This is a genomic window from Pseudomonas sp. YY-1, from assembly GCF_002843095.1.
In the GTDB taxonomy this organism is placed as follows: Bacteria; Pseudomonadota; Gammaproteobacteria; order Pseudomonadales; family Pseudomonadaceae; genus Aquipseudomonas; species Aquipseudomonas sediminis_A.
The window spans coordinates 1-55,987 of record NZ_PJLX01000016.1 but is presented as its reverse complement, the minus strand read 5'-3'; the positions used below and the strand labels follow the sequence as shown (position 1 = coordinate 55,987).

Here is a 55,987-nt window from a genome sequence, read left to right as displayed (position 1 = left end):
CCGCGGCTGCGGGTCGCATCCACCGCCGGGTCGCCGCTGGGCGGGTGGTTGAACGCGGCGTTATGGGTCGCCACGTAGCCTTCCGGGGTGGTGGAGATGGCGAAGACCAGCCCTTCATGGCGCTTGAGCAAGGGCTCCTGCAACGCCGGCAGCACCTGGTCGGCGTACTGATCGAAGCGGGTGCGGTACTTCTGTGGCTGGGTGCCGGCGATTGGTTGGTAGCGACGGTCGAACAGATCATCGAGGCTGATGCGACCGACCTGCAGGTCCTGCTCGAACTGCGCCGCGATCGCTGCTGCGCCTTCGCGGGCGAGGTCAAAGGCGCGCTGGTGGTAATCATCCAGGCCCACTTCGGCGAGCTGCTCGCTGACCGTCTCGGCCTGGCCAACCAACTGTTCGGCAGCATCGGCCAGTTGCCGCGTCTGCCCTTCGCTGCCCTGCACGTCGTCCTGCAATTGCAGCGCAGCAGCCGACAGGCTGGCCAGACGCTGGTGGTTGTCCGCCGTGCCGGCGCTGATCTGCGCCACCTGCTGCTCGACTTCCTCGGCCTGGTCGGCAATACCGTGCAGGCGGCTGCCGGCCGTCTCTATCTGCTGCGCCGCCTGCTCCAGCTCGACGCTCTGACGCTGGATATGCGCGACCACCGCCGTACTCTGCTGGCGAATGTCGGCGATCATCTGGCTGACTTCCTCGGTGGCACTGGCGGTGCGCGCAGCGAGGTTGCGCACCTCGTCGGCGACCACGGCAAAGCCCCGGCCCATCTCACCGGCGCGCGCGGCCTCGATGGCCGCATTGAGTGCCAGCAGGTTGGTCTGGCTGGCGATGGACTGGATCACCTGGGTGACCTGTTCGATCTGTTCGGTACGGCTGCCGAGACCGTCGATCAGCTCACGGCTGGCCAGGGTCTGCGCGCTGAGTTGCTGCATGCGCTCGATGGCCTGATTGAGTTCGGCCTGACCGTTAGCGCTGGCCTCACGCACATATCGGGCCGCGCTCAAGGTGTGCTCGGCGCGGGCGGCGCTGTCCTGCTCGGTGTGGGTGATGGCCTCGGCGGCCTGGCTGACCTGCTGCACCGCCGTCAGTTGCGATTGCAGGCGACCGGCCAGGTGCTTGACCGCATGGGCCACCTTGGCTGCGGATAGCGCGTTGTGACAGGTATGGCGCGACAGCCCGCGGCTGAGCTCGACGAAGTCAGCGCTGGTGACCTGCTCCGTGGCAGGCGAACCGTCGTCGCGGCGCTGCCATGGTCCCAGCCAGGGCCACAGCGCCAGCAGCAGGAAAGACAACACGCTGACATAGGGCGGTAGCTGCACCTGCTGGTAGACCAGCATCAACGCAGCCAACCCCAGGGCGTGGAGAAGACAGGCAACAGGCGAACGGACAAAGGCAGCTTGCATGACCGACCTCAGAGTTCTTGTTCTGGTGCGCGGCGAGGCGCTGTAGGCGGACGGGGTCACGGCGGGTTCTCTCCTTGAATATCCCACGCAACCTGGGCAGCAGGCTACGCGTAAGACAGGCCCGACGAAAAATAAGCGTGTGCAGGTCGGGCACCATGACCGGGATTCGAGCAGCTTGGAAGCACCAGCACTATAAAACTTTGGTAGCACACTGCCATGGATTTAGACGGTCAGGCCCCTGGCAGGCTGATCGAACACGCCGCCAGCGCAACCTTTGCCAGGTGTCCATCCACTGTATCGACGCCTAACCGTGCGACATTAGCGAACGGCCGCAAGAGCACTGCGTCTCGGCCTCGATGGCCGGCTACCCCACCATGCGATGGCGTTTCACGAAACGCCGGTCCAGCCAGTCCTTGCAATGACCGTACAGCTGCCCGCCGGCACTCCAGTCGTGCCACCCTAGCAGCGCCCCGCCGTCGCCAGTGGCGAGCAGAGCCAGGCTCTGCCACTGCGCGCGATACGGGCGCAGCGGGCGCCCCTGCAGCGCGGCCTGCAGATTGAAGCTCAGTACCGGTGCCTGGCGCACCGCGAAACGGCCGCTGCGGCGCATGCCATCGAGACTGGCGCTGTCACCGACGGCGAAGATCTGCGCGTGGGACTCGCACTGCAGGGTCGGGCGAATGGCGATGAATCCGGCTGCATCGCTGGCCAGTTGGCTCGCCGTCAGCCACGGCCAGGGACGCGCACCGCTGGCCAGCAGCAGGCGCCTTCCGCGCCACACCGGCTCGTCACCACTGAGCAGCCAGTCATCCTCTATTCGGCCGATCGGGCAGTGCTCGCGCACCTGCACTCCACGCTGACGCAGATGCCCCAGCGCGCGCAGGCGCAGCCCGGGGGCCAGCCCGTCGAGCAACGATCCGCCACAGAACAGTGCCAGCGCCGGCACCTTGTCGGCCAGCGCCAGGGCCAGTTCCACCCCACCAGCGCCACCACCGAGAATCGCCATGCGGCGTGGCTCGGCCTGCCACTGCTGCCAGCCTTCGAGCAGCCGCTCGATGGGTCTGGCAGCCAGCACCTGCATGCCATCGCCCTGCTGCGGAGGAATGGCCATACCGGCACCGACGCTGAGCGACAACCACTCGCTCTGCAGGCTACGACCATCGCCGAGTTGCAGGATGCGCGCATCGGCATCGAGCGCAGCGATCTCGCCCTCGATCAGCTCGACCTTGGCCGCGCGGCACAGTGGCTGCAGCTCCACGCGGCAATCTGCCGGGCTGAAACGGCCACTGATCAGCCCCGGCAGCATGCCGGCGTACCAGGCTTCCGGGCCCGGGCTGAGCAAGGCGATACGGCCTGGCGGGCGCTCCACCAACGCCCAGCGGCGCAACACACCAAGGTGGGCATGGCCGGCCCCGGCCAGAATCAGGTCGTACTGGGTCATGCGTTAATTGCATCCGTCGCGGTACTGGCTCGGCACTTGGCCGGCACAGCGTTTGAAAGCTCGATAGTCCAATTCATGCTCGTGCAGCAGGGCAGACCATTCTGCGGGCTCTGACGCCTGCCACGACACAGCAAAGTCACACTCGGGCAAAGAGAGTGTCGTTACACCTGCGTAACCGCAACCGTTGACCGCAAGAAACTTGTGACGTGCTGTAAGTCGTCATTCGTCGCGCGATCCAGACGGATGAGACTCGCAGCGCAATCATCACGCCAGTAGTCGGCTAGAATCCACATGCGCCCGACCGCTCCTCAGACAGAACAGTGTCCATCGGACTTCGGCGCCCTCGTAGTAGCCATGAGGCGCCCTGGATGCTCCGCCCGTTTCGCTCACTGCTATTGCTGCTCTGCCTGGCCTGCGTCATACCGGCCTGGGCGGATAGCGCGCTGCCGTTGCTCAAGCTCAGTGCCGCCGATCTGGTATCGCCAGTGAGCATCGAGCGCAGTGTGCTGCTGGAAGACCCCAGCGGCCATTTGACCGCCAGCGAAGTGCTGCAGCGCATCGGCGCGGAAGGCCAAGAGGTGCACGGCACTGCGCGCATCGGCTACACCCGCAGCGCCTGGTGGCTTGCCGTGCAGTTGCAAACACCGCCGGCAGAACGCTTGCAACTGATCATTGGCCAGACCTTCCTCGATGACCTGGAGATATGGCTGTTCGACGGCGACACGCCGCTCGGCCCGCTGTACAGCGGCGCAAAACGTCCGTTCGCCCAGCGTGGCGAGCCCTACCCCCAGTTCCTGCTCAACCTGCCACGTCTGGGCGAAGGCCCTCACAGCCTGCTGCTGCGCGTAGAGAGTCATTCGGCGATCAACCTGCCGCTGCAGGTCGTCGGTGCCGCGCAGGGCCAACAACTGATCGCCTACAGCTGGCTGCAGAGCGGCCTGCTGATCGGTGCACTGCTCGCCCTGGCGCTGTTCTATCTGGTCAAGTACAGCACCTTGCGCGAAGCGCAACTGGCCTACTTCAGCCTCACCTCGTTGTGCGTGGCGCTGTACAACGCCAGCCTGTACAACCTGGCCGGCCTGCTCTGGCCGCAGTGGTCGCTGCTGCCCAAGTTGCTGGTCAACCTGCCCACTGCCGGGATGATGATCTTCAGCTCGCTGTTCATCGCCAGTGCCCTGGGCCTGCACCTGGGCCGTATGCGCTGGCTGCGCGACGCCTTGTTCGCGGCCACCTTGCTGGTCAGCCTCGGCGGCGTCTTCGTCGACCACCCCCACGCCTATCAGACCCTCAACCTGCTGACCCTGGCCACCGGGCTTTACCAACTGCTGCTGATGGTGCTTGGCGTCCATCAGCGCCGTCCCTACGCGCCCGGCTATCTGGTGTGCTGGAGCGCGGCGCTGGTGCTGATGCTGCTGGTGCCGCTGAGCCGCGCCGGGCTGATTCCGCTGCCTGCCGGCTTCTATGCGCTGTATGCCTACCTGCCGGCGCTGAGCATGCTGCTGTTCGGCGCCCTGCTCGACAAGCAGCTGGAACGCGTACGCCGCGTGCTGCTGAGCAGCCAGGAGCAGGCCATCGACAATCTGGAGCAGTACCAGGCGCTGTTCCGCCACAGCGGCGAAGGCATCTTCCGCTGCCAGCGCGACGGCCAGTTGCTGGAAGCCAACCCGAGCCTGGCGCGCCTGCTTGGCAGCGAGACCCTGCCGGACGATCTCAGCCAGCTGTCCCTGCAGAGCCTGGTGGGGGAAACCCAGTGGCGCTGGCTGCTGCTGCAACTTGACGTGCAGGCCGGCGCGGTCAGTTGCGAGTGCCAGCTGTACGACCTCGAGCAGCGCCCCCGCTGGGTCTACCTGTCGCTGCACCTGCGCCCGCATCAGGAGTCCATCGAAGGCATCGTGGTCGACCTCAGCGAGCGCCGAGCACTGGAAGAACGCCTGCAACAGCTGGCCGCCCACGATGCCCTGACCGGCCTGCTGAATCGTCGCGAGCTAGAAAGACTGCTTTCGGAAACCCTCAGCGGCGCAGCCAAACGGCGCTTCAGCCACCTGCTGCTGCTGGGGCTGGATCGCTTCAAGCAGGTCAACGACCTGTTCGGCCATTCGGCCGGCGACCAGTTGCTGAAACAGCTGGCCGGCCAGTTGCTGCATCAGCTACCGCGCCATGCCGAGCTGGCCCGCGTTGGCGGCGACGAGTTCGCTATTCTCCTGCGTGAAGTCGATGACGACGCCGCGCTGAGCCAGGCCGAGCAGTTGCGCCGAGCCGTCGAGCAGTTCGTTTTCACCTGGCAAGGACGGCCCTTCCGCCTGCACGCCAGTATCGGCATGCTCGCGCTCAGCTCCGGCGTACGCGACTGGGAAACCGCGCTGAACTGGGCCAGCAGCGCCAGCCAGTTGGCCAAGCATCAGGGCCGCAACCGTGTGCAGCAGTTCAACCCGGCCGACGGCGCCCTGCTCGAACATCAACGCCAACTGCAGTGGATCACCCGCCTGCGCGAGGCCACCGAGCGCGGTCATTTCGAGCTGTTCTTCCAACCGGTGCAGGCGCTGCAGAACGCGGCCAGCGGCCTGCACTATGAAGTGCTGCTGCGTTACCGCGACCCACAGAGCGGCGAGTGGATCAGCCCAGCGCAGTTTCTCGACGCGGCGGCGCGCTACGATTTTCTCGGCGCCATCGACCGCTGGGTCGTCCAGCACTTGTGTGCCTGGCTGGCAGCCAACCCACGGCACCTGGCGCAACTGGCCCAGGTCAACGTCAACCTCAGCGCCAGCTCGTTGCTCGACTGCACCTTCCATCGCCTGCTGCAGGACGAACTGCAGTACCACGGCTTGCCGCCCGGCAAACTGTGTATCGAGGTGACGGAAATGGTCGCCCTGGGTGAGCTGGGCGTCTCCGCCCAGTGGATCGAGGAGCTACGCAGCAAGGGGCTGAAAGTCGCCCTGGATGACTTTGGCAGCGGCTTCGCCTCCTACGCTTATCTGCGTCACCTGCCGCTGGATATTCTCAAGATCGACGGCAGCTTCATCAGTGGCATCGAGAACGACCCGATCAACCAGGCCATGGTCGGCTCCATGCGCCAGATCGCCGGACAGCTAGGACTACTCACCGTCGCCGAGTTCGTCGAGACCCAGGCCAGCCTGGACTGCCTGCGCCGCCTGGGCATCGACTACGCTCAAGGCTACTTCGTTGGTCGCCCGCAGCCCTTGCGGCAACTGGCCGACGATGCGCGTCGCCACGGCACTCAGGAAGCCTGATAGAGCGCCGCCGGCAGGCGCTCGAGCAGCGCCGGGTCCAATCGCAACATGCGCACGCAACGCGCCTCGACCAGGCTTTTAGGTGCTTCGTTGGCCGGTAGCGCCAGCAGCAAGCCGCTGAGGTTGAGCACCAGTGCCTCACGCGAGAACACGCCACTGCCCAGGCCGTAGAACGCCGCGATCAACTCGCGCAGACCGAAGGGCAGACGCCAGCGGATACGCAAGGCCGAGCCGAAGCTCGCCGAGCGGCGCGGCATCGCATCGGCGATCTGCTCATCGCTCAATTCACCGCCAGCTTCCTGCCAGTCCTGCAGGCTGCGCAGCAGCGCCAGCTCCCCCAGGTTGTGCAGCAGGCCAGCGGTGTAACACAACTCCGCATCCAGCTTCAGCTCCAACGCCAGCCAGCGCGCCAGCTCGGCACTGCGCCGCGCTTGTTGCCAGGTGTGGCTGGCCAGCTCGGCCAGGCGCGGGTCGCGCAACTGGGCGTTGCGCTGCACCGCCAGGCCGAGCACCAGGTTCAGCGTGCGCGCCACGCCCAAACGATGCAGTGCCTGGACCAGGGTATGACAAGGCACGCCCTGATGCTGCGCGGCGGTGCTGGCAGCGGCGATCAGCAACGCGGTGATCTGCGGGTCACTGCCGAACACGGCCTCCAGCTCGCCGAGGTCCTGCTCGCCGCTCTGCAACCCCTGGCTCACGGCATTGCGCACGTCGCTGAGCAACGGCGCACCCTGCCCCTCTTCGCGCACCGTATCGAGAAAGTCGCGCAGGTCACTGACCAGCAGCGGCTGACGAACCACTACCGCTGCCACTGGTGAGGGCAGTAGTGCCAGCAGACGCTGACGCAGGCTTTCAGCATTGAAGGGTTTGCCCAGGTAAGCACTGGGCGCCAGTGGCCTTGCGGCCCGCACGCTGCTGGCATCCAGACGGCCACTGATCAGTACGAACGGCAGCGCCGGTGTACGTGGATGCCGACGCAGTTGTCGCAGCAACTCCAGACCATCGAGCCCCGGCAGCTCGCCATCGGCGATCACCAGATCAGGTAGGCGACGTTTGCAGCGCGCCAGTGCTGCCTGGCCATCGCTGAACTGCAGCACGTGGGCATCACTGCGCACGTCGAGCACCAACTGCTGCAACAGGTTGGACGTCCAGGGGTCAGCCTCGGCGATCAGAACTTCCACACTGTGAGCTGAAGCGGTCATGCGAGCCTCTGGACGATAGCGAAGGGGGAGCGCTTGCGCCGGCATTCCGTGCAAACCTGAGAAAGAGGTCAGCTCCATGGTAGCGGCGCAGTCTAAACCGCGGCTTTACGCGAAGTCAGCCGGCATTGGCAGACTGCCCTGAAAATTGCCCAACGACAAAAACCTCAGGCATAAAAAAGCCCGCCGAAAGGCGGGCTTCTTCGTCAGGCAGCCGATCAATTACTTGATCTTGGCTTCCTTGTACATCACGTGCTTGCGTACGACCGGATCGAATTTCTTGATTTCGATCTTGTCAGGGGTGGTGCGCTTGTTCTTGTCGGTGGTGTAGAAGTGGCCGGTACCGGCGCTGGACACCAAACGGATCAGTTCACGCATGACTCTCTCCTTAAACCTTTTCGCCGCGAGCGCGCAGCTCGGACAGCACTACATCGATGCCACGCTTGTCGATAACACGCATGCCTTTGGCAGATACGCGCAGACGCACGAAGCGCTTCTCGGACTCGACCCAGAAGCGATGGTGCTGCAGGTTCGGCAGGAAACGACGACGGGTTTTGTTGTTTGCGTGGGAAATGTTGTTCCCGGTTACCGGACCCTTACCGGTAACTTGACAGACTCTCGACATGCCTCAGCCCTCTAAAACCACATGCCCAACCCGGCATGGGTTGGCCGCTTAAACTCAATGTCATTGGCGCTCGGCGCCGCGTTTCTCGAGGGTCTTACCGGGCGCACTGGATAGCGCAAGAACCGGGCCCCTAGAAAAGAGCGCTGCTTTATACCAGAAAGCCCTGGGAGCAACAAGGAAAACTGCAGGATAAAACACAACCCCGGGTCAGCAGACCCGCCGGGGGCCGGCCCGTTGGGGCCTGATCAAGATTTGACCGCTCGTCGCCTCGATCAGGTATTCAGCGCCCGGCAAATCGACTAGGGTTGCAAGCTTGCCGTCAACGCCAGGAATGAGGACCTCACCATGCGCCTGTTGCTCGCTGCTCTACTGTGCACCCCGATCCTGACCCAGGCTGCCACCCTCAGCATATGCACCGAAGCCAGCCCTGAGGGTTTCGACGTGGTGCAGTACAACTCGCTGACCACTACCAATGCCTCGGCAGACATGCTGATGAACCGCCTGGTCGAATTCGACGCCGAGCAAGGCAAGCTACTGCCGAGCCTGGCGCGCAGCTGGTCGATCTCCGCCGACGGCCTGGTCTACGACTTCACGCTGCGCGACGACGTGCAATTTCACCACAGCGCCGACTTCACGCCCAGCCGCCACCTCGATTCTCAGGACGTGCTGTTCAGCTTCCAGCGCATGCTCGACGAGCAGCACCCCTGGCATGCGGTGGCCGCCAGCGGTTACCCACACGCCCAGTCGATGCAGTGGCCCAGCCTGATCGCCAAGGTCGAGGCGCCGGACGCCCATAGCGTGCGCATTACCCTGAATCGCCGCGACGCCACCTTCCTCGCCACCCTGAGCATGGGCTTCGCCTCGATCTATTCCGCCGAATACGCCGACAAGCTGATGGCCGCCGGCACCCCGCAGAAGTTCAATAGCGCGCCGGTGGGCAGCGGTCCGTTCGTCTTCGAGCGTTTCCAGAAGGATGCCGTGGTGCGCTACCGCGCCAACCCGGACTACTTCGCTGGCAAGCCGGGCGTGGACCGAGTGATCTTCGCCATCACCCCGGATAGCAACGTGCGCCTGCAGAAGCTGCGCCGCGGCGAATGCCAGATCGCCCTGTCACCGAAACCGCAGGACGTGCAGGCCATCGCTGGCGACACCAAGCTGAAAAGCGCACAGACCGCCGCCTTCATGACCGCCTTCGTCGGCATAAACAGCCAGCATGCGCCGCTGGACAAGCCGCAGGTGCGCCAGGCGATCAACCTGGCGTTCGACAAGGCCAGCTACGTCAAGGCCGTGTTCGAAGGCAGCGCCGAGCCCGCCAACGGCCCCTACCCACCAAACACCTGGAGTTACGCCAGCGAACTGCCCGGCTACGCGCACGAACCGGCAAAAGCACGCACCTTGCTGGCCGAGGCAGGCCTGGCTGACGGCTTCAAGACCACCATCTGGACGCGCCCCAGCGGTAGCCTGCTCAACCCCAACCCGAGCCTCGGCGCGCAACTGCTGCAGGCAGACCTGGCCAAGGTCGGCATCGACGCTGAAATCCGCGTGATCGAGTGGGGCGAACTGATCCGCCGCGCCAAGGCTGGCGAGCACGACCTGCTATTCATGGGCTGGGCTGGCGACAACGGCGACCCGGACAACTTCCTCACTCCGCAGTTTTCCTGCGCTTCGGTCGAGTCAGGCCTGAACTTCGCCCGTTTTTGCGATGAGGAGCTGGACAAGCTGATCGCTGATGGTAAAACCAGCAGCGACCAGAACGAACGCAGCCGCCTCTATCACCAGGCGCAGCAGATCATTCAGGAGCAGGCGCTGTGGCTACCGCTGGCCCACCCCACCGCCTTCGCCCTGCTCAGCGAGAAGGTGCAGGGTTACAAGGTCAGCCCGTTCGGCCGACAGGATTTCGCCTCGGTGCAGATCGCACCATAAGGCGCCATCGTGGTGGGCTGAAGCCCACCCTACACCCGAACCAGCTACATCCAGCCCAGCTCGGCCATCGACAGCGGTTCACCATCGCCAACGATGAAGTGGTCGAGCACGCGCACCTCGACCAGCGCCAGAGCATCCTTGAGCCGCTGGGTCAGTACGCGGTCGGCCTGACTGGGCTCGGAAACCCCCGATGGGTGGTTATGGGTGAGGATAACGGCGGCGGCATTGTTGGCCAGCGCCCGCTTGACCACCTGCCTGGGATATACGCTGGCGCTGTCGATGCTGCCGCGAAACAGCACCTCGAACGCCAACACCCGATGCTTGGCATCGAGAAACAGGCAGCCGAATACTTCGTGCGGTTCGTGACGCAGCTGCGCCTTGAGGTAATCGCGCACGGCCTGCGGGCTTTCCAGCGCTGAATCACGACGCAGGCGCTCGGCCAGATGGCGCCGCGACATCTCCAGCACTGCCTGTAGCTGTGCGTACTTGGCCGGGCCCAGACCAAGGTGTTGGCTGAAGCCAGCCAGATCGGCTTCGAGTAGCGCTCTCAGGCTGCCGAACTCGCTCAGCAGATAGCGCGCCAGGTCCACCGCACTCTTGCCGGTCACTCCGGTACGCAGAAAGATCGCCAACAGTTCGGCGTCGGTCAGCGACGCCGCGCCCTGCTCCAGCAATTTCTCCCGCGGGCGCTCTGCCGCGGGCCAGTCACGAATGCTCATGTACACCTCCCTATTGAGCCAGGCGCCCGCTGTTCCGCTGCGGGCGCTGTGCTATCGTAGCCCATCTTTTTACACGGGGCCGGCCTGGGGAGGCGTTGGTCACGTGGCGCACATCCACCGGTTTATAAAAGGCAAGCCTATGCAGCGGCTGTATCGCAAACGCATCATCGTCGGCGTCGGGGGCGGTATTGCTGCCTACAAGAGCGCCGAACTGGTTCGCCGACTCAAGGATCAAGGCGCCGAAGTCCGCGTGGTGATGACCCAGGGCGGGCGCGAGTTCATCACCCCGCTGACCCTGCAGGCCCTGTCCGGCCACCCTGTGCACCTCGACCTGCTCGACCCCGCCGCCGAAGCCGCGATGGGCCATATCGAGCTGGCGCGCTGGGCCGATCTGATCCTCATCGCGCCAGCCACCGCCGACCTCATCGCGCGCCTGGCCCAAGGTGTGGCCAACGACCTGCTGACCACGCTGGTGCTGGCCACCGATGCGCCAATTGCCCTGGCTCCGGCGATGAACCAGGCCATGTGGCGCGACGCAGCCACCCAGGCCAACCTCGAACTGCTGCAAAGTCGCGGCATGCGCCTGTTCGGCCCAGCCTCCGGCAGCCAGGCCTGCGGCGATGTCGGTCTCGGCCGCATGCTCGAACCCAACGACCTGGCCCTACTGGCCGCCGATTGTTTCCAGCGCCAGGCGCTCGATGGCCTGCATATCCTCATCACCGCCGGCCCGACCCAGGAAAACATCGACCCGGTGCGCTACATCACCAACCACAGCTCCGGCAAGATGGGCTTCGCCCTGGCCGAGGCTGCCGCCGAAGCCGGTGCCCGCGTGACCCTGGTCAGCGGCCCGGTGCACCTGCCAACGCCGGATCGCGTCAGCCGCATCGACGTGGTCAGCGCCCGCGACATGCTCGCGGCCTGCGAAGCCGCCATGCCCTGCGACGTGCTGATCGCCGCCGCCGCGGTGGCCGACTACCGCCCAGAAGTGGTCGCCCAGCACAAATTGAAAAAAGACCCCACCAGCGGCGAAGGGATGCTCCTGCAAATGGTGCGCAACCCGGATATCCTCGCCACCATCGCCAGCCGCGAAGATCGCCCGTTTAGCGTGGGCTTCGCCGCCGAGACCGAGAACCTGCTGGAATACGCCTCGCGCAAACTGCGCGACAAGAATCTCGATCTGATCGTCGCCAATGATGTGGCCAACCCCAGCATCGGCTTCAATAGTGAAGAGAACGCCATCACCGTGATCGACCGTGGGCTGCAGCCAACCAGCTTCGCCCAGACCAGCAAGGGCAAGATCGCCCGCCAGTTGATCACCCTTATCGCCGAACGACTGAACAAGAACTGACCATGCACGCTCTGCAAGCCAAGATCCTCGACCCTCGCCTCGGCCAGGAATTCCCGCTGCCGCAATACGCCACACCGGGCTCCGCCGGCCTCGACCTGCGCGCCATGCTCAAGGAAGAGATCGTCCTCGAGCCAGGCCAGACCGTGCTGATTCCCACCGGCCTGTCGATCTACATCGGCGACCCAGGCCTGGCGGCGATGATCCTGCCGCGTTCGGGCCTCGGCCACAAACACGGCATCGTGCTCGGCAACCTGGTCGGCCTGATCGACTCGGACTACCAGGGCGAGCTGATGGTGTCGTGCTGGAACCGCGGCCAGACGCCTTTCACCATCGCCATCGGCGAGCGCATCGCGCAGTTGGTGCTGGTACCGGTGGTGCAGGCGCATTTCGAGCTGGTCGAGCAGTTCGACGAGACCCAACGTGGTGCTGGCGGCTTCGGCCACTCCGGTAGCCACTGATTCACACCCCACAGGACGACCCGCCGAGGAGCACCCACGTGAAACTCTTCAAGCGTACTGCCAAGGAAGCCGACACGGCTGCCAGCCTGGTGCCGAGCAAGCCCAAGGGCAAAACGGCGAACCCCTCGCTGGGCGCACTGCTACCCGGCCTGCTGGCTGCCCTGATCGGCGGGGCCGCAGGCGCCGCGTTGTTGTGGTTTGCCGACAACAGCAGCAGCCAGGCACGCCAGGCAGAGCTGGTGCAGGCCATCGGCACCAGCCAGGCCGCTGCCGTGCAGCAGGCGCTCAAGCAATTGCAGGCCGACAGCCTCGCCGCGGCTCGCAACCCTGAGCTGTTGCAAGCACTGCAGAGCGGCGACAACCTGCGGGTCAGCGAAGCCGAACGGCGCCTGGGCTACTGGGACGGCGTGATCGATGCCCACCTCAATCGCCGCGGCGAAGCGGTACAGAACACCTCCCGTGCCGCGCCGATGAACTTCGCCGGTCTGGATATGCTGCGCCGCACTGAAAGCGGTCAGCAAGCCGCCACCGAAGCCTATCGTGTGGGTGAGCGCTGGCTGGCCTATAGCGCCGTGGCGCTGCGCCTGAGTGAGAGCCAGCCGGCCCAGGGTACGCTGCTGCTGGCCTTTGACCTGCAGCGCGTACTCGCAGCTTTGCCGGCGCTACCCGCCGAGTATGGCCAGGTGCAGCTGGTGCAGCAGTTCGCCAACACGCCGGCACAAGTGCTCCTACAGCGCGGCCAGGCAGGCGACGCTGCCGCTGCGCAGACCTTCTCTACCGGTAACCCTTACTGGAAGATCAGCTTCACCCCCGGCCCCAGCCTGACTCAAGGCAGCATCGCTCCGGCAATGCTCGGCCTCGCGTTCCTGCTTGCAGTGGGCGGCGCCCTGATCGGCATGATCCTGGTTCAGGGTGCGCTGCAGCGGCGCGTCAATCTCGACGCCCAGCAGCTTGGGCAAATGCTCAAAGAACTCTCTGCGGGTAAGAACGTCAAAGCCTTCAGCCTCAGCATTCCGGCGCTCGATGCGCTGGCCCAAAGCCTGGCACGATTACCGCGCCGCAGTAGCGCTGAAGGCAGCAGTACCCCCGCTAAAGGAACAGTCGCGGCCCCCGCCGTTCAGCCGGCAGCCAAGCCAGCCGAGTTGGTCGACCCGCTGTTTCAGGACACCGATATCCTCGATATCGACATTCTCGATGAAGACCAGGATCTCCTGGGACTGGAGCAGAGCCCCGCAATGAGCACTAGCCAAAGCGCCCCGAAACTTCCCGCCGATATTTTCCGCGCCTACGACATCCGTGGCGTGGTGGGCGACACCCTGACCGCCGAATACGCCTACTGGATCGGCCGCGCCATCGGCTCGCAGAGCCTGGCCCAGGGCGAGCCCAAGGTCATCGTCGGCCGCGACGGCCGCCTCTCCGGCCCGGAACTGCTGCAGCAACTGGTACAAGGTCTGCTCGACTGCGGCTGCGAAGTTACCGATATCGGCATGGTGCCGACCCCGGTGGTGTACTTCGCCGCCAACGTGCTGGAGGGCCGCTCGGCCGTGATGCTCACCGGCAGCCACAACCCGCCGGATTACAACGGTTTCAAGATCATCATCGCTGGCGACACCCTGGCCAACGAGCAGATCCTCGCGCTGAAAACTCGCCTGGACAATAACGATCTGGCTACAGGCGTCGGCAGCGTGCAGCAAGTCGACGTGTTGCCGCGCTACTTCAAGACTATCCGTGACGATATTGCCCTGGCCAAGCCACTCAAGGTAGTGGTGGACTGCGGCAACGGCGCCGCTGGCGTGATCGCTCCGCAACTGATCGAAGCCTTGGGCTGCAGCGTGATTCCGCTGTTCTGCGAAGTGGACGGCACCTTCCCCAACCACCACCCGGACCCGGGCAAACCGGAGAACCTGGTCGACCTGATCGCCCGCGTCAAATCCGAAAACGCCGACCTGGGCCTGGCCTTCGACGGCGACGGCGACCGTGTCGGCGTGGTGACCAACACCGGCAATATTGTCTACCCCGACCGCCTGCTGATGCTGTTCGCCAAGGACGTGGTCTCGCGTAACCCCGGCGCCGACATCATCTTCGACGTCAAATGCACCCGTCGCCTAACCCCGCTGATCAGCGGCTACGGTGGTCGCCCGGTGATGTGGAAGACCGGCCACTCGCTGATCAAGAAGAAAATGAAGGAAACCGGTGCCCTGCTGGCCGGCGAGATGAGCGGTCACATCTTCTTCAAGGAGCGCTGGTACGGTTTCGACGATGGCATCTACAGCGCTGCCCGTCTGCTGGAAATTCTCAGCCTGGAGAAACGCAACGCCGAGCAGGTGTTCAGCGCCTTCCCCAGCGATATTTCCACGCCGGAAATCAACATCAAGGTCACCGAGCAGACCAAGTTCGGCATGATCGAGCGCCTGCAGCGTGAAGGCCAATGGGGCGAGGCGAACATCACCAGCATCGACGGTGTACGCGTCGACTATCCCAAGGGCTGGGGCCTGATCCGCGCCTCCAACACCACACCGGTGCTGGTGCTGCGCTTCGAGGCCGACACCCAGGAAGAGCTGGAGCGCATCCAGGACGTGTTCCGCGCGCAACTGCTCAAGGTCGCCCCCGACCTGCAACTGCCCTTTTGACCGATTTGTTCCAGGAGCCCCTGCATGACCCTCGAGCGTGACGCCGCTGCCCAAGTTGCCAAGGTACTGTCCGAAGCCCTGCCCTATATCCGCCGCTTCGTCGGCAAGACCCTGGTGATCAAGTACGGCGGCAACGCCATGGAAAGCGAGGAGCTCAAGCAGGGCTTCGCCCGCGACATCGTGCTGATGAAGGCGGTCGGCATCAACCCGGTGGTGGTGCATGGTGGTGGGCCGCAGATCGGTGATCTGCTCAAACGCCTGTCCATCGAGAGCCACTTCATCGACGGCATGCGCGTCACCGACACCGCCACCATGGACGTGGTGGAAATGGTGCTGGGCGGGCAGGTCAACAAGAGCATCGTCAACCTGATCAACCAGCATGGCGGCAGCGCTATCGGCCTGACCGGCAAGGACGCCTGCCTGATCCGCGCCAAGAAGCTCACGGTCAGCCGGCAGACGCCTGAAATGACCCAACCGGAAATCATCGATATCGGTCATGTCGGCGAGGTCACCGGGGTCAACACCGACCTGCTGAACATGCTGGTCAAGGGCGATTTCATCCCGGTCATCGCCCCTATCGGCGTCGGCCCGAGCGGTGAGTCCTACAACATCAACGCCGACCTGGTAGCCGGCAAGGTGGCCGAAGCGCTGAAAGCCGAGAAGCTGATGCTGCTGACCAATATCGCCGGCCTGATGGACAAACAGGGCCAGGTACTCACCGGCCTGACCACCGAGCAGGTCAACGAGCTTATCGCGGACGGCACCATCTACGGCGGCATGCTGCCCAAGATCAAATGCGCGCTGGAAGCTGTGCAAGGTGGCGTGACCAGCTCGCACATCATCGATGGCCGCGTGCCGAATGCCGTTCTGCTGGAAATCTTCACCGATATCGGCAACGGCACCATGATCAGCAACCGCAAGCGCCCTTAAAAAACGGCCGCTACGCGGCCTTCTGATGACCCTCTCCCTCCGGGAGAGGGTAAGGTGGCTACCCCAGAGCCTCCAAAAGCCCTAAGGTTTTTTCTGCGGTTCGCCAAACAACTCGGCCAAGCGCGCGCGATCAGCGCTGAAACCAGCCTCGGCTTGAGTGCGGATTTCCTTGTAGCGGGCGATATCGCGCTGCAGACGCTGCTGCTCTTCCTTGAGGTTATTGATCTGCGCCAGCAAGTGCTCCGGCACCTGGCGCCCGGCACGCTCGTGGTCGGCGGCCTGGCTCTGTAGGTTGGCTTGCTGGGTACGCACCGACTGCAGGTTGCCGCGAGCGACGCTGGTGACGCTGTCGAGCTCGGCCAGCTTGCGCTCGCGAGCACGATCGACATCATCGAGATTGGCGTACAGCCGCAGCAGTTGGGCATCACTGCTGGCGCGAGCCTTGTCCGCCTGCATACGGGCGAACTCTTCAGGCGTTGGGGCCGGTGCGATCACTCGCACGACACGACCCTGATCATTGAGTACCTCATAACCCTTGCCGATGAACTCAGGCGGCACACCCTGGCGACTGAGCACCGTCACGCCCTTGTCATCAACGTAGCGATACAGCTCGGCAGCCACTCCAGACAGCGGCAGTAGCAAGCTACAGAGCAGCGTACAGCGGGTCAGGAACGGTGCAGGCATCAGGACTACCTTGTGCTAGGGCTAGATTCCGTACTCGGCGCGATAGGTTTCGACAGCCGGCAGATATTGCTTCAGTTCAGCATCCCCTGCCAGATATTCCAGTACCTGTTCGAGTGACACGATGCTCACTACGGGCATGCCGAAATCGCGTTCGACTTCCTGGATCGCGGACAGCTCGCCCTGACCCCGCTCCTGGCGGTTCAGCGCGATCAAGGTGCCGGCAGCCTGTGCGCTTTGGCCCTGGATGATCTGCATCACTTCGCGGATCGCGGTACCGGCGGTGATCACGTCATCGACGATCAACACACGGCCCTTGAGTGGCGCACCGACCAGGGTACCGCCTTCGCCATGATCCTTGGCTTCCTTGCGATTGAAGCACCAGGGCAGATCGCGCTGATGATGTTCGGCCAGTGCCACGGCAGTGGTCGCTGCCAACGGAATACCTTTGTAAGCCGGGCCGAACAACACATCGAAATCGATACCACTGTCGACGATGGCTGCGGCGTAGAAACGCCCCAGCTGCGCCAACGCCAGACCGCTGTCGAACAGGCCGGCATTGAAGAAATAGGGGCTGGTGCGCCCGGACTTGAGGGTGAACTGGCCAAAACGCAGAACCCCGCGCTCGATGGCAAAACGAATGAAATCGCGCTGGTACGCTTGCATGAAAAGTCCCGGACGGCACGGATTTGGCTAGGAATTTAGCTAATGCTGGTGAGCTCGGGTATCATACACGCACGTGTTTTTGGGGGCCATTTATGCGGATCATCAGTGTGAACGTGAATGGTATTCAGGCTGCGGCCGAGCGAGGTCTGCTCAGCTGGCTGCAAGCCCAGAATGCCGACGTGATCTGCCTGCAAGACACCCGTGCCTCCGCCTTTGAAATGGACGACCAAGCCTTCCAACTGGATGGTTATTTCCTCTATGCATGCGACGGTGAAGTGCCCAGCCAAGGTGGCGTGGCGCTCTACTCGCGATTGCAACCCAAGGCGGTGATCAGCGGCCTCGGCTTCGAGATGGCCGATCGCTACGGGCGCTACCTGCAGGCCGATTTCGACAAGGTAAGTATCGCCACCCTGCTGCTGCCAAGCGGGCGGGACGGTGACGAGAGCTTGAATCAGAAATTCAAGTTCATGGACGACTTCACCCATTATCTGGATAAGCAACGCCGCAAGCGTCGCGAGTACATCTACTGCGGCTCGCTGCACGTAGCGCACCAGAAGCTGGACGTGAAGAACTGGCGCGACTGCCAGCAATCACCAGGCTTCCTGGCGCCCGAACGCGCCTGGATGGATGAGGTGGTTGGCAACATGGGCTATGTCGATGCCCTGCGCGAAGTCAGCCGTGAAGGCGACCAGTTCAGCTGGTGGCCGGATAACGAGCAGGCCGAGATGCTCAACCTGGGCTATCGCTTCGACTACCAGTTGCTCACTCCGGGCATGCGCCGCAGCGTGCGCAGCGCACGCCTTCCACGTCAGCCGCGCTTCTCCCAGCATGCGCCGCTGATCGTTGATTACGACTGGATTCTCAGCATCTGACGACGGATACGAAAAAGCCGGCTTATCGCCGGCTGTTTCTTGTCACCCGCGCCCCTGCTTCAAACCATTCTCAGCCTGCTCCAGCAGGTCGCGTATAAGCATGTCATCGGCATAACGCCGACTCAGATCGAGCAGATGAACATGCGCCTGCTCATATTCATGCAGAGCCAAGTAGTTACGCACCAAGGCGATCTCGGTAATACGCCCCGGCTCGATCTCGAAAGCCGCCCGATTGTAGACAAGCGCCTTGGGGTAATCGGCATACTGCTCACCGTTGTCGCCCAGATAAAGCAGACCCAGCACGTTGTTGGCCGCCAGACCACGTGGTTCCATGGCCTGCGCCTGCTCCAGCCTGGCAGCGGCCTCGGGTACGCGCCCCTGCATGAGATCGGCGTCGGCCATGTTCACCAGGTAATCGTAGGAGCCCTGCGGATAGTAGGCTGCAGCCTTGGCCGCGTACTCGCCTGAACGCGGAAATTCATTCAGCTCGTAATAGCCCAGCGAGATGAAGCGAAGCGCGTGAGCCTTCTCCGCATCCGTTGCAATAGGGCTATCGACTACCTTTTCGAACTTGGCAATCGCCTGCCGCGACTGCCCCGCGTCGTGCAATTGCGCAGCTTCGATCCTCAAAGCCTGCAGTTTCGTCTGCTCGGCCAGCGTCCGAGCAGCATCACCGCAGCCGACTAGCACTGTCAGAAACAGAGCCGGCATCAACATTCGCACGTTCATCAAACTATCCTTCCCTGACATGGCGGAGGTCACCCCCGGCCGTCCAACTCCATTGAATTACTTGATCAGCCGCCAGCTGAACGGGTAGCGATAGTTCTGCCCTTCATTGGCCTTGATACCGGCGATGATGGTCAGCACCAACGCGGCCAGACCCAGCAGCATCAGCAGCGGGAAGCCGATCACCACCACCATCAGGATGAAGCAGACCACAGCGGCCAGCGCCACGCTGATCTGGAAGTTCAGCGCTTCCTTGCCCTGCGCATCGACGAAGGGGTCGAAATCCTTCTTGATCTGCCAGACGATCAGCGGGCCGAGCAAATTACCGAAAGGGAACACCAGGCCGAGAAACGCGGCGAAGTGACAGAACATCGCCCACTGACGCGCTTCCTGACTGGGCGTCGGCAGCGGGTTTTGCATATCGTCATTCATCCTGGTGCTCCTTGCTCGTTACGGGTTTCAGTCGACCAGAGCGGCCTTCTGCAGTTCAAAGATCTCGTTCATGCCTTTCTGCGCCAGTGCCAGCATGGCGTTGAATTCGTCAGGCTGGAACGGCGCGCCTTCGGCAGTGCCCTGCACTTCGATGAAGCCGCCGGCATTGGTCATCACCACGTTGAGATCGGTTTCGGCGGCAGAATCTTCCAGGTAGTCCAGGTCCAGCACCGGCTCGCCCTGGTAGATGCCGACAGACACCGCAGCGATCATCTGCTTGAGCGGCTCACCTTTCAGCGCGCCACGCTTCTTCAGCACTTTCAGGGCATCGATCAGCGCCACCATGGAGCCGGTGATGGAGGCAGTGCGAGTGCCACCGTCAGCCTGGATCACGTCGCAATCGACGTACAAGGTGTTCTCGCCCAGCTTGGTCATGTCCAGTGCAGCGCGCAGCGAACGGCCGATCAGGCGCTGGATTTCCAGGGTACGACCGCCCTGCTTGCCGCGGCTGGCTTCACGCTGGTTACGCTCGCCAGTGGCGCGCGGCAGCATGCCGTATTCCGCGGTCAGCCAGCCCTGGCCCTGCCCCTTGAGGAAGCGCGGCACGCCGGATTCGACACTGACGGTGCAAATAACCTTGGTATCGCCGAACTCCACGAGCACCGAGCCCTCGGCGTGCTTGGTGTAGTTGCGGGTGATGCGAATCGAGCGCAACTGATCGGCGGCGCGGCCACTGGGACGTTTCATCGAGCGATACCTACTTCATTAAGTGAAAACAGTGCGCATTATAGAGGTCGGGCGACAGCGGCGACATGCCGAATTGGGTAGGGTCGATTCACTGCGCTACAATCTTGCGTTTTTCGAGCCGACTTCCACGAGGTATCCCATGGTTCATAGCATGACGGCCTTTGCCCGCAACGAGCAGGCAACCGCCCACGGCACCCTGAGCTGGGAACTGCGCTCGGTCAACCACCGTTACCTCGAGCCGCACCTGCGCCTGCCGGAAGCTTTCCGCGACCTCGAAGGCGCGGTGCGCGAAGCCCTGCGCCAGGGTCTGTCGCGCGGCAAGGTGGAATGCACCCTGCGCTTCGCCGAAGAAAGTGCCGGCAAGCAACTGCAGGTCGACAGCGCACGCGCGCGCCAACTGATCACTGCCGCTGAACAGGTCGCCGCACTGATCCAGCAACCGGCTCCGCTCAACCCGCTGGAAGTGCTGGCCTGGCCCGGCGTGCTGGTGGCCGACTCGGCCGACCCGCAGGCACTCAACGCCGCCGCTCTACAGCTGTTCAACCAGGCGCTGGGCGAACTCAAGGCCGGCCGCGCCCGCGAAGGTGCCGAGCTGGCCAAGCTGCTCAACGAGCGCCTCGACAGCATCCTCGACGAAGTCGCCGCCTTGCGCGAACTGGTGCCGCAGATGCTCGCCGGTCAGCGCCAGAAGATCGAAACCCGCTTCGCCGAGATGCAGGCCGAGCTCGATCCGCAACGTCTGGAGCAGGAGCTGGTTCTGCTGGCGCAGAAAAGTGACGTGGCCGAAGAGCTGGATCGCCTCAGCACTCACGTCAGCGAAGTGCGCCGCGTGCTCAAGGCCGGCGGCGCTGCCGGGCGGCGCCTGGACTTCCTGATGCAAGAGCTCAACCGCGAGGCCAATACCCTCGGTTCCAAGGCCTTCGATCCGCGCAGCACGCAGGCTGCGGTCAATCTGAAGGTGCTGATCGAGCAGATGCGCGAGCAGGTTCAGAACATCGAGTAAAAACTACTGCGCTAGGCTATGCCGCGTTGAAATCAGGTTCGAAATGCTCATTTACAATCGTAAACTCCGCTTTCTCACCTGATTTCGCCTTGCCTAGCCGTCGCTCGCTACGCTTTTAAAATTCCGCAAGATTTCTCAGGACGTTTTTCATGGCCACCACCACCGGCACCCTCTACATCGTTTCAGCACCCTCCGGCGCCGGCAAGACCAGCCTGGTCAAGGCCCTGATCGACAGCGGGGCGCAGATTCGCGTCTCGGTCTCGCACACCACCCGCGCCATGCGTCCCGGCGAGCAGGACGGGGTCAACTACCACTTCGTCGACCACGCGCAGTTCAACGCCATGATCGAACGCAGCGAGTTCCTCGAGCACGCACAGGTGTTCGACAACTTCTACGGCACCTCGCAGACCTGGGTCGAGCAGACCCTGGCCGAAGGCTTTGATCTGATCCTGGAGATCGACTGGCAAGGGGCGCAGCAGGTACGCAAGCTGATGCCGCAGGCCAAGTCCATCTTCATCCTGCCGCCGACCCAGGAAGCGCTGCGCCACCGCCTGACCAACCGCGGCCAGGACAGCGGCGAGATCATCGAGCGGCGCATGCGCGAAGCAGTCAGCGAAATGAGCCACTACGTCGAGTACGACTATCTGGTGATCAACGACGACTTCAACCACGCCCTGAGCGACCTGAAAGCCATCTTCCGCAGCAACCAGTTGTCGCAAACTCAGCAACAGCAGCGCCATGCCGGCCTGCTCAGCGAACTGCTGGCGTAAAACAGCGCTTCCATTGTCGCTGGTGATTTTTTAGACTATCCAGTCCGCTCGCCCGCTCGGGCCAAGCTTATCCGCACACGTTACGAGGAACACCATGGCTCGCGTTACCGTCGAAGATTGCCTGGACAACGTTGATAACCGCTTCGAACTGGTCATGCTCGCGACCAAGCGTTCGCGCCAGCTGGCCACCGGCGGCAAAGAGCCGAAAGTGGCTTGGGAAAACGACAAGCCCACCGTAGTTGCCCTGCGCGAAATCGCCGCTGGCCTGGTGGACTATGAAGTCGTCGCCCAGGAAGACATCGTCGAAGAAGAACCACTGTTCGCTGCCTTCGAGGAAGAGGCCAACGAGCCTCTGTAAGTCGATGATGCCGGGTCGAAGTCGCGCGGCGCAGAGCCACAGCTGCCAACGGGAGAGTCTCCCATGGCTGGCATAGACGCTCTCGCCGACCGACTTTCGGCCTACCTCGGCCATGACCAGGTCAACTTGGTTCGCCGAGCCTACTTCTACGCCGAACAGGCGCACGATGGCCAACGCCGCCGCAGTGGCGAAGCCTACGTGACCCATCCGCTGGCCGTGGCCAGCATCCTCGCCGAAATGCACATGGATCATCAGAGCCTGATGGCCGCCATGCTGCACGACGTCATCGAAGACACCGGTATCGCCAAGGAAGCGCTCAACGCGCAGTTCGGCGAAACCGTGGCCGAACTGGTCGACGGGGTCAGCAAACTGACCCAGATGAACTTCGAGACCAAGGCCGAGGCGCAGGCCGAGAACTTCCAGAAGATGGCCATGGCCATGGCCCGCGACATCCGCGTGATTCTGGTCAAGCTCGCCGACCGCCTGCACAACATGCGCACCCTCGATGCCATGCCGCACGAGAAGAGCCGGCGCATCGCCAAGGAAACCCTGGAGATCTACGCCCCCATCGCCAACCGCCTGGGCATGCACAACATGCGCGTGGAGTTCGAGGACCTGGGCTTCAAGGCCATGCACCCGATGCGCTCCGAGCGCATTCGCGCCGCTGTGCGCCGCGCTCGGGGCAACCGCAAGGAAATCGTCGCCAAGATCGAGGAATCGATCCAGATGTGCCTGCAACGCGAGGGCATGGAAGGCGAAGTGATCGGCCGCGAGAAGCACCTCTACAGCATCTACCAGAAGATGCGCGGCAAGCGTAAGGCGTTCAACGAGATCATGGATGTCTACGCCTTCCGCATCATCGTCGACAAGGTCGACACCTGCTACCGCGTGCTCGGCGCCGTGCACAACTTGTATAAACCCTTGCCGGGCCGCTTCAAGGATTACATCGCGATTCCCAAGGCCAACGGCTACCAGTCGCTGCACACCACGCTGTTCGGCATGCACGGCGTGCCCATCGAGATCCAGATCCGCACCCGCGAGATGGAGGAGATGGCCAACAACGGTATCGCCGCGCACTGGCTGTACAAGTCCAACGAGGACGAAGTACCCAAGGGCAACCACGCCCGCGCGCGGCAATGGGTCAAGGGTGTACTCGAACTCCAGCAGAGAGCGGGTAATTCCCTGGAATTTATCGAGAGCGTGAAGATCGACCTGTTTCCGGACGAGGTCTACGTGTTCTCGCCCAAGGGCCGCATCATGGAGCTGCCCAAAGGTTCCACCGCGGTCGACTTCGCCTATGCAGTGCACACCGACGTCGGCAACACCTGCATCGCCTGTCGCATCAATCGTCGCCTGGCGCCGCTATCGCAAGCCCTGGAAAGCGGCTCGACGGTGGAAATCGTCACTGCACCGGGCGCTCGCCCGAATCCGGCCTGGCTCAACTTCGTGGTCACCGGCAAGGCGCGCACGCACATCCGCCATGCCCTCAAGCAGCAGCGCCGCTCCGAATCCATCAACCTCGGCGAACGCCTGCTGAACAAGGTGCTGGCCAGCTTCGACACGCACCTGGAGAAGATTTCCCCCGAGCGCATTCAGACAGTGCTGGGCGAATACCGCCAGGAGGTCATCGAGGACCTGCTCGAAGACATCGGCCTGGGCAACCGCATGGCCTATGTCGTCGCCCGCCGTCTGCTGGCCGAGAGCGGCGACGAGACCCTGCCGAGCAGCGAAGGCCCGCTGGCGATTCGCGGCACCGAAGGCCTGGTGATGAGCTACGCCAAGTGCTGCACGCCGATTCCCGGCGACCCCATCGTCGGCTACCTTTCTGCCGGCAAGGGCATGGTGGTTCACATGGAGAGCTGCCGGAACATCGTCGACATCCGCCACAATCCGGAAAAATGCATCCAGCTCAACTGGGCCAAGGATGTCACCGGCGAATTCAACGTCGAGCTGCGCGTCGAGCTGGAGCACCAGCGCGGCCTGATCGCGTTGCTGGCCGGCAGCGTCAACGCGGCCGATGGCAACATCGAGAAGATCAGCATGGACGAACGCGATGGCCGGATCAGCGTCGTGCAACTGGTGGTCAGCGTACATGACCGCGTGCACCTGGCCCGCGTGATCAAGAAACTGCGCGCGCTCAAGGGCGTGATGCGTATCACCCGAGTACGCGCCTGACACAATTCCCCTGTTTCCAGTCTGTAGGCTGGGCGCTCGACCCAGCCAGTTCTCACAAGGAGCGATTCATGAGCAAGACCGTCATCACCAGCGACAAGGCCCCAGCCGCCATCGGCACTTACTCCCAGGCCATCAAGGCCGGCAACACCGTCTACATGTCCGGCCAGATCCCACTGGACCCGGTGAGCATGGAGCTGGTCGAAGGCTTCGAAGCACAGACCGTACAGGTGTTCGAGAACCTCAAGGCCGTTGCCGAAGCCGCCGGCGGTTCGTTCAAGGATATCGTCAAGCTGAACATCTTCCTCACCGACCTCTCGCACTTCGCCAAGGTCAACGAGATCATGGGCCGCTATTTCGAACAACCCTACCCGGCTCGTGCCGCCATCGGCGTTGCCGCTCTGCCGCGTGGTTCGCTGGTGGAAATGGACGCTATTCTGGTTCTGGAATAAGCGCCGCAGCGGGGCCTGAGAGTCCCGCTCTTCCCTCCTCTCCCAGCATGGAGATCGCCATGCGTCTGCTTCCCCTGCTGCTCTGCGCGGCCCTGCTGGCCGGCTGTGCCAGTAAGCCCAACAACGACCCGAGCGGAACCTGGATCAACCAGGCAGCCATCGATGCCGCCCGCGAAAGCGGTCGCCTGCGCGAAGCCCTGCTCGCCTATGGTCCCAACCTCGAATGGCACATCGCCCCCGAGCGCCAGGAGGCCAGCTACAGCAATGGCTTCGAGCTGGCCGAGGGCAAATTGCAAAGCGCCGGTGAGGGCCGTTGGCAAGTCACCTTCTACGGCGACTACAAGGAACAACTGGCGGTACAGAATGGCGAGCTGGTACAGATCGCCAGCGGTTACTGGCCCGAGCAGCACTTTACCCGCGTCGACAACCCCAGCGAATCCAAGGCCCTGGGCAGCAGCTTTGAACAGGCGTTGTACCGCGACTACCTGGGCGGCGAGTGGCTGATCGAAGAAGGTTTGGGTCAGGGCGGCCTGGTGCGCTTCAACAGCGACGGGCAGGTGCAGGGCCTGCCCGGCGCCGAACGCTTCGCCCTGTGTCTGGCGGGCGACTGCGCGGCCATGAGCGGCGAACATGACAGCCTCTGGCTGCAGGCTGGCGACCAGGGTAGCCCCTGGCTATTCGTGCATGAAGGCAATCAGCTGCGCATCTTCGAAGCACAGAACCGTGCCCAGTTCGACGAAATGCCCGAGTACCAGCCCGGCCCACAACGCTGGTTGCTCAAACGCCGCTGATCATTGCAGGCCTGACTTTTCATTGGTCCCGCAGAATCGCCGCATAGCCCTCGCGGTAGCTGGGATACTGCGGCGCCCAACCCAGCGCGCGAGCGCGGGCATTGCGGCAACGCTTGCTGCCGGCGCGGCGCACGCGCTGCTCGTCACTCCAGTGGCTCACGCCCAGTTGCTCACGCAGCCAAGCGACTACTTCGTGTAGTGGCGCCGGCTCGTCATCGACACCCAGATAGCAATCGGCCAATGGCTTACCGGCAACGTCTGCCTGCAACAGCGTAGCGAGCAGCCCCGCTGCGTCATCGACATGAATGCGGTTGCCGTACAGCGGCGGCGTCTCGCTAACGCGATAGCCACCGCGCACCTGGCTCAGCAACCACTCACGGCCGGGGCCATAAAGACCGGTCAAACGCACCGTGGTCGCCGGCAGGCCACTGTCCAGCGCGACGCGCTCGGCCTCACGCATGATCACCGCAGAGAAACTCTGGGCCTCGGCCGGAGAATCTTCGTCAATCCATTCGCCCTCCTGCTGCCCATACACTCCGCTGCTGGAGGCGAACAGGATGCGCCGTGGTCGCTGGCCATGCTGCGCCAGCCAGCCCAGCACACGGCGCAGGCCATCGACATAAGCGGCGCGATAGCCCGCTTCGTCGTGCTGGATGGCCGCCGCGCAATACACCAGGTAATCCAGCGGCCCCTGCGGCCAATCCGGCGGACAGGCATCGGCATGCAGGTCGCCCGCCAACGGTTCGATGGCAGCTGGCAACGCGGCCACGTTGCGGCGCATGCCCAGCACACGCCAGCCCTGTTCGGCCATACGCAGGCCAAGACGGGTACCGACGTCCCCGCATCCGGCAATCAGCAGGCTGTTGCATCCCGACATGCTTTTCTCCACGACTTCTAGGCGACGGCGCAGTGTAACAGGCCGTTTGCAGCCGTCAGCGCGCCGCAAGAGTGCTGGTGATAGGGCGATGCATACGCCAATGGCGAGATAGTTTTGCAACAGGCTATTAGCCCGGTTGGTTCATCTGTTAGCAAAGGCTATGCTTGTCGGCAATTTAATGGATAAACACTATGACCCTCACCGAACTGCGGTACATCGTCACCCTCGCCCAGGAACAGCATTTCGGCCGCGCCGCCGAGCGCTGCCATGTCAGCCAACCGACCCTGTCGGTGGGCGTGAAAAAGCTGGAGGACGAGCTTGGCGTGCTGATCTTCGAGCGCAGCAAGAGCGCCGTGCGGCTGACCCCGGTCGGTGAAGGCATCGTCACCCAGGCGCAGAAGGTGCTGGAGCAGGCCCAGGGTATTCGCGAGCTGGCCCAGGCCGGCAAGAACCAGCTGACCGCGCCGCTGAAGATTGGCGCCATCTACACCGTCGGCCCTTATCTGTTCCCGCATCTGATTCCACAGCTGCACCGGGTCGCCCCGGACATGCCGCTGTACATCGAGGAAAACTTCACCCATATCCTGCGCGACAAACTGCGCACCGGTGAACTCGACGCCATCATCATCGCCCTGCCGTTCCACGAGGCCGATGTACTGACCAAGCCTTTGTACGACGAACCGTTCTACGCCCTGCTGCCGACCGGCCACCCCTGGGCAGCGATGGAGACCATCGACACCAAGCTGCTCAACGACAAGAGCCTGCTGCTGCTAGGCGAAGGCCACTGCTTCCGCGACCAGGTGCTGGAGGCTTGTCCGACCCTGCGCAAGGGCGGTGATGACCACGGCAAGCACACCACCGTGGAGTCCAGCTCGCTGGAGACCATCCGCCATATGGTCGCCTCCGGCCTTGGCGTATCGATCCTGCCGTTCTCGGCGGTGGACAGCCACCACTATGCGCCCGGCGTGATCGAAGTCCGTCCTCTCAGCGCACCGGTGCCGTTCCGTACCGTGGCTATCGCCTGGCGCGCCAGCTTCCCGCGACCAAACGCCATTGAAGTGCTGGCCGACTCCATCCGCCTCTGCTCGGTCGCCCGCAGTCCGCAGACCAAGGCAGTCTGAGGCCAACAGTGGGCGAGCTGGCAGCGGTTTCCGTCACCGCGCTCAAAGGCGTAGGCGCCGCCCTGGCCGAGAAGCTGGCCAAGGTCGGCCTGGAAAACCTGCAGGATGTGCTGTTCCACCTGCCGCTTCGCTACCAGGATCGCACCCGCATCACCCCCATCGGCGCGCTGCGCCCGGGACAGGATGCGGTGGTCGAGGGCATCGTTGCCGGCGCCGATGTGGTCATGGGCCGGCGGCGCAGCCTGCTGGTGCGCCTGCAGGACGGCAGCGGCACGCTGAGCCTGCGCTTCTTTCACTTCAGCCAGGCGCAGAAGGACGGCCTCAAGCGCGGCACCGCCCTGCGCTGCTACGGTGAAGTGCGCCCCGGCGCCACCGGCCTGGAAATCTACCACCCGGAGTACCGCGCACAGAGCGGCGACGAACCGGCCCCGGTGGAGCAGAGCCTGACGCCCATCTACCCGACCACCGAAGGTTTGACCCAACAGCGCCTGCGCCAGCTCAGCCAGCAGGCACTCGCACGTCTCGGCCCGCGCAGTCTGCCAGACTGGCTGCCCGAGGAGTTGGCCCGCGACTATCGCCTGGCGCCGCTGGACGAGGCTATACGGTACCTGCACCGGCCGCCACCGGACGCCGATGTCGAGGAGCTCGCCGAGGGCCGTCACTGGGCGCAACACCGCCTGGCCTTCGAAGAGTTGCTGACTCACCAGCTGTCCCTGCAGCGCCTGCGTGAACAGGTGCGCGCGCAGCAAGCACCGGCGCTACCGCCAGCGAAGAAACTGCCGCAACAGTACCTCGCCAACCTCGGCTTCGCCCCCACCGGCGCGCAGCAGCGCGTGGGCGCCGAGATCGCCTACGACCTGGCGCAGAGCGAACCGATGCTGCGTCTGGTACAGGGTGATGTCGGCGCCGGCAAGACGGTGGTCGCGGCACTGGCTGCGCTACAAGCACTGGAGGCCGGCTATCAGGTGGCTCTGATGGCGCCGACCGAAATCCTCGCCGAGCAGCACTTTCTAAACTTCAGCAAATGGCTGGCACCGCTTGGCCTGGAAGTCGCCTGGCTGGCCGGAAAGCTCAAGGGTAAAGCCCGCGCCGCCGCTCTGGAGCAGATTGCCGGCGGCTGTCCGATGGTAGTCGGCACCCATGCCCTGTTCCAGGACGAAGTGAAGTTCAAGCGCCTGGCCCTGGTGATCATCGACGAACAGCACCGCTTCGGTGTGCAACAACGCCTGGCGCTGCGACAGAAAGGCATCGACGGACGCCTCAGCCCGCACCAGTTGATCATGACTGCCACGCCCATCCCACGCACCCTGGCGATGAGCGCCTACGCCGACCTGGACACCTCGATCCTCGACGAACTGCCGCCAGGGCGTACACCGGTCAATACCCTGGTGATCGCCGACAGCCGCCGCATCGAGGTGGTCGAGCGCGTACGCAATGCCTGCCAGCAGGGGCGCCAGGCGTACTGGGTATGCACCCTGATCGAAGAATCCGAAGAACTTACCTGCCAGGCCGCCGAAACCAGCTTCGAGGAGCTTTCCGCGGCACTGGGCGAGCTGCGCGTCGGGCTGATCCACGGGCGCATGAAACCGGCCGAGAAGGCCGCGGTGATGGATGAGTTCAAGCAGGGCAAGCTGCAGTTACTGGTGGCCACCACAGTGATCGAGGTCGGCGTCGATGTGCCCAACGCCAGCCTGATGATCATCGAGAACCCCGAACGCCTCGGCCTGGCCCAGCTGCACCAGTTGCGCGGCCGAGTCGGTCGCGGTAGCGCCGCCAGCCATTGCGTGTTGCTCTACCATGCGCCGTTGTCGCAGCTTGGCCGCGAGCGCCTGGCGATCATGCGCGAGACCACCGACGGTTTCATCATTGCCGAGAAGGACCTCGAACTGCGCGGTCCCGGTGAAATGCTCGGCACCCGGCAGACCGGTCTGCTGCAGTTCAAGGTCGCCGACCTGATGCGCGATGCCGACCTGCTGCCCGCTGTACGCGATGCCGCGCAGGCACTTTTGGAACATTGGCCACAACATGTGGCTCCATTGTTGGAACGCTGGTTGCGTCACGGCCAGCAATACGGTCAAGTGTGAACCTGTTCACAGGACAACCGTCGCCACGAACCTTCGCGCAAATCCTCGCTGGTTATACTCCGGGGCACATGCGCCAACGCTGGATATCGATATGACTGAAGCCGCCCTCGCCGCCAACGCCACTGCACAAGCACCCGCTGTGATTGTGCAACTGCTGGAGAAACTCGCCGTACCCTACCAGGTATGCGCGGAGCGACCGGGTCAGCCAAGCGAGGCACGCCTGCAGGCCGTGCTGGTGGACGACGCCATCGGCGCCCTGCTGGTGCTCTACCCGCGTAGCCACATGCTCGATCTGTCGCGCCTGGCCGAACTGACTGGGCGCCAGCTCACCGCGGTCAAACCGGAGCGCCTGGAGCGCATGCTCGGCAAGCACAATCTGGCCGCCCTGCCCGGCTTGCCGCCCCTGACCAGTTCGCCCTGCCTGTACGAAGAACGCCTGCTGCAGGTGCCCAGCCTGCTGATCGAGTCCGGCCAGCCTGGCGTATTGCTGGAAATCCCCACCGAAGCCTTCAAGGCGCTGCTGAGCAAGGCCAGCGCCGCGCGTTTCGGTGAGCCGGTCAGTGCGATCAGACCGAACCTCGATCGCCCGCATGATGACCGCGCGGAAATCACCCAGGCCGTGCAGGCCTTTACCGCACGCCGCATCCAACAGCGCCTGGAAGAAACCATCGAGATTCCGCCGCTGCCGGAAACCGCACAGAAGATCATCAAGCTGCGCGTCGACCCCAACGCCACAGTGGACGACATCACCGGCGTGGTCGAAACCGATCCCGCGCTGGCAGCCCAGGTGGTCAGCTGGGCAGCCTCGCCCTACTACGCCGCGCCCGGCAAGATTCGCTCGGTGGAAGATGCCATCGTCCGCGTACTGGGCTTCGACCTGGTGATCAACCTGGCTCTCGGCCTGGCATTGGGCAAGACCCTGAGCCTGCCCAAGGATCAGCCGCAGCACGCCACACCCTACTGGCAGCAAGCGATCTATACCGCCGCAGTGATCGAAGGCCTGACCCGCGCCATGCCGCGCGCGCAGCGCCCTGAAGCCGGCCTGACCTACCTGGCCGGCTTGCTGCACAACTTCGGTTATCTGGTGCTCGCGCACGTCTTCCCACCGCACTTCTCGCTGATCTGCCGCCACCTGGAGGTCAACCCGCACCTGTCTGCCGGGTACATCGAGCAGCACCTGCTGGGCATCACTCGCGAGCAGATCGGTGCCTGGCTGATGCGCCATTGGGATATGCCGGAAGAGCTATCCAGCGCCCTGCGCTTTCAGCACGACCCATCTTATGCCGGCGACAGCGCGGCCTTCCCCAACCTGGTGTGCCTGGCCGTCAGCCTGCTGCGCAACCGGGGTATAGGTGCCGGGCCGCAGAGCGAGATTCCTGATGAGCTGTTCGAGGCCCTGGGGCTGAGCCGGGAAAAAGCCGAGGACGCAGTGAGCAAGGTACTCAGCGCCGAGGTCGCCTTGCGTGAACTGGCAGCGCAGTATCAGCAGCCGCAATGAGCGGCTGCTAGCTCCCTAACCCTCAAGGATGGGCTGCTCGCCTCGCACCGAGCGGCCGACGCCCCTTACAAATTGCCCGCCGTCTTGCGCAGCTTCTCCCGACGCTCGGCAAACAGTTGCGGCACCACTTCCAGGCTGATGGCGAGCAGTTGGCTGACACTGGAATGCTCGTAGAGCGCTGCGTATTCGGCGAGTTGATCGCTGGGCATCTGCCGGTAGGCATAGAACATGAAGGTTTCCACCGCCTGCTCGCTGGACTGGCGGATGGCATCCGCCTGCTTTTGCGTCTGCGCCTGCAGTTCGGTCTCGCTGAGATTCTCGCCCCGCGCCTTTAGTGCCAACAATGCCTGGGTCTTGCCGACTTCATAACGCAGCAGGCTGGCCAGTTCGGTTGTACGCGCGGCCGCATCGAGACGCTTGACCAGGTCAAGACGCGCACCTCGTGGCGGCTGTTCCTGCAGGCGCTGACGGTATTCAGCCAGGCCTTCGGGCTGGTCACCGACGGCACGCTCGGCAGCGGTGAAGCGCTGCGCCAGCGGGCTATCGAGGCGCTCGCGAGCCTGCTCACCCTGCACGGCATCGAAGCGGGCCCCGACGCGCTTGGCCAGGTCCAGACAAAAAGCCTCACCAGCGAACAGCTGAGCGATGCGCTTCTGTTCGGCCTCATCCTGGCCACGCTGCACCAACGGCGCGCTCTGCTCGCAGAGCAGATGGATACCGGCGAGCTCGAACAGTGGTAAGAGGGTTTTGGCAGACGCCGACTCGGCCCGTGCGGTGGTGGCGGCCAGCAACAGCAGAGGTAACAGGAAAAGACGCATGGTCAGGCTTTCCACAGGAACGTGCCTGGAAGCCTAACCAAAGCGTGGCGTCGCGGCCAGCCGCGACGCGCATCAGTGCTGATCAGGCGGCCTTTTTCGGCGCCTCGGTCTTCTTCTTCGGCACCAAGTACTTGGTCAGGCCCTGGAACCACATGACCAGCGCCGGGTTGCCCTGGATCTGGATGTCCTTGTTCTGGATGCCCTGCATGAAGGCCAGCTGCTTGTTCTTCGCGGTCATGGTTGCGAAGCCGTAGGCGCCATCCTTGAAACCGATGGCGAACGCGGGGTCCTTGGCGGTACCGCGCTTGCTGGTGACGCGTTGCCCAGCCACGATGAAGTGGCGTGCGACCTTGCCGTCCAGGGTGTGCAGTTGGAAGACCATATCGCGACCTTCGAGCTGCTGGCGGAACGCCGGATTTTCACGACTGGCCTTGGCCATCAGGCGGCCCAGCATCCACAGAAGAAAACGGAATTTCATGCACAGGCTCTCGTGATCGAAGATGATGGCCGCGCATTGTAGTGGTTTTCTTGCAGGACTACAGCCCATCTAAAGCATGGCTGTATCTGCCAATTTCGCAGCGTGGCTGCGCAAGGGGAACCCGGAGCCGAGCGGCTCCGGGTAACGGGCTCAGTTGACCGCGTCTTTCAGGGACTTGCCCGGTTTGAAGGCGACGGTGTTGCTGGCCTTGATCTTCACCGGCTGACCGGTCTGCGGGTTCTTACCAGTACGGGCGCCACGGTGGCGTTGGACGAAAGTACCGAAGCCAACCAGGGTCACACTGTCCTTGCGGTTCAGTGCGCCGGTGATTTCTTCCAGTACGGCGTTGAGTACACGATTGGCCTGATCCTTGGTCAGATCAGCCTTTTCGGCGATGGCGGCGGCGAGTTCCGGTTTACGCATAATTGCCTCTTTGACGGTTTTTTGTTGTTGTGTCCGTGCTGTCCTTCCAGAACAGCGCCCAAGGCGCCGCAACAGCTCTGCGCTGCGGCAGACCCTTGGGAGAATGGCATGCCGCATCGCACTGCGCCAGTGTCGCCCGCCACTTTAACCAGGCAATTTCGTGGCGTATCCGACAGAACGACAGGCAATCATGCCAGTAGCGCTGGTAATTCCTTGTTCAGTGCCAGTTTTTCCTGCACCGCGGCACCGGTCAGCGCATAGCCGAGCAGCGCCCCAGAGGCCTCGCGGCAGAGCGCCTTGATGTCGCTGCCGGTGCCTTCAACCGTCCATTCGCCCTGGCTGCCACGCGGCGGTGGCGAGACCACCAACGGGCATGCCGGGGTCTTTACCGTCACCGGCATCGGTCCGTAGCTGACCGCCGTGGGCTCACCAGCCAGGGTCTTGGCCAGGGCCCGGGCACAAGCCATCAGCGGCATGACGTAAAGCAGATTGAGACCATCGACCTCGGCGCAATCGCCCAGGGCATAGATGTTGGCGTGCGAGGTGCGCAGCTGGCGATCGACCATCACCCCACGATTGATGTCGAGACCGGCTGCCGCAGCGAGCGCGGTGCGCGGACGCAGACCCACAGCCGAGACCACCGCGTCGCACTGGATCAGGCTGCCGTCGGACAGCGAGGCCTGCAGCGCGTCCCCCTGGCGGTCAAGACTCGCCAGCACCGGGCCGAGATGGAAACGTACGCCCAGCCCCTCCAGACCGGCTTGTACGGCAGAGGCCGCCGCCGAATGCAACAGACCGGGCATCACCTGCTCGCAGGGTGCCAACAGCTCTACCTCATAGCCGCCGGCACTGAGGTCGTTGGCAAACTCGCAACCAATCAGCCCGGCGCCGAGAATCAGGACGCGACGCTTGCCGGCCACTGCGCTGCGAAAGCGCGCGTAGTCTTCCAGGTCATTGATCGGGAACAGTGCATCCTGGGCATCACCCTCTACCGGGACGCGAATAGGCTCGGCGCCCCAGGCCAGTACCAGGTCACGGTACGGCACGGCTTCCTCACCGATCCACAAGCGTTTGTGGCCGGGGTCGATTCCGGTGATACGGGTATGGGTGCGAATTTCCGCGTTGAGCTGCTCAGCCATGGCGCCCGCCTCGGCCATGGCCAGGCCGTCGGCATCCTTGTTCTTGCCGAAACCGGTGGACAGCATCGGTTTGGAGTAGGAACGGCCGTCGTCAGCGGTGATCAGCAGCAGAGGCGTCTGGGTGTCTAGCTTGCGCCATTCCTTGGCCAGGTTATAGCCGGCCAGGCCGGTGCCGATGATGACGACGGGTGCACTCATGCGCTCTTTCCTCACGATGAAAACGACGCGACGACCCACCGGCCGCCGCCCCAGATAGCGGGATGACACCCTACTGGATCAGGTACGCGCTGGCCAGATGAGGTTCAGTCAGCCATTCGGAGGTTAGGGGAAAGATGCAATGCGGCAATCAGGGTGGACCGCCTGGCAGGCCAGGCGGTCCAGGAGGCGCTTAGAACGCCAGGCCTACGCGCAGGCCGACTTGCTCCTGCTTGAGCTTGCTGCGCTCGGCAACAGCACTATTGCTGTCGAGCTCATAGCGGGTCTGGGTGTAGTAGAGGCTGGTGCTGATCGGCAGGCTATTGATGCCCTTGTTCCACAGCACGGTCAGCTCGCCGTAAGGATTGACCTTGTCCTTGAGGTCCACGGAGTCGCTGTCGCCATCGACCTTCAGACGCGCTTCGGAGTTGATGGAATAACGCGCACCCACTTCCAGGCGCAGGGTGTAGTCCGGCGTCAGGTAGTTGTAGCCGAGGCCGGCCTTGGCGAAGGGCGACTTGCTGGTCAGCTTGACGTTACTGTCGAGCGGGCCGACGTTGTTCTGCTCGATACGGCCCCAGTCGTAGCCGCCACCGACGATCACGTCGACGTAATTGTTGGTGCTCAACGCGGCACGCAGACCAAGGTCGATGTCGGCGCGTGCGGACTTGTATTCCACATCGTCCTTGTCACGGTATTGGCCTTCGATCCCCGCCTGGTAGATGAAGCCCTCCTGCCCGGTCAGCTTGTTACCGAAGTGGTAGAACAGGCCGCCCTGGTTGAGGCGCTCCTTGTCGCTTTCATCGTCCACGGTGAGCTTGTACTGGTTGTGCGAAGCGATGACACCGAAGGTCGAGATTGGGTCGGTGACCGAGTCTGCATAGGCCTGCGAGGCGCCCGCCAGGCACAGGGCGAGTGTTGCTTTGGGGGTTATGCTGGACAGCTGCATGACGATTTCCTTGGCAATGAGTGGATAACGCCGCCCACCGGGAGGTGGGACGCAAGTACCTAGACTTGCGATGCAGGGAGTCATTCGCCAAACCTGACGAGCGGTCTCGAAACTGAACAAGCCCTGAACAGGCCTGGATCGGAGGGAGAAATGTTGACCGGATAGACAGCCCGTTTTGACCCCCTTCGCCGAGAGAGGCGCCTTCAGTTGGCGCCTTGCGGACTCAGTCCAGCTTGACCACCTTGGCGAGGACCACCTTGGGCCCCTTCATCTTCTTGACGATGATGCGCAGGCCATCGGTTTCCAGCACTTCCTCTTCATCAGGCATGCGCTTGAGCGTCTCGTAGATCAAGCCGGCGAGGGTCTCGGCCTCGATATGGTCGAGGTCGACGCCGAGCAGGCGCTCGACCTTGGCCAGCGGCGTGTCGCCACGCACCAGCAGCTTGCCCGGCTGGTAGGCAAGAATGCCGCGCTCGGCCTTGCGGTGTTCGTCCTGAATATCGCCGACCAGTGCTTCGAGCACGTCCTCCATGGTCAGGTAGCCGATCACCTTGCCGTCGGCCTCTTCGACCAGGGCGAAGTGCGCGCCGCCCTGGCGGAACTGCTCGAGCAATTGCGACAGCGGCATGTGCCGGCTGACGCGCTCGAGCGGGTGCATCAGATCCGCCAGCTTGAGCGCCGACGGCAACATCTCCAGCAGTGACAGGTGCAGCAGCAGGTCCTTGATATGCAGCACGCCGACGAACTCGCCCTTGCTCTCGTCGAAGATCGGGTAGCGGCTGTACTTGTGGCGGCGGAAGGTGGTGAACACCTGATCCAGGCTGGCATTGAGCTCGAGGAAGATCAGGTCTTCACGCGAGTTGGCCCAGTCCACCACCTCCAGCTCGCCCAGCTCGACCGCCGAAGCCAGCACGCGCAAATCCTGGTCGTTGTCGCTGGTGGCACGGCTGGAATGCAGGATCAGCTTGAGCTCTTCACGGCTGTAGTGATGCTCGTGGTGCGGCCCCGGCTCGCCCTGCCCGGCGATACGCAGAATGGCGTTGGCGCTGGCGTTGAGCACGAAGATCGCCGGGTACATCAGCCAATAGAAGGCGTACAGCGGCGCGGCCGTCCACAACGACAGCAGTTCCGGTTTACGAATCGCCCAGGACTTGGGCGCCAGCTCGCCGATGACGATGTGCAGGTAGGAAATGATCGAGAACGCGGTGAAGAAGGCGATGCCGTGAATCAGCTTGGGTGACTCCACGCCAACGGCTACCAGCAGCGGCGTCAGCAGCTCGGCGAAGGCCGGCTCACCGACCCAGCCAAGGCCCAGCGACGCCAGGGTGATCCCCAGCTGACAGGCCGAGAGGTAGGCGTCCATCTGGTTGTGTACGGTGCGCAGAATATGTCCGCGCCAGCCATGGGCTTCGGCCAGGGCATCGACCTTGGTCGCGCGCAGACGCACGATGGCGAACTCCGCGGCGACGAAAAAGCCGTTGAGCAGAACCAGAAACAGGGCGAACAGCATGAGGCCGAAATCGGCGAAGTAGGCAGAAGCGGGGAGACTCGTGGAGGGGTCCATGAAGGTTCGGATTGGCCAAAGATCGCTAGAGGTTGGAGCTTCGCCGCGCCGAATGCAAGCACTCAGCGCGTGCGCTGCACTACCTGCGCCGGGGCGAAATGGCAGGTAAAGGTGCTGCCCTTGCCGAGAACGCTGCTGATCTCCAGATTGCCCCGATGACGCAACAGCACGTGCTTGACGATGGCCAGGCCTAAACCAGTGCCACCGGTATTGCTGGCACGGCTGGAGTCGACCCGATAGAAACGCTCGGTCAGGCGTGGCAAATGCTTGGCCTCGATGCCCATGCCGGTGTCGCTGACCGCCAAGTGCGCACCCTGCTCGTCACCCCACCAGCGAATGCGAATATCGCCACCGGCCGGAGTGTACTTCACGGCGTTGAACACCAGGTTGGAGAAGGCGCTACGCAGCTCTGCCTCACTGCCTTTGAGCTTCAGGTGCGGATCGGCCTCCAGGGTAATGCGATGCTGGTGCTCACCAGACAATGCCTGGGCATCGTTCTTGATCGAGAGCAGCATCAGGTCGGCCGCCACGGGCTGATTGTCCGACGGGTAGTCGGTGGCTTCCAGCTTGGCGAGCAGGAGCAGATCGTTGAGCAGGGTCTGCATGCGCGCGCCCTGTTGCTGCATCTGCTGCAATGCGCGTAACCAGCGCGGATTGATCGCCTCGACGTTGTCCAGAAGCGTTTCCAGATAACCGGCGATCACCGTCAGCGGCGTGCGCAGCTCGTGGGAGACGTTGGCGACGAAGTCCTTGCGCATCTGTTCCAGCTGATACAGGCGGGTGACATCACGCACCAGCAGCAGGTGCTCGCGATTACCGTAGCGGGTGATATGGAACTGCAAGCGGCGGCGATCATTGATCGGTGAAGGAATCTCCAACGCATCGGCGTAATTGCCGCGCTCGAAGTACTCCTTGAAACGCGGGTCGCGCACCAGGTTGGCCAGTTGCTGGCCGCTGTCCTGCGGCGTCTTGAGACCCAGCAGGGTCTCGGCGGCGCGGTTCCACCACTCCAGGTTGCCCTGGCTGTCGAGCATCACCACGGCGTCCTTGAGCGCCGCAGTGGACTCCTGCACACGATCGATCACTGCCTGCAGGCGGCCGCGAGCCTTCTGGTTGCGGCGCTGCAGGTGATAGATGCTGTCGAACACCTCGCCCCACAGGCCGTAGCCATCCGGCGGCGGTTCGTCGGGTTTGTGCTCGCGCAGCCATTTGTGCAGGCGCAGCAACTGGCTGAGGGTCCAGCCCAGATGAATGGCCAGACCGCAGGCCAACACCCAGGCGTACTGGCCGGTGATGAAGCCCAGCAGCAGGCAGGCACCGATCAACAGCAACAGCCGACGCACCACGGCGCCACGCCAGTCTTGATTCACGATGGAGCGCATCCTTGTCAGAAGAGCGAGTGCGCAGAAGCACCGCGTCAGCGATCAACCTTTGGTGGAGAAACGATACCCAGTCCCACGCACGGTTTGTACCAGGTTTTCGTAGGCATCACCGAGCGCCTTGCGCAGGCGACGAATATGCACGTCGACGGTGCGTTCCTCGACGTAGACGTTGCCGCCCCAGACCTGATCGAGCAGTTGACCACGGGTGTAGGCGCGCTCCTGATGGGTCATGAAGAACTGCAGCAGACGGTATTCGGTCGGGCCCATCTCGGCAGGTTTGCCGTCGATGGTCACCCGGTGGCTGATCGGGTCGAGCAACAGGCCGCCAACTTCGATCGGCGCCTCGCCATCACTTGGGCCGGCACGGCGCAGCACGGCCTTGAGGCGGGCCACCAGTTCACGCGGCGAGAACGGCTTGGTGATGTAGTCGTCGGCACCGACTTCCAGCCCCTGGATCTTGTTGTCCTCTTCGCCCTTGGCGGTGAGCATGATGATCGGGATATCGCTGGTCAGCTCATCGCGCTTGAGCCGGCGCGCCAACTCGATGCCACTGGTGCCGGGTAGCATCCAGTCGAGCAGGATCAGATCGGGTTTGCGGTCGACGATCACGGCGTGGGCCTGCTGGGTATTTTCCGCCTCCAGGCACTCGTAACCGGCCATCTCCAGGGCCACCGCAATCATTTCGCGGATCGGTGCTTCGTCATCGACGATCAGGATATTCTTGCCAACCATGGGGCCTTAGCCTCTATTCGTTCTCTGTCTGCGCCGCATTAGATAACGAAATTATTGCAACGATATGACAGATGCGCGGCAGCACTTAACGCAACGCGTAATCCAGCACGATCCCGATGAAGATCGCCAGCCCCGCCCAGTGGTTGTGCAGGAAGGCGTTGAAGCACACCAACGGCTCGCGACGGCGGGTCACGTGGAACTCCCAGGCGAAGCAGGCGGCGGCCACCAGCAGACCGAGGTGGAAGTACAGGCCCAGCTCGAAGCGCGCGCCAGCCAGCAGCAGGCAGAGCAGCGCCAGCCCCTGCAGGATGGCGATGATCAGCCGGTCGGCGTCACCGAACAGAATGGCCGTGGATTTCACCCCAATCTTCAGGTCGTCCTCACGGTCGGCCATGGCGTAGTAGGTGTCGTAGGCCACGGTCCACAGCAGGTTGGCGATGTACAGCAGCCAGGCCTCCGGCGGCAGGCTGCCGGTCTCGGCGGTGAAGGCCATCGGCATGCCCCAGGAGAAGGCCGCGCCGAGCACCACCTGCGGGTAGAAGGTGTAGCGCTTCATGAAGGGGTAGCAGGCCGCCAAGGCGAGGCCGCCGAATGACAGCCAGATGGTGGTGGCATTGGTGAACAACACCAGCATGAAGCTCAGCGCCACCAGCACGGCGAACAGCACCAGCGCCTCGCGCGGCTTGACCCTACCGCTAGCCAGCGGTCGCGCTTTGGTACGGCTGACGTGGCCGTCGAAGTTGCGGTCGGCGTAGTCGTTGATCACGCAGCCGGCGGCGCGCATCAGGATCACGCCGACGACGAAAATGAACAGGTTCTTCGCGCTCGGCACGCCTTCGGCCGCCACCCACAGCGCCCACAAGGTCGGCCACAGCAGCAGATAAATGCCGATGGGCTTGTCCAGGCGCATCAACTGAATGAAATCCCAGGCGCGCGGGTGCAGGCGGGTGGTCGATTGCAGCAGGCGGGTGTACATCGAGGCGTCTCCGTGCAGGTTGCGCGGATTATACGAGGAAGCGTGTGTGGGAGGCGCTTTAGCGGCGATGCTCACCGCGACAAGCGGTTCAACGCGTAGAGCCTACTCGGCTTTGGCTTCCTGCGTCGCTTTACCTCCTGCATCCATGCAGCGTGTAGGGCGTACTCGCGAAGCAGTACGCCATGTGCCTGACAAACAACAGGGATTAGCCTGAGTAGACAATGCTAATGCGAACGCTAGGCCTCGATGCCCGCCGCCCGCCAGAAGTCCGGCAGGAACACCTCTGCTACCAGCACCCCCAACGGCCCCCGGCTGAAGCACGAGCGCCGTGCCCACAGGCGCTCTTCGCGCACCTCCTGCGGCAGCCAGGCCGCTGGATAACGGCAGGCTTGCAACTCGCCCCGATCAAAGGCCCGGTCACTGAACAGCAGCTCGCCCAGCGAGCGACTACCCAGCTCGGCCAGATTCAAGCCGGAACCTTCCAACGCACTGCGCGCGGCGACACTGCGGGCGAATACCCAGGCTTGCCCGTGGCCACGCAGGTACACCTCGCGCACCCAACCCTGGCTGCCATCGGCCACGCCGAGCAGTGCACATTCGTCACTGCGCAGGCGCTGCCAACCCTCCTGCAGCGGCGTCACCGAGAAACCCTCGTCGGATAGCGCGGTCAGGCGCCGGGTCAGTGAATCCTCGTTGAACAGCCAGTCGCGCACACCGGCACAAGGCTGCGGATGCAACTGGGCATTGGTGAGCCAGCGCGGCGGATGGGCGAGAGCGGCGTGAGGCACGGCAAGAAGTCACTACAGATCGGAAGCGCGCGAGTCTAGCACGGCGCGATAGTCGCTTTTTGCACACGAAGGCAGTCGCCGCTGAAGCGCCTCCCACAGTGCAGCCCTCGACTCAGATGCTGGCAATCGCCCGTGTGGGAGGGGCGTTAGCCGCAACTCAATACGGCTGAGGCGCGTACAACTGCGCCGAGCCCGGCTCGCCGAGCAGCTGTTCGAGAATCTCGTGATGCATGGCCAGCAGCTTGCCGTTACGCTCGTTCAGACGTTTGCACTGGCCGGCCAGTTGGCCGAGCTGCTCCCAGGTGTGAGCAAGGTGGTTGCGCTGGCTCTGTGGATAACGCGCCAGCAGCTTCTGCATCGCGCTATGACCGCTGCCCAGCGCGAAGGCAGTCAGTACCTTGCTGCGGCGTTCGGCGCGGGCCTTGGCCTGATCGACCAGCGGCAGGATCTGCTCGTTGAGCAGATCGATCTGCTGGCTGTCGCGCTTGAGCAACTGCTGATACAGCTCCTGCATCAACCCGCGCAGAACCAGGTAGTCGGCGCAGTCCCGCTCCAGGTCCTGCTCGACGACCAGCAGCAGCTGTTGCTCACGCGCGGTGGTCACGCATCGCTACCGCTGTGATAGGTCAGCATGCTGCCGGCCAGCGCGGCCGGATCGCTGCTCAGTTCGCCGCGGGCCAGCGCCGCCTTGAGCTGGGCAACCTTGTCCAGGTCGACTTCGGGGAGGCTGCGCAAGGCGTCTTGCAGCTGCTCCAGACTCGGCTCCTGGCTGACACTCGCACGAGCATTGCCGCTCGACTGCGCACGGGCGTTCTGTACCTGTGCCGGAGCGTCGCTGGCCGGGCTAAGGCTGGGCTTGAGATGCCTGCTTATTTCCATGATTCGAATCCAACTCGCGTGGTGTTATGGCCTAAGAGCGACCGGGCGCGGCAAGAACTTAAACGCGTCGTGCAAAATTAACCGACCTGGGCTCGCCACCAGGCCTGCGCGGCCAGGCCATCCTGGATCTTCTGCTCCTGACGGGCAAGCAGATCCTGCCACTCGCCCATCTTGCCCTCGAGAAACTGGGTGATGACCTTCTCGCTGCGCATCGCCGCCAGCAGCTCGCCCTGAATGCGCGTCAGGTTCTCCTCGGCCAGCGCCAGCTCGCGGCGCTGCAGTTCGACCATCTTGTACAGCGTCGCCTTGTAGCGCTGCTGGTTGTCTCGCTGCAGCGGCGTGGTCATCGGTACGCTGAACCCGCACAAGCGACTGAGCCCGGTGATGTTGTTGCGATAACGCTGACACAGGTTCTGCTGATAGCTGACCCGCCCAAGCATCTGCTGCACGCGGTTGCCACGCAGGCTGGCCAGACGGCCAAGCACTTCCAGCTGTTCTTTCATTTGATGATGCTCTGCAAGGTGGCGATGCTGGCGCCGAGCTCGGCGCCGCTGCCGACCTCCTGACGCAGGAAGCGTTCGAGACTGGGCGCCAGCTGCACGGCGCGGTCGGTCTTGGCATCCATGCCCGGCGTGTAGCCGCCGAGCGGGATCAGCTCCTTGATCTTCTCGAAGGTGCTGTAGAACTCCTTGAACTGTCGCCCGGCCGCCAGATGTGCCGCCTCACCGACCTGGCTCATGCAACGGCTGACCGACGCGGAAATGTCGATGGCCGGGTAGTGGCCGACATCGGCCAGGCGCCGTGACAGCACGATATGGCCGTCGAGAATCGCCCGCGCGCAATCGACGATCGGGTCCTGATGGTCGTCGCCTTCGGCCAGCACGGTGTAGATGGCACTGAGGCTGCCACTGCCGCTCTCACCGTTGCCGGCGCTCTCCACCAGCTCCGGCAGCATGCCGAATACCGACGGCGGATAACCCTTGGTCGCCGGCGGTTCGCCGAGGGCCAGGGCGATCTCGCGCTGGGCCATGGCGTAGCGGGTCAGCGAGTCGACCAGCAGCAGCACGTCTTGGCCCTGATCGCGAAAATAGGCGGCGATGCTGTGGCACAGCTCGGTGGCCTTCAGACGCATCAGCGGTGATTCGTTGGCCGGTGCCACCACCACCACGGCCTTGCGCAGTCCCTCTTCGCCGAGGGAATGCAGGATGAATTCCTGCACCTCACGCCCGCGCTCACCGATCAGCCCGACCACCACCACGTCGGCCTTGGTCTGCCGGGTGATCATCCCCAGCAGCACGCTCTTGCCCACCCCAGAGCCGGCAAACAGGCCGACGCGCTGCCCTTTGCCTAGGGTCAGCAGGCCATTGATGGCGCGCACGCCAACATCCAGCGCGGCCTCAACCGGACGACGGCGGAGCGGGTTGACCCTGGGCAGTTCGATCGGCAATGGGTCGCGCCCGCTGAGCTTGCCGCGCTCATCCAGCGGCTCGCCGAGTCCGTTGACCACGCGCCCGAGCCAGGACTCGTCGATCTGCAGCAGCGCTTCGTCCTTGGCCGGGAATACCCGCGAGCCAGCGGCCAGGCCGACCGGCTTCTTGAACGGCATCAGGTAGGTGATATCGCGGTTGAAGCCGACCACCTGGGCGTCCAGCAGGCTACCGTCGGCCTGCTCGACGCGACAGCGCTGACCGGTACTGCGCTGGCAGCCGAGGCTCTCCAGCAGCATGCCCGAGACCCGCACCAGACGCCCGGCGACCTTGGCTAGTTGCACGCCATCGAGCGAGCGCAGCGCTTCGTCGAGCTTGTAATCGAGCATTCGCTCAGGCCTCAGTCAGATGCAGGTGTTCGGCCAGGGTGTCGATGCAGGCATCCAGGCGCTGCTGGCAACCGATGTCGGCCTCGGCCTGCGGCGTGACCACGCGGCACTCGCCCAGAGCCAGACGCTCGTCAGCCACCAACTTCCAGTTCGCCGCACGCTCCGGCGCCAGCGCCTTGATCCGCGCGTATTCTTCAGGGCTGAGCAATACCTGCACGTCTTCGGGCTCGCCCGGCATGCTGGTCAGCGCCTCCTCGACCAGTGCCAGCAACTGGGTCGGGTGCAGCGTGAGTTCGCAGCGGATCACCTGCTGCGAAACCTTCTTCACCAGCTCCAGCAATTCCTGACGACGCTTGTGCTCCAGCTCGCCAAGGTACTGCTCGACCTTCTCGCTGATCTGCTGCAGCGGCTGCGCGGCCAGCTCGAACTCACGGCGTCCCTCATTGCGACCCTCGTCTCGCCCGAGCTTCAGCCCTTCGTCGCGGCCCTGCTCGAAGCCAGCCTGACGCCCGGCCTCCTCGCCCTGCTGCAAGCCGTCCTGATAGCCCTTCTCGATGCCCTGCTGAAAGCCGTCGGCCATGGCCCGCTGCAGGCCAGCGGCATCGCCGCTCCAATCCATTGCTGGTTGGCTGCTGCGCGGGGGAAAACGATAGGCGCGCCACGGGCGGGCGTCGCCGCTGATCACCTTGACCGTCATCTCATTCCACCGTCTGTTCGCGGAACAACTGCACCTGCAGCTCGCCACTGGCCGACATTTCGCGCACCACCGCCATGATGTCCTTGCGCACCTGCTCGACGCGGCTCAAGGGCACCGGGCCCTGGCGCCGGTTGATCGACTCCATCTGCTGGGCCTGACGCTTGGGCATGGCACCGGTGATGGCGCGCACCAGCTCGGGCTCGGCACCCTTGAGGGCGACCACCCACTCTTCCAGCGGCACGGCTTCGAGCAACGCCTGTAGCACGTCCTGGTTCTGCCGCGAGAGGATGAAGAAGTCGTACATTTCATCCTCGATGCGCTCGACCAGTTGATCGTCATGGGCGCGCAACAGCTCGAACATCTGCCCGCGATCACCCTTGAAGCGGTTCATGATGTCCGCCGCCTGCTTGACCCCGCGCACCTGCGAACCCTGGGTGCTAAGCACCGCCAGGCTGCGCTCGATCAGCTGCTCCAGCTCGGCGATGACGTCGCTGTTGACCTCGTTGAGGTTGGCGATGCGATACAGCAGCTCGTCCTGACGCTCCTTGGGCATGCATTCGAGCACCTCGCTGGCCATGCCGGGCGGTAGAAAGGCGAGGAACACCGCCTGCATCTGCGCGTGCTCCTTGGCGATCAGCGCAGCGAACTGCTTGGGGTCGAGCCACTCCATCTTGGCCATCTTGGCGCGGATCTCCTCGCCATAGATGCTGTCGAGCAGCGAGCGGGTGATTTCGCTGCCCAACGCCTTGCTGAGCATGCCGTCGAGGTAGCCACGCGAGGCGCCCTTGATGCTGCTCTGCTCCTTGTAGTCCTCGAAGAAGCGGCCGATGACGTCGGAAACCATCGGTTGCTTGACGTTGGACAGGCGTGCCATCGCCTGGCTGATGCTGACGATCTCCTCGCGTGAGAAATGCCTGAGCACGCCGGCAGAAATCTCGTCACCCATGCTCAGCATGAGAATGGCGGCCTGCTCGGAGGTACTCAGCGAGCGCTTCTGCACGCGCAGGCGCATTTCCTTGGCGGTGGAGCCGCCGCGGCCGTCAGGCTGGGTTGAGGTCTCGTTCATTACGCCCTATCCACTGTTTGATGACTTCCGAGACACGCTCGGGATCGTTCTTGGCCAGCATCTGCAGGTGCTCGATCTGTAGCTCCAGACCCGAGCCGGGCGCCGGCAGGCGAATCTCCGACAAAGGGTTGAGTTCGCCGAGCACGGTTGCACCTGGCGTATCGTCGCCAACGCGTGCCAACAGGCGCTCGGCTGCGCGCTCAGCGTGCAGCGCCAGCTGGTCGTCGCCCTCGACCGCCACAGGCGCACCAGGCTGGCTGCGCTGGCTCAGGCTGCGCACTGCAGGGCGCACCACCATCAGCAACAGCAGCAGGCTGATCAGGGCGAACACGCCGAGCTTGGCCAGGTCGTGCACCTTGGCGTTTTCCCACCAGGGCAGCAGCTCGTCGCCGGCACCGCCGATACCGGCATCGGTGAAGGGGAAGACGCTCAGCGTCAGCAGGTCGCCGCGCGCCTGATTGAAGCCCACGGCACTCTTGACCATCGCCGCAAGCTCCTCGCGCGCCTCTGGCGTCCAGCCACCCTCTGGCGCCACGGCGGCGTTGAGCACCACGGCGATGCTCTGCTGACGCAGGCTGAAGGGCGCGTGTTTGACGTGAGTGACGCTCTGGTCGTAATCCAGCTGACGATTGGATTCCTTGCGCAGCGAGGTCGCTGCCTGGTTGCCATTTTCGGTCTGAGCCCCCGCCTGCGCCTGATCGGCAGGCGGCTCCGGCGCAGGCTGCGGCGGCCGATTAGCCAGCGAGCCAGGGACGCCGAGAGCCAGCTGGTCGAGCACGCTTTCGTCGCGCAGCACTTCATTGCGCAAGCGCGGCGTCTCGCCGTAGGACTGGAAAGTCTCTTCCTTCTGACTGAAGTCGATGTCAGCCGACACGCTGATGCGATAGTTACCACCACCGAGCACTGGCGCCAGCACCGCCTCGGCGTTGGCCACGGCCTTGCTCTGGTAGTCGTCGACTACCTGCCAGTTCTGCACCGGGCCACCCAGCGTGTCGATGCCCCGTGACAGCAGTGCGCCGTACTGGTCGACCACCTGGACATTGCCGGCATCGAGCTGCGGCACGCTGCCAGCCACCAGATTGACGATGGCGCTGACCTGTTCCGGCGCCAGCTTGTAGCCAGGCGCCAGCTGCAGCATCACCGAAGCCTTGCCCGGCTCACGCTTGCCGACCACGAAGGAGCTGCTCTCCTGCAGCGCCAGGTGTACCCGCGCACCCTCCACGCCCTTGAGCGCCATCACCGTACGCGCCAGCTCACCCTCCAGGCTGCGTTTGAGGCGCACATCCTGGACGAACTGGCTGGTGCCCAGCGGCTCATCCTTGTCGAACAGCTCATAGCCAGCCGGTACCTTGACCTGCACGCCCTTGGCCGCCAGCAACATGCGCGCACGGCCAAGCTGGTCCTCGCGGACCAGCACCTGACCGCTCTGCGGATGCAGGCGGTAGCTGATCGCATCACCGTCGAGCACCTGCATCACTTCGGCGGCCGGATAGGCCTCGCCGCTGCCATACAGTGGGCGGAACGAGCCCTGGTCGCGCCAGAGGTAGAACACCACACCAACCGCCAGCAAGGCGGCGATCAGCGCGAGGCCGATCAGGGTCATGCGTGGATCGAGTTTCAGCCCCTGTTCAGGCAGCTTGCTTCTTATGGTCTGCAGCACGCGTCAGCCCTCAATCCGCTTACAGCGGCATCTTCATGATGTCGTCGAAAGCGCTGGATAGCTTGTTGCGCACCTGCATCAACGCGCTGAACGACACACTGGCTTTCTGGCTCTCGATCATCGCCCCTACCAGGTCGTCGCTCTGCCCGCTGTCCACCGCAGCCATCAGCTCCCCGGAACGATGCTGCTGCGCGTCCACTGCGCGCACCGCACTGTCGAAAGCCGCAGCAAACCCAGGCTCGCCAGGCTGCACGGCGAATGCCTGTGCGGGCTTGATCGGCGTCGCTTCGCTGAGACTTTTCAGTTGCTCCATGCGGCCCAGCAGGTCCTGCTGCACCTGGCTAATCGAATTCATCCTTTGCTTCTCCTAGACGGGAATCTGAACGCCCTGCTCGCGCATGGCGTTGAGGCGATAGCGCAGTGCGCGCGGTGTCATGCCAAGGCTTTCGGCGGCCTTGGTCTTGTGCCCGCCGAAACGGCGGATGGTGTCGATTACATGCTGGTACTCGGCCCATTTGCCGCTCGCGCGCAAGGCTGCCTTGCCGCCCTCGAGCGCCTGCGGCTGCAGACGTGGCGCCTGCTCTGCCGCGCTGCTCTCGGGGACGCTGAGGCCCAGGTCCTGAGCCTGGATATACAGACCATTGCGCAGAATCAGCGCGCGCTGCAGGCAGTTCTCCAGCTCGCGCACATTGCCCGGCCAGTCATGCGCCAGCAGCGCGCGACAGGCATCTTCGGTGAGCAGTTCGTGGCGCGCGTCCTGCGGCGCATACTGGCGGATGAAGCGACGCGCCAAGGCCAGCACGTCTTCCTTGCGCTCACGCAGCGGGCTGATATGCAGCGGCAGGACATCGAGACGGAACATCAGGTCGGCGCGGAAACGGCCCTCGGCCACTTCCTGCTGCAGATCACGGTTGGTGGCGGCGATGATGCGCACATCCAGGGCGATTTCACGGCGCCCGCCCAGACGCTCGACGCGCTGCTCCTGCAACACGCGCAACAGCTTGGCCTGCAGGCCCAGCGGCAGCTCACCGATCTCGTCGAGCAACAGCGTGCCGCCATTGGCCAACTCGAACTTGCCGGGCTGAGCACTCACGGCGCCGGTGAAGGCACCCTTTTCGTGACCGAAGAGAATGGATTCGAGCATCTGCTCGGGGATTGCCGCGCAGTTCACGGCAATGAAGGGCGCATCATCCTGCGCGGAAAAGCGGTGAATGTAGCGCGCCATCAGCTCCTTGCCGGTGCCGGTCTCGCCGGTGATCAGAATGGGCGCGCGAGTCATGGCCACACGCTGGGCCATGGCCAGCAAACGGCGACCAGCCTGCGAGCAGGAAACGAATCCTTCTTCGCCAGCGCTGGCCGATTCCTGACGGCGCAGCAGCGCACTGAGCTGGGCTTCGCTGAACGGTGCCAGGAGATAGTCGACACAGCCGAGTTCAAGCAACGCGGCAGCCTTCTCCTGGTCAGCATATTCCACGACTGGCACTACACCGACGCGGCCAACCTGACGCAGGATGGCGCCTACCTGTGCATAAAGGGTGTTGCCCGCCAGACTGCTGACGAACACCAGCACCAGGCTGGCGCTTTCCAGTGCCCGCGGGTCCAGTTCGAGACAGCTGGCGAAGCGGCGTACCTGAAAACCCTGGCGCAGCAGACCACCGGTCAACAGGCGCTCGCTGGCCGCATCGGCCTGACCGATCACGACTATATGTTGCTGCCCCAGTTGTTCATTGAACAACTCGTCGCAGGCGTAACTTACCGTTTGAGTTGAATGCTTCAAGGTAAATCACCCGATGTCTTTCATGAGCCCGGCGGCGGCATTCGACCCTGCGTCTAAAACTGCCAAGTAGATGGCAGATTTTTTCACTTGGCCCCTTAATCTTTCGAAACTTTCCGTCGCTTGTATTGGTCAACTTAGGCAGTACTTGTCTGCACTCCCTATATACGCGCAACGGATCACAGCGCGAACGTTAACAAGCGCACAGAAATCCACCGAATTACTTGTTGTTATTTCCTATCAACACCGGCAAGCCGCTATCAAAAAACAGCATTTGATATCTATTGATTTAATTTCTCGCCCTCCCTCGGCCTAGACTTCTCCTAGTCATCACGGGCCTGCGCGCTTTTCCCGGATGAATTCGACGCCATGGCCAAGGCACTGCTGCCAAAGCCCGCCGGCATATCAAAACGTCCTCTGCACGCCCATCGAATGCACTTGATGGTGCACGCGCAGTTACAACCAGGAATACAGCCCACAACATGACCGGGATTAAAAAAGTCCTTCATGGCGTGCCCGCCGACAGTCTGACCCGGTTGAAACCGCAGAAACTTGGCCGGCATTACCACAAGATTCCCCACTATATTCGCGAGCTCTCCAGTAAGTACCCGCGAATTATCAGTGACTACTTTCTACGTAACTATCGGATCAATCTTGAACTGCTGCGAGTCGATGTTCACGAACAGGTGAATAAAGATGCCGAGTGCCTCTATCGCTCGACGCTGGGCAAGGTCGGTTTCGCCATGGACCGCGCCCTGCTCACCGAAGCGCTGGAGTGTTACTACGGCGGCACTTGTCTGCCCAACCATGAAGCGCCGCCAGTGAGTACCTCTGAGCAACGCATGCGCACGCGTCTGGGTCTGGACGTGACCCAGTTGTTCGCCCGCTCGATTCTCGCCGGCCAGACCTTCGGCAAGCTCGAGCCTTACGACAACACTTATGAAGAGGCAGCTTGGGAGTACGTGGCGGAGTTCCACTTCACCAGCCATATCACCGGCAGCCAGGCATCGATCTTCATCTACTTGGATACGCAGCTGGCGGATGAGCTGACCAGTCGCCTTACGTCCCCGGCACCGATGACTCAGGGCGGCAACTCGCTCAACCAGATTCGCCAGTTACCAGTGCGCCTGGACTGCGTGGTAGCCAGCCTGCAAATGCCTCTGTCGCAAGTGCTTGCCCTGCGTCCCGGCGACATCCTGCCGATGCGCCTGCTGGAGCGCTGCGATGTACAGATCAACCAGCAGAAGCTGTTTCGCGGCGCCATCTTCGAAGACGACGGCTCCTTGTTCCTGACTTCTCTTGAGAGCGTGAAGACCCCATGAGCAGCCCCATTTCCGATAACGATTTCGACAGTCTGATCAACGACGCCGGCCTCAATCTCGATGAGACCGTCAGCGACTCTGCTCCGGAGCCAACGCCGGCCAGCCTGCCGCAGCAGGACCTGAGCTTCTTCGGCAAAATCCCGGTCAACGTCACCCTGGAAGTAGCCTCCACCGAGATCACCCTCAAGGAGCTGATGGACGTCGATGCCGGCAGCGTGATCGCCCTCGACAAGCTGGCCGGCGAGCCGCTAGACGTGAAGGTCAACGGCGCGCTGTTCGCCAAGGCCGAGGTGGTGGTGATGAACGGCAACTACGGCCTGCGCATCGTCGAGTTGTCCGGCAGCGGCCTCAGCGGGCTGGGCGTGTGATGCTGCGCCGTCTGCTGCAATCCGGCCTGCTGCTGGCGGCGCTGTGCTGCCCGTTGCTAGCCCAGGCGGCCGGCGGCGACATAACCCTGTTCAACTTCAACGACAGCGAAGACGGCCAGACCCTGAGCGTCAAGTTGCAGATCTTGCTGATCATGACGCTGCTGGGCTTCCTGCCAGCGATGTTGATGATGATGACCTGCTTCACCCGCTTCATCATCGTCCTGGCCATCCTGCGCCAGGCCATCGGCCTGCAGCAAAGCCCGCCCAACCCGGTGCTGATCGGCATCGCCCTGTGCCTGACCCTGCTGGTGATGCGCCCGGTGTGGCAAGAGATGTACACCGAGGCCTATGTGCCTTTCGAGGCCGACCAGATCAGCCTCGAACAGGGCCTGGGCGAAGGCAAACGCATCATCAGCCAGTTCATGCTGGCGCAGACCAGCAAGAACTCACTGGAAACCCTGGTCGCCCTGGCCGGCGAAGAGCTGCCCGAGGACCTGGCCCAACTGGACTTCTCCCTGCTGCTGCCAGCCTTCGTGCTCAGCGAGCTGAAAACCGCCTTTCAACTCGGCTTCATGATCTTCGTACCCTTTCTGGTGATCGACCTGGTGGTGGCCAGCGTACTGATGGCGATGGGCATGATGATGCTCTCGCCGATGATGATCTCGCTGCCGTTCAAATTGATGATCTTCGTCCTGGTCGATGGCTGGACGCTGCTGGTCGGCACCCTCACCACCAGCATTCAGCCCTATTAGCGAGGCTTCGCGATGCTCACGCCCGAACACGCCGCCGAGCTGGTGGCTCATGCGGTCTACATCACCGGCATCATCGTCTGCGTACTGGTGGTACCGAGCCTGCTCGGCGGCCTGCTGGTGAGCATTTTCCAGGCAGCGACGCAGATCAACGAACAGATGCTCAGCTTCCTCCCGCGCCTGCTGATCACCCTGGCCATGCTGCTGTTCGCCGGCCACTGGATCCTGCGCACATTGGGGGATCTGTTCATCGAAACCTTCAAGCAGGCCGGTCACCTGGTGGGCTGAAGCATGTCCGAACCCGTGCTGCATGCCAGCCAGTATCTGACCAGCCTGCAGGCTTACTGGTGGCCGTTCTGCCGCATCGTTGCCCTGCTCAGCATGGCGCCGCTGTTCAATCACAAGGCGGTGTCGATACGCGTGCGTATTCTCCTCGCCCTGGCCCTGACCATCGCCCTTGGCGCCGCCCTACCGGACATGCCCGAAATCGACCCGTTGTCACTGAAGGGGCTGATGACAGCACTGGAGCAGATCGCTTTCGGCGTGCTGCTGGGGCTGACCCTACAACTGGTCTTCACCATCTTCATGCTGGTCGGTGAAGTGGTGTCGACACAGATGGGCATGAGCATGGCGCGCTACAACGACCCGGTGAATGGCGTGTCGTCGTCCTCGATCATCTACCAGCTGTACTTCATTCTGCTGGTGCTGCTGTTCTTCGCCATCGACGGCCACCTGGTCACCGTCAGCGTGCTGTATCAGAGCTTCCTGTTCTGGCCGGTCGGCAACGGCCTGCATTACATGGGCGCGCAGAGCTTCATCCAGGCCTTCTCCTGGGTGCTGGCAGCGGCCGTGCTGGTGACCCTGCCAGTGGTGTTCTGCCTGACCCTGGTGCAATTCTGCTTCGGCCTGCTAAACCGCATTTCACCGGCGATGAACCTGTTCTCCCTGGGCTTTCCCATCAGCATTCTGATGGGCCTGCTGTGCATCTATCTGACCTTGCCCAACCTGCCCGACAGCTACCTGCACCTGACCCGCGAGTTGCTCAACGGCATCGGCGTGATTCTGCGCGAGGGCGGCAATGTCTGAGCAGAACAGCGGCCAGGAAAAAACGGAAGAAGCCTCCGCGCACAAACTGAAAAAGAGCAAGGATGACGGCCAGGTTGCGCGCTCCAAGGATCTGTCGACCACCATCTCGCTGATCGCCACCCTGTTCATTCTCAAGTTCAGCGCCGGACTGTTCCTCGAAGGGCTCAATGACAGCTTCCGCCTGTCATATATCCAGTTCGGCCACAGCGAGATCGGCCTGGATGATCTGGACACCCTGCTTGGCTACAACATGCTGGTGTTCATCAAGCTGCTATCTCCTCTGCTGCTCACCTCCGTGCTGGTGGTGACGCTGTCGTTGGTACCGGGCGGCTGGGTGTTTTCCGCGAAAAACTTTGCGCCGAAACTCAGCAAGCTCAATCCCATCACTGGCCTGGGGCGGATCTTCTCCGCACAGAACTGGAGCGAACTGCTCAAGTCGATCCTCAAGGTGCTGGTGCTGCTCGGTGTCGGCTATGTCCTGGTACGCGCGGCCCTGCCGGACCTGATCGCCCTGCAGCGCAGCAGCGTGTTCGAGGCGATCTCGGCAGCCCTGAATCTGACCTTCAACCTGACCCTGTGCCTGATGCTGATCTTCGTGGTGTTCTCCTTCATCGACATCCCGCTGCAGCGCTACTTCTTCCTCAAGAAGATGCGCATGACCAAGCAGGAGCGCAAGGAGGAGCACAAGAACCAGGAGGGTCGCCCCGAGGTCAAGGCGCGCATCAAGCAGCTGCAACGGCAGATGCTGCAACGACAGATCAGCAAGGTTATCAAGAACGCCGACGTGGTCATCGTCAACCCGACGCACTACGCCGTGGCACTCAAGTACGACACCAAGAAGGCCGCCGCTCCCTTCGTGTTGGCCAAGGGCGTCGATGAAACCGCGCTCTACATGCGCCAGATGGCCAAGAAGCATGAGCTTGAGGTGGTGGAAATCCCACCGCTGGCACGCGCCATCTACTTCACCACCCAGATCAACCAGCAGATCCCGGCACCGCTGTATACCGCCGTGGCCCATGTGCTGACCTACATCCTGCAGCTCAAGGCCTGGCGCCAGGGGCGCAGAAGCAAGCCAGAACTGGCGAGCAACCTCCCGATTCCCGACAGCTTGGCCAACAGGGGCTGATTCATGAACCTACTGCAGCAACTCGCGCCCACCTTCCGCAGCGGCCGTATCGGTATTCCGGTGCTGATCCTGTCGATCCTGGCCATGGTCATCCTGCCGCTGCCACCGGTGCTGCTCGATGCCCTGTTCACCTTCAACATCGCCATGGCCATCCTGGTGCTGTTGGTCAGCGTGTCGTCCAAGAGTCCGCTGGATTTTTCCCTGTTCCCCACAGTAATCCTGATCACCACGTTGCTGCGTCTGTGCCTGAACGTCGCCTCGACCCGCGTGGTACTACTCGAGGGCCATACCGGCACCGGCGCGGCGGGCAAGGTGATCGAGTCGTTCGGCGAGGTGGTGATCGGCGGCAACTTCATCGTCGGCCTGGTGGTGTTCGTGATCCTGATGATCATCAACTTCATCGTCGTCACCAAGGGCGGCGAGCGAATCTCCGAGGTAACCGCACGCTTCACCCTCGATGCATTGCCGGGCAAGCAGATGGCCATCGATGCCGACCTCAACGCCGGCTTGATCGAGCAGCACGAAGCCAAGCGTCGCCGCGCCGAAGTGGCCAAGGAAGCCGACTTTTACGGGGCCATGGACGGCGCTTCGAAGTTCGTCCGTGGTGATGCTATCGCCGGCATTCTGATCCTGTTGATCAACCTGTTCGGCGGCTTCGCCATCGGCCTGTTCGTCTACGACCTGGGCGCAGGCCAGGCCTTCCAGCAGTACGCCCTGCTGACCATCGGTGATGGCCTGGTGGCGCAGATCCCGGCACTGCTGCTGTCCACTGCAGCAGCGATCATCGTCACGCGGATCAACGAATCCTCGGAGATTACCGACCAGGTACACCGCCAGTTGCTGGCCCAGCCAGCGCTGCTCTATACCGTGGCCGGCATTCTGTTCACCCTGGCGCTGGTGCCCGGCATGCCGCACCTGGCGTTTATCAGCTTCGCCGCGCTGGTGGCGTTCATTGCCTGGATGATTTCGCGCAATGGCCCGCCCAAGGAAGCCGCCAGCCTCGAACAGGTCGAGGCATTGGGCAAGGCGATGGAGCAGGAACGTGCGCAGAACATGGTGTGGGAGGACATCCCGCTGGTCGAGCGCCTATCCGTGTCGCTAGGCTACAAATTGGTCGGTCTGGTCAACGAAGCCGCCGGTGCGCCGCTGACCCAACGCGTGCGCGGCGTCCGTCAGACCTTGTCGGAAAGCCTGGGTTTCCTGCTGCCGGAAGTGCATATCCGCGACAGCCTGCGCCTGAAAGCATCGCAGTACAGCATCCAGATCAATGGCGAGAAGATCGACAGCGCCGAGCTGCATGCCGATCGCATGATGGCTATCCCCTCGCCAGAGCTCTATGGCGAGATCGACGGCATTCTCGGCGTCGACCCGGCCTACCGCATGCAGGTGGTGTGGATTCAGCCGGAGGACAAGGCTCGTGCGCTGAATCTTGGCTACCAGGTGATCGACTGTGCCAGCGTCATCGCCACGCACCTGAACAAGGTGATCCGTGAGCATCTACCGGATGTGTTCAAGCACGACGACGTCGACCAGCTGATGCAGCGTCTGCAGGTACAGGCGCCGAAACTGGCTGAGAGCCTGAAGAACCAACTCAGCTACACCCAGCAGCACCGCGTCTACCGCCAGTTGCTGCAAGAGCAAGTGCCGCTCAAGGATATCGTCACCATCGCTACCACGTTGCTGGAAGCCAGCGAGTCGACCAAGGACCCGGTACTGCTGGCATCCGATGTGCGCTACGCGCTGCGCCGCAGCATCGTTGGCATGATCGCCGGTGAGCGCCAGGAGCTGTCGGTGTTCATTCTTGAGAACGCGCTTGAGAACACCCTGCTCAATGCCCTGGCCATCGCCCAGCAGGCCGGCCCGGTAAGCCTCGACAACATCCCAGTGGAACCCAGCCTGCTCAACCAGTTGCAGAACACCATGCCGGTGGTCAAAGAGAAGCTGCGCAAGGATGGCCATCCACCGATCCTTACCGTGATGCCGCAGCTACGCCCGCTGCTGGCGCGCTATGCCCGGGTATTCAGCCCCGGCCTGCATGTGCTGTCGCAGAACGAGATCCCGGATCGAGTTGGCGTCAATATCCTCGGTACGCTGGGCTGACTGGCAAAGGTTTCAACACGCTGATGGATGCGTTATTCGCATCCATCATCCCAACCTCATAAGAAGATTGCGCGTCAGGACGATTCTTCATCGCCCTGCCATCCCTCCTGCCTAAGCCTTTTCCTTGCGCACTTTACGCATGCCTTCGATCAGCCGGACGTACTCGGCTGTCTCGTCCTGCAAGGCCAGCCCGGCTTCGAAGAAGCCCGTGCGGGTATTCTCCTGCGACCACTGACAGACCATATCCACATCCACCTGGCGCATCTCCCCCTGGCGATCACGCATGCGCACGCGCAGCTTCAGTTCACTCCCGGGCTCCACCGGTGTATCGCTCAGAAGTTTCATCCCACATTCGGAAACATCGCCCGCGTATCCGATCAGTGTGTCGCTTTCGCGATCGCTGATCTTGATGCGGAAGGTGGAGCGGAAGGTGATACGACTCGATTGACGCATAGGAGAATGCCTTAGTGCTCGCCACGTCTGGTTGGATCGCAAGGATCAGGAGTTATCAATCGAGATCATTCAGAAGGAAGTCGCGCATTGATGGCCTGTGATTCATCAGAACAAGACGACCATAGCGAGCAAACTCTTAAATCCGAGGTGAGCGCTGATGCCCCGTAGGAGCGAGCTCTGCTCGCGAAGCTACGTAGGGTGCGGTGACCGCCCCCTATGCGATGGCCTGGACGTGTTTTCCGCGCCCTAAAGAAGAAACCCCAGACCGCTTTCGCGATC

At 63.2% G+C, this 55,987-nt stretch carries 55 protein-coding genes (1 of these 55 cut by a window edge); 23 read left to right on the top strand and 32 right to left on the bottom strand.

Translation table 11 applies throughout. From position 1 onward, the window contains the following. Positions 1-926 carry the 5' portion of a methyl-accepting chemotaxis protein gene (locus CXP40_RS19945; RefSeq protein ID WP_371916974.1) on the bottom strand. 175 nt of this gene lie to the left of the window's left edge, so only the first 926 of its 1,101 coding nucleotides appear in the window; its start codon is at positions 924-926; its stop codon lies beyond the left edge, outside the window. Positions 927-1,761: 835 nt separating this feature from the next. Beyond that, a complete protein-coding gene (locus CXP40_RS19940) occupies positions 1,762-2,838 on the bottom strand; it encodes an FAD-dependent oxidoreductase (RefSeq protein ID WP_106735146.1) in 1,077 nt (358 codons plus the stop codon). 368 nt (positions 2,839-3,206) lie between these two features. Between CXP40_RS19940 and CXP40_RS19935 the strand changes: the two genes are divergently transcribed. Further along, complete coding sequence (locus tag CXP40_RS19935; protein ID WP_106735145.1) at positions 3,207-6,086, top strand: EAL domain-containing protein; 2,880 nt, start codon at positions 3,207-3,209, stop codon at positions 6,084-6,086. Here the strand turns inward: CXP40_RS19935 and CXP40_RS19930 are convergent. The 3 genes from CXP40_RS19930 to rpmB all read right to left on the bottom strand — a co-directional run bounded on the left by CXP40_RS19930 (position 6,074) and on the right by rpmB (position 7,910). Beyond that, positions 6,074-7,288: an HDOD domain-containing protein gene (locus tag CXP40_RS19930; RefSeq protein WP_106735144.1), complete on the bottom strand. Its 1,215-nt coding sequence runs from the start codon at positions 7,286-7,288 to the stop codon at positions 6,074-6,076. The two genes, CXP40_RS19935 and CXP40_RS19930, sit on opposite strands and share 13 nt — an antisense overlap. A 219-nt stretch (positions 7,289-7,507) precedes the next feature. Then, the gene (gene rpmG / locus CXP40_RS19925) at positions 7,508-7,663 is read right to left on the bottom strand and encodes a 50S ribosomal protein L33 (RefSeq protein ID WP_003464575.1); all 156 of its coding nucleotides are present in this window, start codon (positions 7,661-7,663) and stop codon (positions 7,508-7,510) included. 10 nt (positions 7,664-7,673) lie between these two features. Continuing rightward, positions 7,674-7,910 carry a 50S ribosomal protein L28 gene (gene rpmB / locus CXP40_RS19920; protein WP_016495372.1) on the bottom strand — a complete coding sequence of 79 codons (237 nt, stop codon included), beginning with the start codon at positions 7,908-7,910 and terminating at the stop codon, positions 7,674-7,676. A gap of 345 nt (positions 7,911-8,255) precedes the next feature. Here rpmB and CXP40_RS19915 point away from each other — a divergent pair, with 345 nt between their 5' ends. Next, the gene (locus CXP40_RS19915) at positions 8,256-9,833 is read left to right on the top strand and encodes an ABC transporter substrate-binding protein (RefSeq protein WP_106735143.1); all 1,578 of its coding nucleotides are present in this window, start codon (positions 8,256-8,258) and stop codon (positions 9,831-9,833) included. 44 nt (positions 9,834-9,877) lie between these two features. Here the strand turns inward: CXP40_RS19915 and radC are convergent, their stop codons facing one another. After that, positions 9,878-10,552: a DNA repair protein RadC gene (gene radC, locus CXP40_RS19910; RefSeq protein WP_075750716.1), complete on the bottom strand. Its 675-nt coding sequence runs from the start codon at positions 10,550-10,552 to the stop codon at positions 9,878-9,880. Positions 10,553-10,691: 139 nt separating this feature from the next. Between radC and coaBC the strand changes: the two genes are divergently transcribed. The 4 genes from coaBC to argB all read left to right on the top strand — a co-directional run bounded on the left by coaBC (position 10,692) and on the right by argB (position 15,918). Continuing rightward, a complete protein-coding gene (gene coaBC, locus CXP40_RS19905) occupies positions 10,692-11,900 on the top strand; it encodes a bifunctional phosphopantothenoylcysteine decarboxylase/phosphopantothenate--cysteine ligase CoaBC (protein ID WP_106735142.1) in 1,209 nt (402 codons plus the stop codon). Between the two features lie 2 nt (positions 11,901-11,902). Next, on the top strand, positions 11,903-12,358 hold the full coding sequence (gene dut, locus CXP40_RS19900) for a dUTP diphosphatase (protein ID WP_074682220.1): 456 nt from the start codon (positions 11,903-11,905) through the stop codon (positions 12,356-12,358). 1,235 nt (positions 12,359-13,593) lie between these two features. Continuing rightward, positions 13,594-14,988, top strand: coding sequence for a phosphomannomutase/phosphoglucomutase (gene algC / locus CXP40_RS23865; RefSeq protein ID WP_218239089.1), 1,395 nt, complete (start codon positions 13,594-13,596; stop codon positions 14,986-14,988). Positions 14,989-15,012: 24 nt separating this feature from the next. After that, on the top strand, positions 15,013-15,918 hold the full coding sequence (argB, locus tag CXP40_RS19890; RefSeq protein WP_106735140.1) for an acetylglutamate kinase: 906 nt from the start codon (positions 15,013-15,015) through the stop codon (positions 15,916-15,918). An 81-nt stretch (positions 15,919-15,999) separates the two neighbouring features. On the opposite strand, the gene CXP40_RS19885 is transcribed toward argB, so the two are convergent. Both CXP40_RS19885 and pyrE read right to left on the bottom strand, forming a co-directional pair. Next, entirely contained in the window at positions 16,000-16,602 is a 603-nt protein-coding gene (locus CXP40_RS19885) for a DUF4124 domain-containing protein (protein WP_106735139.1), read from the bottom strand. A 21-nt stretch (positions 16,603-16,623) separates the two neighbouring features. Next, entirely contained in the window at positions 16,624-17,265 is a 642-nt protein-coding gene (gene pyrE / locus CXP40_RS19880) for an orotate phosphoribosyltransferase (RefSeq protein WP_106735138.1), read from the bottom strand. 92 nt (positions 17,266-17,357) lie between these two features. On the opposite strand from pyrE, the gene CXP40_RS19875 reads away from it, so the two are divergent. Further along, positions 17,358-18,137, top strand: coding sequence for an exodeoxyribonuclease III (locus CXP40_RS19875; protein ID WP_017676062.1), 780 nt, complete (start codon positions 17,358-17,360; stop codon positions 18,135-18,137). Between the two features lie 42 nt (positions 18,138-18,179). Here CXP40_RS19875 and CXP40_RS19870 read toward each other — a convergent pair whose 3' ends face one another. The 3 genes from CXP40_RS19870 to rph are packed head-to-tail and all read right to left on the bottom strand — an operon-like array spanning position 18,180 to position 20,042. Further along, positions 18,180-18,866: a lipopolysaccharide assembly protein LapB gene (locus CXP40_RS19870; protein ID WP_256579509.1), complete on the bottom strand. Its 687-nt coding sequence runs from the start codon at positions 18,864-18,866 to the stop codon at positions 18,180-18,182. 57 nt (positions 18,867-18,923) lie between these two features. After that, positions 18,924-19,295: a DUF4870 domain-containing protein gene (locus CXP40_RS19865; RefSeq protein WP_041980405.1), complete on the bottom strand. Its 372-nt coding sequence runs from the start codon at positions 19,293-19,295 to the stop codon at positions 18,924-18,926. A 27-nt stretch (positions 19,296-19,322) separates the two neighbouring features. Continuing rightward, complete coding sequence (gene rph / locus CXP40_RS19860) at positions 19,323-20,042, bottom strand: ribonuclease PH (protein ID WP_106735137.1); 720 nt, start codon at positions 20,040-20,042, stop codon at positions 19,323-19,325. A gap of 139 nt (positions 20,043-20,181) precedes the next feature. On the opposite strand from rph, the gene CXP40_RS19855 reads away from it, so the two are divergent. From CXP40_RS19855 to CXP40_RS19830, 6 genes are all read left to right on the top strand, one after another. Further along, the gene (locus CXP40_RS19855) at positions 20,182-21,045 is read left to right on the top strand and encodes a YicC/YloC family endoribonuclease (protein WP_106735136.1); all 864 of its coding nucleotides are present in this window, start codon (positions 20,182-20,184) and stop codon (positions 21,043-21,045) included. A gap of 149 nt (positions 21,046-21,194) precedes the next feature. After that, positions 21,195-21,815, top strand: a complete 621-nt coding sequence (gene gmk, locus CXP40_RS19850; RefSeq protein WP_099526716.1) for a guanylate kinase — start codon at positions 21,195-21,197, stop codon at positions 21,813-21,815. Positions 21,816-21,909: 94 nt separating this feature from the next. Beyond that, positions 21,910-22,173 carry a DNA-directed RNA polymerase subunit omega gene (gene rpoZ / locus CXP40_RS19845; RefSeq protein WP_003242550.1) on the top strand — a complete coding sequence of 88 codons (264 nt, stop codon included), beginning with the start codon at positions 21,910-21,912 and terminating at the stop codon, positions 22,171-22,173. 63 nt (positions 22,174-22,236) lie between these two features. Continuing rightward, entirely contained in the window at positions 22,237-24,348 is a 2,112-nt protein-coding gene (gene spoT / locus CXP40_RS19840; protein WP_099526717.1) for a bifunctional GTP diphosphokinase/guanosine-3',5'-bis pyrophosphate 3'-pyrophosphohydrolase, read from the top strand. Positions 24,349-24,416: 68 nt separating this feature from the next. Next, positions 24,417-24,797: a RidA family protein gene (locus tag CXP40_RS19835; protein ID WP_106735135.1), complete on the top strand. Its 381-nt coding sequence runs from the start codon at positions 24,417-24,419 to the stop codon at positions 24,795-24,797. Between the two features lie 59 nt (positions 24,798-24,856). Then, on the top strand, positions 24,857-25,588 hold the full coding sequence (locus tag CXP40_RS19830) for a hypothetical protein (protein ID WP_106735134.1): 732 nt from the start codon (positions 24,857-24,859) through the stop codon (positions 25,586-25,588). Positions 25,589-25,607: 19 nt separating this feature from the next. Here CXP40_RS19830 and CXP40_RS19825 read toward each other — a convergent pair whose 3' ends face one another. Then, complete coding sequence (locus tag CXP40_RS19825) at positions 25,608-26,465, bottom strand: SDR family oxidoreductase (protein WP_106735133.1); 858 nt, start codon at positions 26,463-26,465, stop codon at positions 25,608-25,610. A 191-nt stretch (positions 26,466-26,656) separates the two neighbouring features. On the opposite strand from CXP40_RS19825, the gene CXP40_RS19820 reads away from it, so the two are divergent. The 3 genes from CXP40_RS19820 (at position 26,657) to CXP40_RS19810 (ending at position 31,168) form a co-directional block, all read left to right on the top strand. Continuing rightward, entirely contained in the window at positions 26,657-27,586 is a 930-nt protein-coding gene (locus CXP40_RS19820) for a hydrogen peroxide-inducible genes activator (RefSeq protein ID WP_099526723.1), read from the top strand. Positions 27,587-27,594: 8 nt separating this feature from the next. Further along, positions 27,595-29,670: an ATP-dependent DNA helicase RecG gene (gene recG / locus CXP40_RS19815; protein WP_106735132.1), complete on the top strand. Its 2,076-nt coding sequence runs from the start codon at positions 27,595-27,597 to the stop codon at positions 29,668-29,670. A gap of 91 nt (positions 29,671-29,761) precedes the next feature. Then, on the top strand, positions 29,762-31,168 hold the full coding sequence (locus CXP40_RS19810; protein WP_099526725.1) for an aminoacyl-tRNA deacylase and HDOD domain-containing protein: 1,407 nt from the start codon (positions 29,762-29,764) through the stop codon (positions 31,166-31,168). A gap of 65 nt (positions 31,169-31,233) precedes the next feature. Here CXP40_RS19810 and CXP40_RS19805 read toward each other — a convergent pair whose 3' ends face one another. The 19 genes from CXP40_RS19805 to CXP40_RS19710 form a co-directional block, all read right to left on the bottom strand. Beyond that, positions 31,234-31,986 carry a hypothetical protein gene (locus tag CXP40_RS19805; RefSeq protein WP_177429699.1) on the bottom strand — a complete coding sequence of 251 codons (753 nt, stop codon included), beginning with the start codon at positions 31,984-31,986 and terminating at the stop codon, positions 31,234-31,236. 82 nt (positions 31,987-32,068) lie between these two features. After that, positions 32,069-32,464: a helicase gene (locus CXP40_RS19800; RefSeq protein ID WP_099526727.1), complete on the bottom strand. Its 396-nt coding sequence runs from the start codon at positions 32,462-32,464 to the stop codon at positions 32,069-32,071. A 150-nt stretch (positions 32,465-32,614) separates the two neighbouring features. Further along, positions 32,615-32,887: an HU family DNA-binding protein gene (locus CXP40_RS19795; RefSeq protein ID WP_003242571.1), complete on the bottom strand. Its 273-nt coding sequence runs from the start codon at positions 32,885-32,887 to the stop codon at positions 32,615-32,617. A gap of 188 nt (positions 32,888-33,075) precedes the next feature. Continuing rightward, complete coding sequence (locus CXP40_RS19785; protein WP_106735130.1) at positions 33,076-34,224, bottom strand: NAD(P)/FAD-dependent oxidoreductase; 1,149 nt, start codon at positions 34,222-34,224, stop codon at positions 33,076-33,078. A gap of 190 nt (positions 34,225-34,414) precedes the next feature. Next, positions 34,415-35,170 carry an outer membrane beta-barrel protein gene (locus CXP40_RS19780; RefSeq protein WP_106735129.1) on the bottom strand — a complete coding sequence of 252 codons (756 nt, stop codon included), beginning with the start codon at positions 35,168-35,170 and terminating at the stop codon, positions 34,415-34,417. A 223-nt stretch (positions 35,171-35,393) separates the two neighbouring features. Next, a complete protein-coding gene (locus CXP40_RS19775; protein ID WP_099526729.1) occupies positions 35,394-36,734 on the bottom strand; it encodes a hemolysin family protein in 1,341 nt (446 codons plus the stop codon). Positions 36,735-36,796: 62 nt separating this feature from the next. Beyond that, entirely contained in the window at positions 36,797-38,116 is a 1,320-nt protein-coding gene (phoR, locus tag CXP40_RS19770) for a phosphate regulon sensor histidine kinase PhoR (RefSeq protein WP_106735128.1), read from the bottom strand. A gap of 42 nt (positions 38,117-38,158) precedes the next feature. Then, positions 38,159-38,848, bottom strand: coding sequence for a phosphate regulon transcriptional regulator PhoB (gene phoB / locus CXP40_RS19765; RefSeq protein WP_024310067.1), 690 nt, complete (start codon positions 38,846-38,848; stop codon positions 38,159-38,161). 85 nt (positions 38,849-38,933) lie between these two features. Further along, on the bottom strand, positions 38,934-39,824 hold the full coding sequence (gene ubiA, locus CXP40_RS19760) for a 4-hydroxybenzoate octaprenyltransferase (RefSeq protein ID WP_106735127.1): 891 nt from the start codon (positions 39,822-39,824) through the stop codon (positions 38,934-38,936). A 236-nt stretch (positions 39,825-40,060) separates the two neighbouring features. Continuing rightward, the gene (locus tag CXP40_RS19755; protein WP_106735126.1) at positions 40,061-40,612 is read right to left on the bottom strand and encodes a chorismate lyase; all 552 of its coding nucleotides are present in this window, start codon (positions 40,610-40,612) and stop codon (positions 40,061-40,063) included. A 157-nt stretch (positions 40,613-40,769) separates the two neighbouring features. Continuing rightward, positions 40,770-41,216 carry a flagellar protein FlgN gene (gene flgN / locus CXP40_RS19750; protein ID WP_106735125.1) on the bottom strand — a complete coding sequence of 149 codons (447 nt, stop codon included), beginning with the start codon at positions 41,214-41,216 and terminating at the stop codon, positions 40,770-40,772. Beyond that, on the bottom strand, positions 41,213-41,491 hold the full coding sequence (gene flgM, locus CXP40_RS19745; protein ID WP_106735124.1) for a flagellar biosynthesis anti-sigma factor FlgM: 279 nt from the start codon (positions 41,489-41,491) through the stop codon (positions 41,213-41,215). The genes flgN and flgM overlap by 4 nt, the downstream gene beginning before the upstream one ends. A gap of 77 nt (positions 41,492-41,568) precedes the next feature. Beyond that, positions 41,569-41,994, bottom strand: a complete 426-nt coding sequence (locus CXP40_RS19740) for a flagellar FliJ family protein (RefSeq protein ID WP_106735123.1) — start codon at positions 41,992-41,994, stop codon at positions 41,569-41,571. Further along, on the bottom strand, positions 41,991-43,307 hold the full coding sequence (gene fliI, locus CXP40_RS19735) for a flagellar protein export ATPase FliI (protein ID WP_099526735.1): 1,317 nt from the start codon (positions 43,305-43,307) through the stop codon (positions 41,991-41,993). The genes CXP40_RS19740 and fliI overlap by 4 nt, the downstream gene beginning before the upstream one ends. A gap of 4 nt (positions 43,308-43,311) precedes the next feature. Next, positions 43,312-44,004 (bottom strand): flagellar assembly protein FliH, encoded by a 693-nt coding sequence (gene fliH, locus CXP40_RS19730; RefSeq protein WP_099526736.1) that lies wholly within the window; start codon positions 44,002-44,004, stop codon positions 43,312-43,314. 1 nt (position 44,005) lies between these two features. Then, a complete protein-coding gene (locus CXP40_RS19725; protein WP_045735559.1) occupies positions 44,006-45,070 on the bottom strand; it encodes a FliG C-terminal domain-containing protein in 1,065 nt (354 codons plus the stop codon). Then, positions 45,045-46,730: a flagellar basal-body MS-ring/collar protein FliF gene (fliF, locus tag CXP40_RS19720; protein WP_106735122.1), complete on the bottom strand. Its 1,686-nt coding sequence runs from the start codon at positions 46,728-46,730 to the stop codon at positions 45,045-45,047. The genes CXP40_RS19725 and fliF overlap by 26 nt, the downstream gene beginning before the upstream one ends. Positions 46,731-46,749: 19 nt before the next feature. Beyond that, the gene (locus tag CXP40_RS19715) at positions 46,750-47,085 is read right to left on the bottom strand and encodes a flagellar hook-basal body complex protein FliE (protein ID WP_106735121.1); all 336 of its coding nucleotides are present in this window, start codon (positions 47,083-47,085) and stop codon (positions 46,750-46,752) included. A gap of 12 nt (positions 47,086-47,097) precedes the next feature. Beyond that, positions 47,098-48,507: a sigma-54-dependent Fis family transcriptional regulator gene (locus CXP40_RS19710; RefSeq protein ID WP_106735120.1), complete on the bottom strand. Its 1,410-nt coding sequence runs from the start codon at positions 48,505-48,507 to the stop codon at positions 47,098-47,100. A gap of 479 nt (positions 48,508-48,986) precedes the next feature. Between CXP40_RS19710 and CXP40_RS19705 the strand changes: the two genes are divergently transcribed. The 7 genes from CXP40_RS19705 to flhA are packed head-to-tail and all read left to right on the top strand — an operon-like array spanning position 48,987 to position 55,255. Continuing rightward, complete coding sequence (locus tag CXP40_RS19705; protein ID WP_099526739.1) at positions 48,987-49,826, top strand: FliM/FliN family flagellar motor switch protein; 840 nt, start codon at positions 48,987-48,989, stop codon at positions 49,824-49,826. Continuing rightward, positions 49,823-50,194: a flagellar motor switch protein FliN gene (gene fliN, locus CXP40_RS19700; RefSeq protein WP_099526740.1), complete on the top strand. Its 372-nt coding sequence runs from the start codon at positions 49,823-49,825 to the stop codon at positions 50,192-50,194. Before CXP40_RS19705 ends, fliN begins: the two co-directional genes overlap by 4 nt. Beyond that, positions 50,194-50,946 (top strand): flagellar type III secretion system pore protein FliP, encoded by a 753-nt coding sequence (fliP, locus tag CXP40_RS19695; protein WP_099526741.1) that lies wholly within the window; start codon positions 50,194-50,196, stop codon positions 50,944-50,946. The genes fliN and fliP overlap by 1 nt, the downstream gene beginning before the upstream one ends. 12 nt (positions 50,947-50,958) lie before the next feature. After that, a complete protein-coding gene (locus CXP40_RS19690) occupies positions 50,959-51,231 on the top strand; it encodes a flagellar biosynthetic protein FliQ (protein WP_017676096.1) in 273 nt (90 codons plus the stop codon). Positions 51,232-51,234: 3 nt separating this feature from the next. Next, the gene (fliR, locus tag CXP40_RS19685; protein ID WP_106735119.1) at positions 51,235-52,029 is read left to right on the top strand and encodes a flagellar biosynthetic protein FliR; all 795 of its coding nucleotides are present in this window, start codon (positions 51,235-51,237) and stop codon (positions 52,027-52,029) included. After that, a complete protein-coding gene (gene flhB, locus CXP40_RS19680) occupies positions 52,022-53,155 on the top strand; it encodes a flagellar biosynthesis protein FlhB (RefSeq protein WP_106735118.1) in 1,134 nt (377 codons plus the stop codon). Before fliR ends, flhB begins: the two co-directional genes overlap by 8 nt. 3 nt (positions 53,156-53,158) lie before the next feature. Then, complete coding sequence (gene flhA, locus CXP40_RS19675) at positions 53,159-55,255, top strand: flagellar biosynthesis protein FlhA (protein ID WP_106735117.1); 2,097 nt, start codon at positions 53,159-53,161, stop codon at positions 55,253-55,255. A 111-nt stretch (positions 55,256-55,366) separates the two neighbouring features. Here flhA and CXP40_RS19670 read toward each other — a convergent pair whose 3' ends face one another. Further along, on the bottom strand, positions 55,367-55,708 hold the full coding sequence (locus tag CXP40_RS19670) for a PilZ domain-containing protein (RefSeq protein WP_106735116.1): 342 nt from the start codon (positions 55,706-55,708) through the stop codon (positions 55,367-55,369). Positions 55,709-55,987 lie beyond the last annotated feature (279 nt).

What these genes read in the sequence shown, in the direction of transcription:
- CXP40_RS19940 (WP_106735146.1), bottom strand. Translation starts at nt 2,838, where the DNA reads ATGACCCAGTACGACCTGATTCTGGCCGGGGCCGGCCATGCCCACCTT.
- CXP40_RS19935 (WP_106735145.1), top strand. Translation starts at nt 3,207, where the DNA reads ATGCTCCGCCCGTTTCGCTCACTGCTATTGCTGCTCTGCCTGGCCTGC.
- CXP40_RS19930 (WP_106735144.1), bottom strand. Translation starts at nt 7,288, where the DNA reads ATGACCGCTTCAGCTCACAGTGTGGAAGTTCTGATCGCCGAGGCTGAC.
- rpmG (WP_003464575.1), bottom strand. Translation starts at nt 7,663, where the DNA reads ATGCGTGAACTGATCCGTTTGGTGTCCAGCGCCGGTACCGGCCACTTC.
- rpmB (WP_016495372.1), bottom strand. Translation starts at nt 7,910, where the DNA reads ATGTCGAGAGTCTGTCAAGTTACCGGTAAGGGTCCGGTAACCGGGAAC.
- CXP40_RS19915 (WP_106735143.1), top strand. Translation starts at nt 8,256, where the DNA reads ATGCGCCTGTTGCTCGCTGCTCTACTGTGCACCCCGATCCTGACCCAG.
- radC (WP_075750716.1), bottom strand. Translation starts at nt 10,552, where the DNA reads ATGAGCATTCGTGACTGGCCCGCGGCAGAGCGCCCGCGGGAGAAATTG.
- coaBC (WP_106735142.1), top strand. Translation starts at nt 10,692, where the DNA reads ATGCAGCGGCTGTATCGCAAACGCATCATCGTCGGCGTCGGGGGCGGT.
- dut (WP_074682220.1), top strand. Translation starts at nt 11,903, where the DNA reads ATGCACGCTCTGCAAGCCAAGATCCTCGACCCTCGCCTCGGCCAGGAA.
- algC (WP_218239089.1), top strand. Translation starts at nt 13,594, where the DNA reads ATGAGCACTAGCCAAAGCGCCCCGAAACTTCCCGCCGATATTTTCCGC.
- argB (WP_106735140.1), top strand. Translation starts at nt 15,013, where the DNA reads ATGACCCTCGAGCGTGACGCCGCTGCCCAAGTTGCCAAGGTACTGTCC.
- CXP40_RS19885 (WP_106735139.1), bottom strand. Translation starts at nt 16,602, where the DNA reads ATGCCTGCACCGTTCCTGACCCGCTGTACGCTGCTCTGTAGCTTGCTA.
- pyrE (WP_106735138.1), bottom strand. Translation starts at nt 17,265, where the DNA reads ATGCAAGCGTACCAGCGCGATTTCATTCGTTTTGCCATCGAGCGCGGG.
- CXP40_RS19875 (WP_017676062.1), top strand. Translation starts at nt 17,358, where the DNA reads ATGCGGATCATCAGTGTGAACGTGAATGGTATTCAGGCTGCGGCCGAG.
- CXP40_RS19870 (WP_256579509.1), bottom strand. Translation starts at nt 18,866, where the DNA reads ATGAACGTGCGAATGTTGATGCCGGCTCTGTTTCTGACAGTGCTAGTC.
- CXP40_RS19865 (WP_041980405.1), bottom strand. Translation starts at nt 19,295, where the DNA reads ATGAATGACGATATGCAAAACCCGCTGCCGACGCCCAGTCAGGAAGCG.
- rph (WP_106735137.1), bottom strand. Translation starts at nt 20,042, where the DNA reads ATGAAACGTCCCAGTGGCCGCGCCGCCGATCAGTTGCGCTCGATTCGC.
- CXP40_RS19855 (WP_106735136.1), top strand. Translation starts at nt 20,182, where the DNA reads ATGGTTCATAGCATGACGGCCTTTGCCCGCAACGAGCAGGCAACCGCC.
- gmk (WP_099526716.1), top strand. Translation starts at nt 21,195, where the DNA reads ATGGCCACCACCACCGGCACCCTCTACATCGTTTCAGCACCCTCCGGC.
- rpoZ (WP_003242550.1), top strand. Translation starts at nt 21,910, where the DNA reads ATGGCTCGCGTTACCGTCGAAGATTGCCTGGACAACGTTGATAACCGC.
- spoT (WP_099526717.1), top strand. Translation starts at nt 22,237, where the DNA reads ATGGCTGGCATAGACGCTCTCGCCGACCGACTTTCGGCCTACCTCGGC.
- CXP40_RS19835 (WP_106735135.1), top strand. Translation starts at nt 24,417, where the DNA reads ATGAGCAAGACCGTCATCACCAGCGACAAGGCCCCAGCCGCCATCGGC.
- CXP40_RS19830 (WP_106735134.1), top strand. Translation starts at nt 24,857, where the DNA reads ATGCGTCTGCTTCCCCTGCTGCTCTGCGCGGCCCTGCTGGCCGGCTGT.
- CXP40_RS19825 (WP_106735133.1), bottom strand. Translation starts at nt 26,465, where the DNA reads ATGTCGGGATGCAACAGCCTGCTGATTGCCGGATGCGGGGACGTCGGT.
- CXP40_RS19820 (WP_099526723.1), top strand. Translation starts at nt 26,657, where the DNA reads ATGACCCTCACCGAACTGCGGTACATCGTCACCCTCGCCCAGGAACAG.
- CXP40_RS19810 (WP_099526725.1), top strand. Translation starts at nt 29,762, where the DNA reads ATGACTGAAGCCGCCCTCGCCGCCAACGCCACTGCACAAGCACCCGCT.
- CXP40_RS19805 (WP_177429699.1), bottom strand. Translation starts at nt 31,986, where the DNA reads ATGCGTCTTTTCCTGTTACCTCTGCTGTTGCTGGCCGCCACCACCGCA.
- CXP40_RS19800 (WP_099526727.1), bottom strand. Translation starts at nt 32,464, where the DNA reads ATGAAATTCCGTTTTCTTCTGTGGATGCTGGGCCGCCTGATGGCCAAG.
- CXP40_RS19795 (WP_003242571.1), bottom strand. Translation starts at nt 32,887, where the DNA reads ATGCGTAAACCGGAACTCGCCGCCGCCATCGCCGAAAAGGCTGATCTG.
- CXP40_RS19785 (WP_106735130.1), bottom strand. Translation starts at nt 34,224, where the DNA reads ATGAGTGCACCCGTCGTCATCATCGGCACCGGCCTGGCCGGCTATAAC.
- CXP40_RS19780 (WP_106735129.1), bottom strand. Translation starts at nt 35,170, where the DNA reads ATGCAGCTGTCCAGCATAACCCCCAAAGCAACACTCGCCCTGTGCCTG.
- CXP40_RS19775 (WP_099526729.1), bottom strand. Translation starts at nt 36,734, where the DNA reads ATGGACCCCTCCACGAGTCTCCCCGCTTCTGCCTACTTCGCCGATTTC.
- phoR (WP_106735128.1), bottom strand. Translation starts at nt 38,116, where the DNA reads ATGCGCTCCATCGTGAATCAAGACTGGCGTGGCGCCGTGGTGCGTCGG.
- phoB (WP_024310067.1), bottom strand. Translation starts at nt 38,848, where the DNA reads ATGGTTGGCAAGAATATCCTGATCGTCGATGACGAAGCACCGATCCGC.
- ubiA (WP_106735127.1), bottom strand. Translation starts at nt 39,824, where the DNA reads ATGTACACCCGCCTGCTGCAATCGACCACCCGCCTGCACCCGCGCGCC.
- flgM (WP_106735124.1), bottom strand. Translation starts at nt 41,491, where the DNA reads ATGGAAATAAGCAGGCATCTCAAGCCCAGCCTTAGCCCGGCCAGCGAC.
- CXP40_RS19740 (WP_106735123.1), bottom strand. Translation starts at nt 41,994, where the DNA reads ATGAAAGAACAGCTGGAAGTGCTTGGCCGTCTGGCCAGCCTGCGTGGC.
- fliI (WP_099526735.1), bottom strand. Translation starts at nt 43,307, where the DNA reads ATGCTCGATTACAAGCTCGACGAAGCGCTGCGCTCGCTCGATGGCGTG.
- fliH (WP_099526736.1), bottom strand. Translation starts at nt 44,004, where the DNA reads ATGACGGTCAAGGTGATCAGCGGCGACGCCCGCCCGTGGCGCGCCTAT.
- CXP40_RS19725 (WP_045735559.1), bottom strand. Translation starts at nt 45,070, where the DNA reads ATGAACGAGACCTCAACCCAGCCTGACGGCCGCGGCGGCTCCACCGCC.
- CXP40_RS19715 (WP_106735121.1), bottom strand. Translation starts at nt 47,085, where the DNA reads ATGAATTCGATTAGCCAGGTGCAGCAGGACCTGCTGGGCCGCATGGAG.
- CXP40_RS19705 (WP_099526739.1), top strand. Translation starts at nt 48,987, where the DNA reads ATGACCGGGATTAAAAAAGTCCTTCATGGCGTGCCCGCCGACAGTCTG.
- fliN (WP_099526740.1), top strand. Translation starts at nt 49,823, where the DNA reads ATGAGCAGCCCCATTTCCGATAACGATTTCGACAGTCTGATCAACGAC.
- fliP (WP_099526741.1), top strand. Translation starts at nt 50,194, where the DNA reads ATGCTGCGCCGTCTGCTGCAATCCGGCCTGCTGCTGGCGGCGCTGTGC.
- CXP40_RS19690 (WP_017676096.1), top strand. Translation starts at nt 50,959, where the DNA reads ATGCTCACGCCCGAACACGCCGCCGAGCTGGTGGCTCATGCGGTCTAC.
- fliR (WP_106735119.1), top strand. Translation starts at nt 51,235, where the DNA reads ATGTCCGAACCCGTGCTGCATGCCAGCCAGTATCTGACCAGCCTGCAG.
- flhB (WP_106735118.1), top strand. Translation starts at nt 52,022, where the DNA reads ATGTCTGAGCAGAACAGCGGCCAGGAAAAAACGGAAGAAGCCTCCGCG.
- flhA (WP_106735117.1), top strand. Translation starts at nt 53,159, where the DNA reads ATGAACCTACTGCAGCAACTCGCGCCCACCTTCCGCAGCGGCCGTATC.
- CXP40_RS19670 (WP_106735116.1), bottom strand. Translation starts at nt 55,708, where the DNA reads ATGCGTCAATCGAGTCGTATCACCTTCCGCTCCACCTTCCGCATCAAG.